General features: G+C 39.8%; 47 protein-coding genes (1 of these 47 running past the window's edge). 23 read left to right on the top strand and 24 right to left on the bottom strand.

The annotated features are described in order from the left end of the window. Together ACSLUH_RS10820 and ACSLUH_RS10815 are read left to right on the top strand one after the other, a co-directional pair. A protein-coding gene (locus tag ACSLUH_RS10820; protein ID WP_448566836.1) for a TonB-dependent receptor crosses the window boundary here: on the top strand, positions 1-2,055 show its 3' portion. 621 nt of this gene lie to the left of the window's left edge; the window shows 2,055 of its 2,676 coding nt (coding positions 622-2,676); its start codon lies off the left edge, out of view; its stop codon occupies positions 2,053-2,055. A 242-nt stretch (positions 2,056-2,297) separates the two neighbouring features. Next, a complete protein-coding gene (locus tag ACSLUH_RS10815; protein WP_448566834.1) occupies positions 2,298-2,675 on the top strand; it encodes a PH domain-containing protein in 378 nt (125 codons plus the stop codon). A gap of 121 nt (positions 2,676-2,796) precedes the next feature. On the opposite strand, the gene ACSLUH_RS10810 is transcribed toward ACSLUH_RS10815, so the two are convergent. Next, the gene (locus tag ACSLUH_RS10810; protein ID WP_448566832.1) at positions 2,797-3,312 is read right to left on the bottom strand and encodes a cytochrome b; all 516 of its coding nucleotides are present in this window, start codon (positions 3,310-3,312) and stop codon (positions 2,797-2,799) included. 255 nt (positions 3,313-3,567) lie between these two features. On the opposite strand from ACSLUH_RS10810, the gene ACSLUH_RS10805 reads away from it, so the two are divergent. Then, complete coding sequence (locus ACSLUH_RS10805; RefSeq protein WP_448566830.1) at positions 3,568-4,539, top strand: S41 family peptidase; 972 nt, start codon at positions 3,568-3,570, stop codon at positions 4,537-4,539. A 110-nt stretch (positions 4,540-4,649) separates the two neighbouring features. Here ACSLUH_RS10805 and ACSLUH_RS10800 read toward each other — a convergent pair whose 3' ends face one another. Further along, positions 4,650-5,618 carry a dihydrodipicolinate synthase family protein gene (locus tag ACSLUH_RS10800; protein ID WP_448567024.1) on the bottom strand — a complete coding sequence of 323 codons (969 nt, stop codon included), beginning with the start codon at positions 5,616-5,618 and terminating at the stop codon, positions 4,650-4,652. Between the two features lie 535 nt (positions 5,619-6,153). Between ACSLUH_RS10800 and ACSLUH_RS10795 the strand changes: the two genes are divergently transcribed. The 4 genes from ACSLUH_RS10795 (at position 6,154) to ACSLUH_RS10780 (ending at position 10,682) form a co-directional block, all read left to right on the top strand. Continuing rightward, complete coding sequence (locus tag ACSLUH_RS10795) at positions 6,154-7,200, top strand: helix-turn-helix domain-containing protein (protein WP_448566828.1); 1,047 nt, start codon at positions 6,154-6,156, stop codon at positions 7,198-7,200. Positions 7,201-7,309: 109 nt separating this feature from the next. Then, positions 7,310-7,942: a c-type cytochrome gene (locus ACSLUH_RS10790; protein ID WP_448566826.1), complete on the top strand. Its 633-nt coding sequence runs from the start codon at positions 7,310-7,312 to the stop codon at positions 7,940-7,942. Between the two features lie 9 nt (positions 7,943-7,951). After that, a complete protein-coding gene (locus ACSLUH_RS10785) occupies positions 7,952-9,163 on the top strand; it encodes a cytochrome-c peroxidase (RefSeq protein ID WP_448566824.1) in 1,212 nt (403 codons plus the stop codon). Between the two features lies 1 nt (position 9,164). Beyond that, positions 9,165-10,682 (top strand): parallel beta-helix domain-containing protein, encoded by a 1,518-nt coding sequence (locus ACSLUH_RS10780; RefSeq protein ID WP_448566823.1) that lies wholly within the window; start codon positions 9,165-9,167, stop codon positions 10,680-10,682. Positions 10,683-10,751: 69 nt separating this feature from the next. On the opposite strand, the gene ACSLUH_RS10775 is transcribed toward ACSLUH_RS10780, so the two are convergent. Continuing rightward, the gene (locus ACSLUH_RS10775) at positions 10,752-12,167 is read right to left on the bottom strand and encodes an MATE family efflux transporter (RefSeq protein ID WP_448566821.1); all 1,416 of its coding nucleotides are present in this window, start codon (positions 12,165-12,167) and stop codon (positions 10,752-10,754) included. 517 nt (positions 12,168-12,684) lie between these two features. Here ACSLUH_RS10775 and lhpI point away from each other — a divergent pair. From lhpI to ACSLUH_RS10760, 3 genes are all read left to right on the top strand, one after another. Beyond that, positions 12,685-13,626, top strand: a complete 942-nt coding sequence (gene lhpI / locus ACSLUH_RS10770) for a bifunctional Delta(1)-pyrroline-2-carboxylate/Delta(1)-piperideine-2-carboxylate reductase (protein ID WP_448566819.1) — start codon at positions 12,685-12,687, stop codon at positions 13,624-13,626. Between the two features lie 20 nt (positions 13,627-13,646). Beyond that, the gene (locus ACSLUH_RS10765; protein ID WP_448566817.1) at positions 13,647-14,948 is read left to right on the top strand and encodes an aminopeptidase P N-terminal domain-containing protein; all 1,302 of its coding nucleotides are present in this window, start codon (positions 13,647-13,649) and stop codon (positions 14,946-14,948) included. 157 nt (positions 14,949-15,105) lie between these two features. After that, a complete protein-coding gene (locus tag ACSLUH_RS10760; protein ID WP_448566815.1) occupies positions 15,106-16,671 on the top strand; it encodes a sensor histidine kinase in 1,566 nt (521 codons plus the stop codon). A gap of 33 nt (positions 16,672-16,704) precedes the next feature. On the opposite strand, the gene ACSLUH_RS10755 is transcribed toward ACSLUH_RS10760, so the two are convergent. Continuing rightward, positions 16,705-17,970 carry an NAD(P)/FAD-dependent oxidoreductase gene (locus ACSLUH_RS10755; RefSeq protein WP_448566813.1) on the bottom strand — a complete coding sequence of 422 codons (1,266 nt, stop codon included), beginning with the start codon at positions 17,968-17,970 and terminating at the stop codon, positions 16,705-16,707. Positions 17,971-17,975: 5 nt separating this feature from the next. Beyond that, a complete protein-coding gene (locus tag ACSLUH_RS10750) occupies positions 17,976-19,007 on the bottom strand; it encodes a proline racemase family protein (protein WP_448566811.1) in 1,032 nt (343 codons plus the stop codon). A 363-nt stretch (positions 19,008-19,370) separates the two neighbouring features. Between ACSLUH_RS10750 and ACSLUH_RS10745 the strand changes: the two genes are divergently transcribed. From ACSLUH_RS10745 to ACSLUH_RS10725, 5 genes are all read left to right on the top strand, one after another. Further along, positions 19,371-20,384 carry a 4-hydroxyproline epimerase gene (locus ACSLUH_RS10745; RefSeq protein WP_448566809.1) on the top strand — a complete coding sequence of 338 codons (1,014 nt, stop codon included), beginning with the start codon at positions 19,371-19,373 and terminating at the stop codon, positions 20,382-20,384. 32 nt (positions 20,385-20,416) lie between these two features. Continuing rightward, the gene (locus tag ACSLUH_RS10740) at positions 20,417-21,943 is read left to right on the top strand and encodes an aldehyde dehydrogenase (NADP(+)) (protein WP_448566808.1); all 1,527 of its coding nucleotides are present in this window, start codon (positions 20,417-20,419) and stop codon (positions 21,941-21,943) included. Positions 21,944-22,045: 102 nt separating this feature from the next. Continuing rightward, positions 22,046-22,714 (top strand): GntR family transcriptional regulator, encoded by a 669-nt coding sequence (locus ACSLUH_RS10735; RefSeq protein ID WP_448566806.1) that lies wholly within the window; start codon positions 22,046-22,048, stop codon positions 22,712-22,714. A gap of 243 nt (positions 22,715-22,957) precedes the next feature. After that, a complete protein-coding gene (locus ACSLUH_RS10730) occupies positions 22,958-24,502 on the top strand; it encodes a SulP family inorganic anion transporter (RefSeq protein ID WP_448566804.1) in 1,545 nt (514 codons plus the stop codon). A gap of 60 nt (positions 24,503-24,562) precedes the next feature. Continuing rightward, entirely contained in the window at positions 24,563-24,874 is a 312-nt protein-coding gene (locus tag ACSLUH_RS10725) for a DUF1289 domain-containing protein (protein WP_448566802.1), read from the top strand. 292 nt (positions 24,875-25,166) lie between these two features. Here ACSLUH_RS10725 and ACSLUH_RS10720 read toward each other — a convergent pair whose 3' ends face one another. Both ACSLUH_RS10720 and ACSLUH_RS10715 read right to left on the bottom strand, forming a co-directional pair. Further along, the gene (locus tag ACSLUH_RS10720) at positions 25,167-26,888 is read right to left on the bottom strand and encodes a sensor histidine kinase (RefSeq protein ID WP_448566800.1); all 1,722 of its coding nucleotides are present in this window, start codon (positions 26,886-26,888) and stop codon (positions 25,167-25,169) included. A 2-nt stretch (positions 26,889-26,890) separates the two neighbouring features. After that, positions 26,891-27,823: a sugar ABC transporter substrate-binding protein gene (locus tag ACSLUH_RS10715; RefSeq protein ID WP_448566798.1), complete on the bottom strand. Its 933-nt coding sequence runs from the start codon at positions 27,821-27,823 to the stop codon at positions 26,891-26,893. A gap of 310 nt (positions 27,824-28,133) precedes the next feature. On the opposite strand from ACSLUH_RS10715, the gene ACSLUH_RS10710 reads away from it, so the two are divergent. Then, positions 28,134-29,585, top strand: coding sequence for a GAF domain-containing sensor histidine kinase (locus ACSLUH_RS10710; protein WP_448566796.1), 1,452 nt, complete (start codon positions 28,134-28,136; stop codon positions 29,583-29,585). A gap of 145 nt (positions 29,586-29,730) precedes the next feature. Here ACSLUH_RS10710 and ACSLUH_RS10705 read toward each other — a convergent pair whose 3' ends face one another. Beyond that, positions 29,731-31,254, bottom strand: coding sequence for an HD domain-containing phosphohydrolase (locus tag ACSLUH_RS10705; RefSeq protein WP_448566794.1), 1,524 nt, complete (start codon positions 31,252-31,254; stop codon positions 29,731-29,733). Between the two features lie 386 nt (positions 31,255-31,640). Between ACSLUH_RS10705 and fahA the strand changes: the two genes are divergently transcribed. Continuing rightward, positions 31,641-32,957, top strand: coding sequence for a fumarylacetoacetase (gene fahA / locus ACSLUH_RS10700; protein ID WP_448567022.1), 1,317 nt, complete (start codon positions 31,641-31,643; stop codon positions 32,955-32,957). An 82-nt stretch (positions 32,958-33,039) separates the two neighbouring features. Here fahA and ACSLUH_RS10695 read toward each other — a convergent pair whose 3' ends face one another. Next, on the bottom strand, positions 33,040-33,678 hold the full coding sequence (locus tag ACSLUH_RS10695) for a glutathione S-transferase family protein (RefSeq protein WP_448566792.1): 639 nt from the start codon (positions 33,676-33,678) through the stop codon (positions 33,040-33,042). Between the two features lie 145 nt (positions 33,679-33,823). Between ACSLUH_RS10695 and ACSLUH_RS10690 the strand changes: the two genes are divergently transcribed. Beyond that, entirely contained in the window at positions 33,824-34,684 is an 861-nt protein-coding gene (locus tag ACSLUH_RS10690) for a LysR substrate-binding domain-containing protein (RefSeq protein ID WP_448566790.1), read from the top strand. Between the two features lie 345 nt (positions 34,685-35,029). Continuing rightward, the gene (locus ACSLUH_RS10685; protein ID WP_448566788.1) at positions 35,030-37,630 is read left to right on the top strand and encodes a TonB-dependent receptor plug domain-containing protein; all 2,601 of its coding nucleotides are present in this window, start codon (positions 35,030-35,032) and stop codon (positions 37,628-37,630) included. A 95-nt stretch (positions 37,631-37,725) separates the two neighbouring features. Here the strand turns inward: ACSLUH_RS10685 and ACSLUH_RS10680 are convergent, their stop codons facing one another. From ACSLUH_RS10680 to ACSLUH_RS10660, 5 genes are all read right to left on the bottom strand, one after another. Beyond that, positions 37,726-38,424, bottom strand: coding sequence for a CPBP family intramembrane glutamic endopeptidase (locus ACSLUH_RS10680; protein WP_448566786.1), 699 nt, complete (start codon positions 38,422-38,424; stop codon positions 37,726-37,728). A 77-nt stretch (positions 38,425-38,501) separates the two neighbouring features. After that, a complete protein-coding gene (locus ACSLUH_RS10675; protein ID WP_448566784.1) occupies positions 38,502-38,897 on the bottom strand; it encodes a hypothetical protein in 396 nt (131 codons plus the stop codon). Between the two features lie 49 nt (positions 38,898-38,946). Next, entirely contained in the window at positions 38,947-39,417 is a 471-nt protein-coding gene (locus ACSLUH_RS10670; RefSeq protein WP_448566782.1) for a hypothetical protein, read from the bottom strand. 122 nt (positions 39,418-39,539) lie between these two features. Beyond that, complete coding sequence (locus ACSLUH_RS10665; protein WP_448566780.1) at positions 39,540-39,716, bottom strand: YqaE/Pmp3 family membrane protein; 177 nt, start codon at positions 39,714-39,716, stop codon at positions 39,540-39,542. A gap of 558 nt (positions 39,717-40,274) precedes the next feature. After that, positions 40,275-41,534, bottom strand: coding sequence for a multifunctional CCA addition/repair protein (locus ACSLUH_RS10660; protein WP_448566778.1), 1,260 nt, complete (start codon positions 41,532-41,534; stop codon positions 40,275-40,277). Positions 41,535-41,664: 130 nt separating this feature from the next. Between ACSLUH_RS10660 and ACSLUH_RS10655 the strand changes: the two genes are divergently transcribed. After that, positions 41,665-43,341, top strand: a complete 1,677-nt coding sequence (locus tag ACSLUH_RS10655) for an AAA family ATPase (protein WP_448566776.1) — start codon at positions 41,665-41,667, stop codon at positions 43,339-43,341. On the opposite strand, the gene ACSLUH_RS10650 is transcribed toward ACSLUH_RS10655, so the two are convergent. The 10 genes from ACSLUH_RS10650 to ACSLUH_RS10605 all read right to left on the bottom strand — a co-directional run bounded on the left by ACSLUH_RS10650 (position 43,338) and on the right by ACSLUH_RS10605 (position 54,056). After that, positions 43,338-44,573: a cyclic di-GMP phosphodiesterase gene (locus ACSLUH_RS10650; protein WP_448566774.1), complete on the bottom strand. Its 1,236-nt coding sequence runs from the start codon at positions 44,571-44,573 to the stop codon at positions 43,338-43,340. The two genes, ACSLUH_RS10655 and ACSLUH_RS10650, sit on opposite strands and share 4 nt — an antisense overlap. A gap of 66 nt (positions 44,574-44,639) precedes the next feature. Then, entirely contained in the window at positions 44,640-45,236 is a 597-nt protein-coding gene (leuD, locus tag ACSLUH_RS10645; RefSeq protein WP_448566772.1) for a 3-isopropylmalate dehydratase small subunit, read from the bottom strand. Positions 45,237-45,245: 9 nt separating this feature from the next. After that, positions 45,246-46,646: a 3-isopropylmalate dehydratase large subunit gene (gene leuC / locus ACSLUH_RS10640; protein ID WP_448566770.1), complete on the bottom strand. Its 1,401-nt coding sequence runs from the start codon at positions 46,644-46,646 to the stop codon at positions 45,246-45,248. Next, entirely contained in the window at positions 46,647-47,753 is a 1,107-nt protein-coding gene (gene leuB / locus ACSLUH_RS10635; protein ID WP_448566768.1) for a 3-isopropylmalate dehydrogenase, read from the bottom strand. 17 nt (positions 47,754-47,770) lie between these two features. Continuing rightward, positions 47,771-49,321 carry a 2-isopropylmalate synthase gene (gene leuA, locus ACSLUH_RS10630; protein ID WP_448566766.1) on the bottom strand — a complete coding sequence of 517 codons (1,551 nt, stop codon included), beginning with the start codon at positions 49,319-49,321 and terminating at the stop codon, positions 47,771-47,773. A gap of 303 nt (positions 49,322-49,624) precedes the next feature. Next, positions 49,625-50,665 (bottom strand): CDP-glycerol glycerophosphotransferase family protein, encoded by a 1,041-nt coding sequence (locus ACSLUH_RS10625; RefSeq protein ID WP_448566764.1) that lies wholly within the window; start codon positions 50,663-50,665, stop codon positions 49,625-49,627. A 15-nt stretch (positions 50,666-50,680) separates the two neighbouring features. Further along, a complete protein-coding gene (locus ACSLUH_RS10620; RefSeq protein WP_448566762.1) occupies positions 50,681-51,280 on the bottom strand; it encodes an SDR family NAD(P)-dependent oxidoreductase in 600 nt (199 codons plus the stop codon). Continuing rightward, entirely contained in the window at positions 51,277-51,726 is a 450-nt protein-coding gene (locus tag ACSLUH_RS10615; protein ID WP_448566760.1) for an FAD synthase family protein, read from the bottom strand. Before ACSLUH_RS10615 ends, ACSLUH_RS10620 begins: the two co-directional genes overlap by 4 nt. A gap of 46 nt (positions 51,727-51,772) precedes the next feature. After that, the gene (locus tag ACSLUH_RS10610) at positions 51,773-53,203 is read right to left on the bottom strand and encodes a capsule assembly Wzi family protein (RefSeq protein WP_448566758.1); all 1,431 of its coding nucleotides are present in this window, start codon (positions 53,201-53,203) and stop codon (positions 51,773-51,775) included. A gap of 253 nt (positions 53,204-53,456) precedes the next feature. After that, on the bottom strand, positions 53,457-54,056 hold the full coding sequence (locus ACSLUH_RS10605; RefSeq protein ID WP_448566756.1) for a TIGR04211 family SH3 domain-containing protein: 600 nt from the start codon (positions 54,054-54,056) through the stop codon (positions 53,457-53,459). A gap of 252 nt (positions 54,057-54,308) precedes the next feature. Here ACSLUH_RS10605 and ACSLUH_RS10600 point away from each other — a divergent pair, with 252 nt between their 5' ends. From ACSLUH_RS10600 to ACSLUH_RS10590, 3 genes are all read left to right on the top strand, one after another. Then, the gene (locus tag ACSLUH_RS10600; protein ID WP_448566754.1) at positions 54,309-55,808 is read left to right on the top strand and encodes a CYTH and CHAD domain-containing protein; all 1,500 of its coding nucleotides are present in this window, start codon (positions 54,309-54,311) and stop codon (positions 55,806-55,808) included. Positions 55,809-55,993: 185 nt separating this feature from the next. Further along, on the top strand, positions 55,994-57,208 hold the full coding sequence (locus tag ACSLUH_RS10595) for a hypothetical protein (RefSeq protein ID WP_448566752.1): 1,215 nt from the start codon (positions 55,994-55,996) through the stop codon (positions 57,206-57,208). An 11-nt stretch (positions 57,209-57,219) separates the two neighbouring features. Then, a complete protein-coding gene (locus tag ACSLUH_RS10590; protein ID WP_448566750.1) occupies positions 57,220-57,636 on the top strand; it encodes a type 2 periplasmic-binding domain-containing protein in 417 nt (138 codons plus the stop codon). The last annotated feature ends 35 nt before the right edge of the window (positions 57,637-57,671 follow it).

Genomic DNA, 57,671 nt, shown 5'->3' with positions numbered 1-57,671 from the left:
AATTTTTATCTGCGTGCTAATGTATTAACTAATCAACAAGACGGAATTGTTGAAAATGTTGCGAATAGCCAATGGAATGATAATGGCTATAAGCAATGGGATTTGGGAGAGCGTGATCATCAAGCCGCAAGAGTCGCGTTACTTTGGGATATTTCGTCTCGCACGAACTTTCAATTGTCCTATGATCATGATGATTTAGAGCAAGGGCCACCCATGGCGGTGGGGGTTAGTGATTACGCTTATAATCACGGAGCAACTCCTTTTGCAGGAGAAGCAGAAAACGATGTAAGAAATGGCGTAGAAGCGCGTGATATGTATGGTGTTACCGCGAAAATCAATCATGAATTTAATGATCAGTGGTCGGCAAAGTATGTTCTAAGCTACCGTGATTGGCAAACTGAAAACCGCCAAGATGAAGATGGCACCGCTGATATAACCCGTTATTTTGATACCTCAAACAATGAAGATTCTTCGATTCTTTATACTGAGTTGCAACTGAATTATGTCAGCGATAAAGTCAATGCGGTAGCAGGGTTTTCTTATTCAAAAGAAGACGTTAGCCAAACCACAGAGCTCAATTTAACCACTGATACTGCAGCACGACTGATCACTGGTGATTTAAACAATCAAATTAATGGTTTAGTCGCTGCACAAGTTGCGGCAATGATCGGTGGTAATGCCGATAGTAATGCTGAGAATGCCTTCGGTCCAGGGGTTACTTTTGATGGCGCTGTTGCCACTATCAAGGCTGCAATGGGCCTAAATGATATGGATCATATGTGGAACCCCAATGACTGGGCTAATACCTTAAATGGCCTTGGCTTGGCGGATCAAATTATGGCTGCAATTGGCATGCCTGGTGGCCAGTTAACCGCTGATATTGTCAGTGCAACCGGAAATTTGACTTACGATATTATTTCCGCACAACTGCCAGCATTAGTTGGCTTGAACGCTCCATATATACCTGAAATATTTGGCCCAAGTTATGCGGGACAGTTCTGGCAAGAAAGTGTTAATAATACCGGTGATTTTACTAACTTTGGTGTTTTCGCCGATGTTGATTATGTGGTTAATGATAAATGGAATGTTATCCTTGGTCTTCGTTACTCAAAAGATGAAAAAGACTTTACCTGGGATATTCCGGTTAATTCATTTTCCACAACGCCGATAAATAGCTTGATGCCAGCCGGCGTTCAGGTGCCCATTAACAATATTCTGTTTCCTGAAGTTTCTCTAGCGGCAAGTGACTCTTGGAGCAAGGTTACTGGACGTTTTGTCACTAGCTATCAAATTGATGATAACCAAATGGTTTTTGCATCATACTCTACAGGGTATAAGTCGGGCGGTTTTGATTCCTTAACGCCGAGCACGCAATCATTCGCTCCTGAAGATAGCAAAAACATCGAATTTGGCTATAAGGCTGTGTTGTGGGATGAAGTAACCGCTAACGTTAGTGTTTATCAGTTAACACTTGATAATTTGCAGCGTTCAGTGGATTCGAAAGCGCCTGGTAGTAGTCAAGCGATACCGACCATTATTAATGAAGACCGCGAAATTCAAGGGATCGAGTTCGACTTACGTTGGCGAGTATCGAGTAGCCTTAATTTAGGTATGGTTACTGAAATTCGCGATACCGATAATTTTTCACCAGAATTTTATAATGGTGAAGGAACGCTAGTTGCTGCAACCAAAACTTCAAGCGATGCAAACACCAATTACACCTTTACCTTAGATTGGGCGCCTGATTTTGGTAACGGTAGCACCAATGTTCATCTAGATTATGTATTCGTAGAAAACACCAATGATTCGATCGCCGGTCTAGAGGATTATCGAAAAGCGGTTGATGAATATTTTCTCGATACTGAAAATTTAAATGCTCGAATTTCATGGACCAACAATGCTGATAACTTAGAAATCGGTTTGTGGGGTAAGAATTTATTTGATAACCGTTACATGGAAAGTATTGGAGGGTTAACCGCCAATGTGCTCGGCACGCCACATGGCCGTATTAACCGAGGTCTGGAAATGGGGTTTGATATTAAGTACAGCTTCTAATCATCAGCGTGTAATCTTAATTCAAGGCACTGCTTAGCAGTGCTTTTTTGTATTTTCTCTCTGTATCCTTAAACACAAAAGCTAGCCAATTAAAATAAAAAGTATTACAGGTTAACCACGCTAACGATATCCACTTGTAGAATGGCAACATATCGAGAATACTCTAAAGGCACGGTTAGCTCGGTTAAAAAGTGACTAACCGTCAACACCTTCAAAAACTTTACAATGGAACAGGAAAGCACATGGGAATTTTATCAGGTTTAATGGGGAACGCCTCTGAGGTAGATCTTGGCGAACTTTCAGAAGAACTCGCGCCGATTATTGGTGACAACGAACGTATTACGATGGGATATAAAGTCATCAGAGATATGTTTGTTTTTACCGACAAACGCTTAATACTTATCGATAAACAAGGCTTAACCGGTAAAAAGGTTGAGTATTTATCTATTCCCTTTAAATCTATCTCCCGATTTTCGGTCGAAACTGCGGGTCGCTTTGATCTAGATGCCGAACTTAAATTATGGATTGGCAGCGACACGACACCGTTAGTTAAGGAACTCAAAAGTGGAACGGATGTAGTTGGTATTCAAAAAGCGTTAGCAAACTTTATTTTAGGATAACCATAGTCAGTCACTATTAATAATGCCTTTGTAAGATCTAAATTAATAGGTCTTACAAAGGCATTATAAATAATCGTAAGCTATGTAGTGAGACTTAAATTAAAGAATGTAGTTGATATCACTACCGCATTCTACTGAGTAAATTAACGCCTTTCATTTTATGATTGAAAACTGCAGCTATATGAATGAAAACTAAAAAGGCTAGAGAAATAGATGAGAATAAGTGCACATGACTAAACCATAGGTTTACGTCCTGTACGTTGATAATCCTTGGAATTAAAAATACGCCAAAAACATTGATGGCTTCTTCCATCATGAATAAACCAGAGAGTAAAACGATACTTGTAAAAATATAAAGTAGTGTATGTACATAACCAGCTAAACGCATTTGCCATACTGTTGTTAGTAGTAATTTCGGGTGCTCTGTTGCCAATCTATTGATGATTCGCCATACAAAGAAAGGAACAAATAATGTCGTTAAAGAGACGTTAAATGTTGCAATTTGATGTTTCACTGAAACATCTAGCTCAACCAACGATATTAAGCCACCAGTCAATAATGCCCATAAAATCACAATGGCACTTAGCCAATGAAGAAAAATAGTCGTAGTGGAATACTTAATTTTTTCCTTTTTCATGTGTATTTTCCTTAATTAATTCATCGTTAACTTGTTCTACCCTGTACCGTCACCAAAACCTTAAATATTTAGAAATCACATCGAGTTAAATATATTATATACATCTTATTAACAAAAAATTAAAGTTATATTTTAATTTATCAACGCTAGTTGGCGATGTTTGAAGTGGTAAGGGGATAATTAAAACGATACAGTACCTTGAAATAAAGTTATTTTATCCAATCTATATGACATAGATTGTCACGAGAAATGAATATGTTTAAGTGGTTAACACCGCTGTTATTGGTGCTCTTGGTTGTACTAGGGATTTCTTCAATTGGCTATGCTCAAGAAAACCCGCAAGGTATCGCTATCTCAGAGAAGCCGTTGCCGTTAATACCTGCCAAAGAAGCAACATCGGTATATACAACGCTGATTAATGCATTTAAGCATATTTATGTTTACCCATTAGATGTAACTGAATTAGTCGCAGAACTCGACAATATCGTCAAGTTAAAGGGGATTACAGATGATGTCCCCTATGAACTATTTGCTCGCGACTTACATACTAGCGTACTTAAAGCTACCCAAGACAGCCACATCGCAATTCAACTCACTAATACCATCATCGAAGCGCAAGCGAGCGATAATACCGTTAATGTTGAATTTAATGGCGATGGTATCTTCTACTTAAAGGTAAATGGTGCGCTAACTGAAGCTATTAGCAATAATCTCTTAGCAGAAACGTTAGCTGATTTATCTCAAGCCAAAGCTGTTATTCTCGACTTGCAACAGGCTGATAGTGTATCGCTTGCCACGGTTGAACATTTGTTTTCGTTTTTTATTGCCGATGGCGTAACACTCGGTGAATTAACCTTAAACGATACCGTAAAAACAGTCGTAGTTAATGGCAGCAGCCTACTTAAGCCATTGCCTAAGGGCACGCCTGTTTACCTAGTGACCTCTGCTTTTGTTAGTAGAGAGTGGGAATTTTTTACCCACGTGCTAAAAGAGCATCTTAATGCAACGATAATAGGTCAGGAAACCATGGGGATGACACATTTAACCACCACGTTAACACTGTCACCGCATTTGTCGTTAACCTTACCCTATGCAAAAATAAGTTGTATTCAGTCAAAACACAGTTGGCAGGGCATTGGCATCACCCCTGATTTTTATGCTGATAGTGACACTAGTCTCGAGAAAGCGTTGCATTTACTACACGTTGAGCTCAATGCCGCTCAATAAAATAATAAGAAGTGTTGGATAAGTGCTTTAGTCTAATATCCATTTTTAATAATGGATATAAAAAAACCCTGTAAAAACAGGGCTTTATCTTTTTTGAAGACTTGGGTGGATTAATCGATTAAATCCAAAGCTTCTAGCCTTTCTTTTGCGAGTGCATATCTTGCGCGGACATCATCAATTTGCTCTTGGGTTAACTTTTTACCTAAGGTGCGAAGTCCACCATCAGCATCATTGTGATGAATACCAAAAGCAAACTTAAGATATTCTAACAACAACGGCTGAGCATCAAGGTATGATATTGAATTCATTGCCTGAGAAATTTTGTTGGCCTCAGCCCAATTTCCATCATTGACATACTCTTGCATGGTCACACTGGCTTTAGGGAAGATACATCCTACCCCAGTAATGCCACCACATGCGCCAGCAAGTCCAGCATGTACTGTTACTGTATCTACACCTGCTAAGATTTTTAAATCTTTGTTTTCTACCACTAGTGTTTCAATAATGGAAACATCTGAAGTAGATATTTTAAGCGCAGTTACTTCAGGCAAAGCCGCAAGCTTTTTAAGAAGCTCAGTTGAAAGTGCGTGATAGCCAGCAGCATCTGGGTTGTTATAAGGCATAATGGTGATGCCGGCTTCGTTTGCTGCCGATGCAGCAAGTTCGTAGTAGGCATACATTTCTTCATCAGAAGGTGTTTCTTTGGTTTTCGGTGGCATCACCATGACAGTATCCACACCAACTTTCGCTAGTTCTTTAACGATTTTCGCAAGTTCTTCTTTAGTTTCTGCCGCTGCGCCACTTATTAATGGAACATTAAATTCTCTAGCAACATCAGAAAGGCCTTTAAGTAAAGAAAGACGTTGATCAGCGCTAAGGTAGCTGTTTTCACCCAAAGTACCAGAGCCGACAAGCCCCCCCATTCTGGTTCCAGCTTTTCCTTGAACTTTTAAAATATCCGTCGCGTATTTTTTTGTTGCATCAAGATCAATTTCAAGGGCACCGGATGCTGACTCTTTTAACCATGTAAACACGGCAGGCATAACGGTATATCGCCAATCTGTGCTATTTGTTTCCATCATATTACCTTTTCTTCAAAAATTATATGAGATGAATTGTATAGTATAAAATATACAAAATAAAGCGTGTCAGTTAAAAAATCTTCGGTATCTTCAATTAACCCCTTTAAAGACGGGGGTTTACGCTTAAATTGTATTACATGCCATACTTGAGTTTATCCCTGAACTTGTCGAAAACAAAGCCGAATTTTAAGTCACTTATTCTTTTGTATATGAGGGGGTTATTAGTAACAAGGCCATAGTGTGCGTTTTAGGAACATTAATTGAGGCTGCTTAAACAAACAAATTAATGGTGGGCGGATTCGTTTTAATTTTACAATTAACACACATGGAAACGTGCAATGGTATCGTCGTTTTTGATCTCATTTTTTTATTAGGTCTTTAGGATTCATAACAGTGGCTAAATTTAAAATACTTCCAACTCTTACGATAAGTAGCAAGGTTAGCAACCTATTCTTTCGCTACCAATTTCTTCCCTTTCTGTTTACACTAAAATCTTATTCTGATCGCTCTTTTGATGTTTTAGGCGTTTTATATGATTGAATTTTTTTCCTTGTTTGCCGTTGCTCAAATGGTGTTTTGTATCCTCGCTTTGTTGCCTCATCAAAAGAAAAACCATTCGATAACCCTGTTTATTTTATTAATGTTTTGTGGCGCGGGTTACATTCTCGGTGATGTTGAAACTGTAGCGACTCAGAACCAAGTATTATTTTGGTACGCTTTTATTGGGGGTAACGCTTTACCTGGCTTGTTTTGGTTGGTGAGTTTAAGTGTCTTTGGCGATCACGTTAGGTTAAAACAGTGGCAATACTACCTAGCATCATTCACCTTGATTATTCCGTTGTCGAGCAAGGCTGTGGAGTTAATTGGTGGTTTTTCAATTAGCGATTACCCTAATGTTAATTACGTTATTTACTATGGGGCGTTAGCATTAGAGCTGAGCCTAATTGCCCATGCCTTAATTATTGCTGTTAAGCATTGGCGCGATGACTTAGTGCAGCAGCGTCGCTATATTCGCGGCGGGGTAATTTCAGTTTCAGCATTGTATTTACTGATTAAAATTGTACTTGAACAATTATTAGCAATTAGTGATTCGGGCCTTGCTTTGCTGACCAGTATGCTATTGGCGGCGTTGGTTACTGGCATAAACCTTGTATTGTTTCAGTTGAACCAATCAAGTTTGTTTCAACAAGTTAATCTTGGGAGTGAGCCTGCGAGCAAGCAAAAGCCTGTGTCTCGTGAAATTTCCGTTATTGTTAATTCAATGCAAGAAGAGCTGTTATACCAACAGGAGGGGCTGACCATAGCCGGCTTTGCAAAACATTTAGGGATTCATGAATATAAGCTACGCAATCTAATAAACGGAGAGCTTGGCTACCGAAATTTTAATGATTTTTTAAATTATTACCGAGTAAATGAAGTTGCTACAAAATTGAAAGATAGCGAGTTTTGCACCATTCCTGTGCTAACATTAGCGCTTGAAAGTGGCTTTAGAAGTTTAAGTTCTTTTAATAAAGCATTTAAGGCACAACATCAGATGACACCCACTGAATTTAGAAAAAAACACCTGAACACTCAATAAATCATCGTAGTTTTTCATTAATACGTCAGCTTTTTTTTTGTTTCCGTCAGCTATTTTATTGATAAGCTTTTATAGTTGAGTGAGGTTTACCAATTAAATAGGTGGCGACTTGACTATCCAACAACAATTGAAGCGTGTTTTGACTATATTGGGGCTAGCAACTCCGCTTTATCTTGGTGGTTTTTTTTATGCGTTAGCCAATCAAACACCAACGAACTTTCAATCATGTGTTGCTTGTCATGGTGATAAAGGACAAGGAAATGAGTCGCTCAATGCACCAGTGCTTGCAGGACAATTGTCACAATATACCACTAGGCAACTTGAGCATTTTGCTCGTGGCATTCGCGGAGCTCATCCCGACGATATCAATGGCCAAACAATGGCGGCGATGGTGAAAACTCTCTCAGTCAACGACTATCAATTAATTGCTGATTTTTTATCGCAACAAGTCGTCGATAAACCTAATCAAAGCATCAGTGGCGACATGAAAAATGGTAGCCGTTATTACCAAGCCAAATGTGGGGCATGTCACGGTGGCCAAGCGCAAGGAAATGAAGCGTTTAATGCGCCTAAGCTAGCCGGTCAGCAGGTAAGTTATTTACAACGACAAATGCAAAATTTTACCAATGGCGTGAGAGGAACGCATCAAGACGATAAATTTGGTCGTCAAATGGCGATGATGGCAAAAACTGTGTCAGAGCAAGAACTGGCCGATATTTTGTTTTATATCGTAAACCAATAAGAGCATGCTATGTTGATACGTATCTCGCTAAGTTGCCTGTTGTTTTTTACTTTTCTCGGTGACGCGAAGCCATTATCAATAACACTCAAAACGCAGTGTCCGCCGAGCTTTGAATTAACCGAACAAGGCGTTTGTAAGCTGGTTAATTTGTACCAATTTTATGACTCTGTGCAGGGGCGAGGTGTTGGCGGCACCAAAACAGCGTTACCAAAACACCGCGATGGCTTTACGCCACAGGAAATAGACTTAGGGCGCTACTTGTTCTTCGACCCACTGTTGTCTGTGGATGGCAGCATGTCATGTGCTAGTTGTCATCAGCCAGATAGAGGATTCAGTGACCAGCTTGATCGAAGCGTTGGTGTGACTGGAGTAAAGGTGGCGCGTTCCGCCCCCACATTATGGAACGTCGCCTTTCTCGACAAATTTTTCTGGGATGCACGAGCAACAACATTGGAGCAGCAAGCGGTTGGACCGTTATTCGATCCCAAAGAAATGGGCAATAAGCCAGAAGCTTTGTTAAAAAGCTTAAGAGGCAATGCGCAATATCGTCAGTTATTCGCACAAGTATACCCAGATAAAGCCAATATTGAGATCGCGCAAGTCTACCGCCTGTTAACCGCTTTTCAGACGTCATTGATATCGCTTAATAGTCGTTATGATCGCTACGCTCATGGCGCACATGATGCCTTAACTGAAAATGAAATTGCCGGTTTAAATGTTTTTCGCTCGTTTGTAGCTCGTTGTGCAGAGTGTCATCAACCGCCGTTATTTACCAACAATCAAATCGCGGTAATTGGAACCCCCGAACCCGATGGACTTGATTTTGATATTGGCGCAGAGAGAACTTTTAACGCGAAAAAGTTGCGTGGTGGTTTTAAAGTGCCAACCTTAAGAAATATCACTAAAACAGCGCCTTATATGCATTCAGGACGATTTAATTCACTATTTGAGGCAGTAGAATTTTATAGCAAAGGTCGCGGCCATGCTGTGCCAAAAGATCAAGACTTACAATTGCATTGGCATATCTGGGAGCCAAAGTTAAGTAAAGCTGAGATTCAATCTATCGTCGATTTTCTCGGTGCGCTAACCGACGAGAGCTTAACGCCGCAAATACCTAAAGCGCTGCCGTCAGGTTTAAGCCCCGTCGACAGTAAATTTCAAGCACGTATTAAAACAGAGCATAACCATAACAATAAAATAACAGGTCAATATGGAGAATAATATGAGTTCAAAAAAAGCAGTCGGGGTTGTCTTGGTTGCCGGGGCCTTTATTGCAGGGATGTATTTTGGTAGTAATCAAAATAAAGCACCGACAATAACCAGCAGTACTGGGGGCGCAAGTTATTCTGGTGGTTATAAACAAGCCGAAGATAGCCAAGTTAGCCAAAGTAAAAGTGCGGTCAAAGTGCGCACTACTGACGGACAAACCCATATTATTAACGATGGTGAGTCGATTATGGCAGCGGTTAAAATTGCTCAGCCTGGAGATACCATTCAGATCATGCCGGGCACTTATCACGAAACGGTATACATTGATAAAGATGACATTCGCATTATTGGTGTGATTAAAGAAGGAAAACGCGCAGTACTGGACGGTAAAGGCCAACTTAATGATGCCATTTTATATTCAGGTAATAACGTTGTTGTTGAAAACTTAAAAATTACCAAATACAAAGGTAATGCCATTATGGGGCAAGCGGGCAATAATTTTGAGATTCGTAACAATATTATTGTCGATACTGGAGTCTACGGTATTTTTCCTCAGCTAGGTAAGAATGGCATTGTTGAGCACAATGTGATTTCAGGGATTGAAGATGCCGCGATTTATGTCGGTATGAGCGATAATATTCATGTTGCACATAATGACGTATTTGACTCGGTTGCTGGTATTGAAATTGAAAACTCTCGCCATGCGATTGTTGAGAATAACTATGTACATAATAATACTGGCGGTATCCTCGCCTTTATCACGCCAGGCCTGCCGATTAAAACCACCTTTGATGTCATTATTCGCAATAACTTTATCGTTGATAACAATACGGCAAACTTTGGTGCGCCAGGCTCAACGGTTGCGGGTATTCCAGCAGGCACAGGGATTTTAATTATGGCTGCCGATGAAGTTATTGTTGAAGGTAATATTATTTCAGGTAATAAAACCGCGGGGATCATTATTACCGACCATAATAATGCGCCCAATACGACCATGGATCCAGAGTCTGATCCTGCGCCAGATAAAGTGATGATCCTTGATAACCTAATGCTAAATAATGGTTATGACACCATTGATGAAGCCAAAGCATTAATGCTGACAGAATTTAAACAAGGTAATCCTGATATTGTTCGTGTCGGTGTTAGCCGTGATAGTTGTATTATCAATCGTCACCGTTATGTCACTGTTGGCGTAGATGATTGGCAGGAGTGTCAATTTACCAATACAGACAGTGTTGATAGTTATATTCTCGATGAACCGGTTGCAGCTCGTAAAATTGATCCTTCAGAGCGTGGTAAAGTAGTTTACATGGGAATTTGTGCTGGCTGCCATACCTATACTGGTAGAATGATCGGCCCTCCGGTTCAAATTATTCAAGCCTTATATATGGATAATCCGCAAGGCTTGGCGCAGTGGATTGCTAACCCAACTAAAAAGCGGGAAGATTATCCAGAAATGCCACCACAAGATTATTTGGATGAAAAGACCCGCTTAGCAGTGGCTGAATATATGCTGAGTGTGAGCAGATAATTCCCAAATCAAATACAAAGATTGGATTTTAAAAAGGAGCCGTTGGCTCCTTTTTATCGGTAGTTACCGCTATACCTCTTTTAACTTCCATTGGCCTTTTTTAAATAAATGCCAACCAACGAGTGCAAAAACACCTTGTGCTAAGGTGACAGCTAAAAATACCCCGTTTGGCCCAAAGGTTAACAATTTAGCCAGACTGTAAGCTAAAGGAATTTGGATTAACCAATAGCATAAAAAGTTAACCTTGGTTGGGGTAATCGTATCGCCAGAGCCATTAAATGCTTGAATAAGCACCATGCCCAAGGCAAAGAAACCATTCCCCAAACTAATCAAGCGAAGGCAATCAACACCGTATTTAATCACTAACGGATCGTGAGTAAACAGGCCAATAATTTGTTGTGGTATTGCTAGAAATATCACGGCAACACCCAGCATATAATAGATATTATATTTGGCGATTCGCCTTACCGAGTCTTCAGCGCGTTGCGGTTTTGCTGCGCCAAGATTTTGTCCAACTAAGGTTGCAACTGCATTACTCAATCCCCATGCTGGTAATATTGCAAACATAAAAATGCGTATTGCAATGGTATAACCTGCAGTGGCTTCACTACCATAGGTTGAAACAATGCGCACTAACGCAATCCAGCTGGCGGTTGCGATCAAAAATTGTAAAACACCAAAAAGCGATAATGACAGTAACTGCTTCATTGTCGTTATATTTACTTTAAGATGCTGCCAGCCAATACTGATGCGACCCACTAAACCAAATAAGTGATTTAGTTGATAGATGACACCCACACCTCGACCGATGGTTGTTGCAACCGCGGCGCCAGTTAAGCCCATTTCTGGAAAAAACCAAATGCCATAAATGAGTAGCGGGTCGAGGACGATATTAATGCCATTAGCAAGCCACAGTGACTTCATCGCAACCGAAGCGTCTCCAGCACCACGAAAAATAGCGTTCATTAAGAACAGATATAAAATCGTTATTGAGCCCGTTAACATGATGGTGGTGTAGCTTTTACCAGCGGCGACGATTGCTTCATTTCCGCCCATAAAAATTAAGATATCTTCTGCGAAGTTTAAGCCAATGAAGCCGACCACTAAGGCGATAATAAGGCCAAGCCAAAGCGTTTGTCCGGCGACAATATTGGCTTGGTCATATTGCTTTTCACCATAGCGTCTGGCAACGGTTGCGGTTACCGCCATACTCAAGCCAATAGCAACAGCGTATAGCAACGTGAGTACAGCTTCGGTTAAACCTACTACGGCAACGGCTTCAGCGCCAAGACCTGAGACGAAAAAAATATCGGTAATGGCAAACACCGACTCCATTAACATCTCTAGTACCATAGGAACCGCTAGCAAAAATGCGGCAACGCCAATAGAACCTTGGGTTAAATCTTTATGATCTCCTTTTAATGCTTGTTTGAATAAAGAAAAGATCGATACTTTTGTTTGTGTTGTATTTAAATTATTTGTCATTGTTTACATATTCTCATTGGCGTAATGCCAGTAGCTCAATAAATTGTCGGCGCAAAAACGCACCTATTGAACGATCACTAAAGATGAGAAAATATGGAGGCAAACGGCCTAAAGATTGGCTCGTGAATGTTTGCTCATTGGTATGAGAGTCTTGAAAAGTTTCAAGAATGACAAGTAAGAAAGCGCGTGATAATTATCACATTGCAGGAAAGGCTAACGAATAGATTACCTAGAATTACTTGTGTGCTGACACCAATGCCATATCTTCTTTTACTACATTCTCAGCGATACAAATTTTGCAAGTTACATTGTTCATTTTCTTTCGTACTCCTATGTTTTGAGAATGGCAAGATTCGCACTAGCACCAACAATTGTCAATGATCTTTTTTATCTTGGGGTAGCTAGGGCAACCGCATTACAGCGCTAGTGGGTAACTATCTCGTCTTGGATTTATGTATACATTATGCAATAATGAAGGGGTTACAAAATTAGGGTTTAGATTTTATAAGGTTTTCAAATGCTTACTATTAGTGCCGAGCAAGTTAATGATGCTCTTCAATTTTCAGAACTTATCCCCGCATTGGGCACAGCGTTTGCTTCAGATATTTGTGTGCCACCTAGATTACATTTTGATATGGAAAACCCCAATGCATCTCGTGAAACTACCTTATTAATGATGCCTGCCTGGATATCAGGTGATGTTGCTGGTGTAAAGCTGGTGACGGTTGCTCCAGATAACAGCCAAAAAGGGTTACCTTCAATTCAAGGTAATTACTTATTATTTGATATTGATACTGGCTCGATTAAAGCGATGATGGACGCGCCAGCGTTAACAGCAAAACGCACAGCTGCAGCATCAGCCTTAGCAAGTCAGTTTTTATCTCGTGAAGACAGTGAAAGCTTATTGGTGGTTGGTACGGGCACCTTAGCACCCCAACTTATTGCTGCTCACGCAACGGTAAGGCCAATTAAAAAAGTTTATGTTTGGGGGCGCTCAATAGACAAAGCTCAAGCTGTTTGTGAGCAAGTTAAGGAGTTAGCGCTTGATTGCCAGCCTGTTGATGATATTCAATCCTATGTTGGCAAAGTTGATATCATCTCTTGCGCGACGCTCAGTAAAGCGCCGTTGGTTTTCGGTCAGTGGTTAAAACCAGGTCAACATGTAGACATGGTTGGAGCCTATCGTCCTGATATGCGTGAAATGGATGATGCCTGCTTAGTGGGCAATAGAATTTTTGTTGATAACCTTGAAAGTGCAATAAGAGAAACAGGGGACTTGGCAATTCCTCTTCAACATGGTGTGATAACCCAAGAAGACATCGAAGCTGATCTGTTCGCGTTAGCCAAAGAGCAGTACCAAGTAAATCGAAAAGATAACGATATTACCGTGTTTAAATCAGTAGGGCATGCGTTAGAAGATTTGGCCGCAGCAAAGCTGGTAGCCGCACGCTGTTTGTAATTAACGAAAAAGGTAAACCTATGACGATATTTCAACAACGCCGCCAATGGCTTAGTCAACAACTTGATCAAGACTCTGTAGTGATTGTTGTTGGAAATACAGCCAAAACCCGTAGTAAAAACATCAATTACCATTTTCGATCTGACAATGATCTTTTCTATTTGACCGGCTTTGAAGAGCCTAATGCTGTGGCAGTGATTCGCCCTGAACACGAAAAGCCATTTGTTATGTTTACTCGTCCTAATGATAGTGCCGCAGAAACAAGTTTTGGCAAACGTGCCGGTTTACAGGGCGTTATAGAGCAGTATCAAGCGGATTTATCATTCGCGATTAATGATATTCACACGACATTGCCGAGCTTATTGGAAGAACGTCATAAGGTTTACTATCTTGATGAACAAGGTCTTTATCAACACAATATTTTTACTTGGATAAATCATCAACGTCGTAATACACCGTTTGATGCGATTAAGCACTTTCGATCACTATTGCCGTTGCAGCCAATTTTGCATAACGCAAGGCGAGTAAAGTCAGCTGAAGAGTTAACCTCAATTCGCCAAGCGGTCAAAGCGACGATTAGCGGTCATAAAGCGATGATGCGAAACACTCAGCCAGGCATAAACGAGCTAAAATTGAGCGCAATTTTTGATCGTGAAATAGCAGAGTATGGATGTCGAGATGTTGGTTACCCAACCATAGTCGCCGGTGGTAATAATGGTTGCTGTTTACATTATGAGGACAATAACTGTGAGTTGCTAGATGGTGAAATGGTGTTAGTCGATGCTGGCGCTGAATTTAGAAATTACAGTGCCGATGTTACCCGTACATGGCCAATCAATGGACGTTTTAGTGAAGAACAAGCGACCTTATACAATCTCGTGTTAGCAGCCCTCGATGCCGCTATTTCTTGTGTGAAACCAGGGGCGAGTTGGTCGTCAATGTATGAAACCGCCATGCGTGTTATCGCCGAAGGGTTGCTAGAACTTGGAATTCTACAAGGTGAAATTGAGCAAGTTATGGCAGAAGAAAGCTATCGCAGTTTTACTGTGCATAAAACCGGTCATTGGCTTGGTATGGATGTTCATGATGTTGGCGCCTATCATGATGAAAACGCGCAATGGGTAACTTTTCAAGAAAATATGGTGTTCACCATAGAACCAGGGATTTATATTCCTAAAGGTTGTCCAAATGTTGATGAAAAATGGCATGGTATTGCCATTAGGATCGAAGATGATATTTTGGTGACAAACACAGGCCATGAAAATTTATCTAAAGAAATTCCTCGTACTATCAGTGACATTGAAGCGTTAATGAACTCGTAATTAATTCAAATATTTGCGCTTAGCCCCGTATTCAGGTTAACAGAGTGTTAATATGAAGGGTATTGGTTGACAATACCCTTGGCGACGATTTTAATTAGAATATCATTAAAATTTTTGTGGCTTGTTTGTCCAATCGACAATCCAAGATAAGGTCTCAATGCCAAATACCGGCTCTTTTAACAATAAATTAAGTCGACGTGTACTAATTTATATATTGCTTTGTAGTTCGATTTTATCGATAGCATCTACAGCAATACAGTTATGGGTCAACTATCAAGATAATATTACCTCGCTAAACCAGCAGTTCGATAATATTGAGTCAAGTTATATCCAGTCAATCTCAACAAGTTTATGGGATTTCAATGAACCATTAGTGCAGCAACAAATTCAGGGGATTGTTAAGTTACCTCATGTGCGCTATGTTAAAATTACCACTGGGTTCGGTAAAGTTTATCAGTTTGGTGACCCAGACATAATTGCACAGAAATACGTTGAATACCCGATAGAATATGGAGATAACGATATCGGTGTACTCGCAGTTTCTGCTGATTTTGCTGATATCTATAAGAATCTTTGGCAGCAAGCGGGTTTTATTTTGGCATCTGAAGTTGTTAAAACCTTTATTGTCGCCTTTTGTATTATGATCATCGTTCAGTGGTTGGTTACTCGCCATATTTATGTGATCACCAATTATTCTTTAGCGATGAAAGGCAGTAATCTGAACAAGCCTTTAGAGCTCCCGAATCGATCTGAAAAGAAAGATGAGTTAGATGACCTTGTTGACGCTATCAATAATATGCGTGTGACACTAAAGAACGATATTGTTAAGTTAGAAGAAGCTGAAAATGCTTTAATCAGTTTAAATGGTGAGCTAGAAATTAAAGTTTACGATCGAACTTCTAAACTCGCTGCCAGCAATAAGCAATTACAACAATCCCTCGATGATTTAACCTTGGCAAAAGATCAATTAGTGCAGTCTGAAAAAATGGCATCTCTTGGCCAGTTGGTTGCTGGGGTAGCTCATGAGGTCAATACACCTTTGGGGATCTGCGTAACGTCAATAACGGCATTGAAAGAAAAAGTTATTTTGCTTAACCAAGCGATAGAAAATGAAAACCTGACTAAATCGCAGTTAACCAAAACGCTCAACTTGCTGATAGAGTACCAAGAGATCATTGAACGTAGTTTAAATAAAGCGGTTGATTTGATCCGAGGTTTTAAATCGGTTGCCGTCGAGCAACATACCGATCCAGAAATTAATATTAACTTGGCACAGCACGTAAACGATGTGGTTAATACCGTTAAAACCTTGTTCAAACGCAAAGATTACACCATTAATATTGACGTAGATCCTAACTTTAATCTTGTCACTTACCCGAGTGCTTGGAACCAGATTTTAACTAACTTTTTAACTAACTCACATGTGCATGGTTTTGAAGGGCGTGATCGTGGCGTTATTTCTATTAGTTTTGAATACAAAGATGGACATTTAAACCTGCGTTATAGTGATGACGGTAAAGGGTTAAGTGATGATATTAAAAAGCGGATATTTGATCCCTTTGTTACCACTAAACGCGGGCAAGGTGGCTCAGGGCTGGGGATGAATATTGTCTTTAACCTGGTTAATACGAAACTCGGTGGCACGATTAAAATTGAAAATACTGATGTTGGTTGTGCGTTCTTTGTTTCTGTTCCTGTTCAGTTAACCGACAAGCCAGAGTAACCTAGAAAACTAGGTTACTTGCCTTATTATACCTTAGTTAAACCTATTGATATCAAAGGGCTTGATGTCAATATCAGTCTTTTCACCATTAATGATTTGAGCGATGAGTTTGCCGGTAATTGCGCCTAAGGTAAGTCCAAGGTGCTGGTGACCTAATGCAAACAAGATGTGGTTGTGTTTTGGTGCTTTGCCGATCACCGGGAGTGAATCTGGTAACGACGGCCTAAACCCCATCCATTGCTGACTCTCTTTTACATCATTGACAGTAAAACTTGGTGTTTCATTTAACACATATTGGGCATTTTTATGAAGGCTATGCGCTCTGGTCATGTTAGGTGCTTGTTCTAAGCCAGCAAATTCAACCGTACCCGCAAGTCTTAAGCCGTGACTCATCGGGGTGATAATAAACTTACGTTCAACTGAGGCGACTGGCCTTGTTAATCTTGACGCTTTATTTGGTTCAGGTAAATCAAGGTGATAGCCGCGTTCATATTCAATCGGTAATTTATAGCCAAGGTCATTAACCAAATTTTTAGACCAGGCGCCTGTGGCTAATATTACTTGATCAAAGTTTAATGTCTCGTCTTCACAGACGATGTTAACGCCTGAGTTATTTTCAGAAATCTTCGATACGGTTTTATTCAGGTAGTGTGCACCAATACGTTGAGCGTAATTACCGATGGCTTTAGTAAACTCAAAAGGATCTGCGGTATGGCCAACATCGGTAAAGTATAATGAATAGTTAATGTTGTCGTTTAAATTAGGCTCTAACAACATGGTTTGCTGACGGTCTAACAGTTTTACACTAATACCAGCATTCTTATAAACCTGATAATGTTGCTCTACTTGTTTAATGCGTTTAGTTTCAAATACTAACAAGCTGCCTTTAGTTGTTAGTAAGTGCTCAGCTTCTGCTGATTTTAATAGCGGTTTATACTCTGCAATTGCATTTAAGTTTAACGCTTGTAGGGCGCGCGTATTGTAATTGCGTTTATCGTTAAACATGTTGCGAATAAACTTAAAGAACCACGGGATGGCCTTAGGTAGGTATTTCGGAGAAATAGCAATTGGCCCTAATGGGTCGAGTAATAGTTTAGGAAACTGCCAAAGAAGGCTTTTTTCAGCTAATGGAAATACTTGCTCGGTGGCAAAATGACCTGCATTACCTTTTGAACAACCTTCGCCAATACCATCTCGATCGATTAAGGTAACTTGGTGACCTTGTTGCTGTAAAAATGCTGCACAGTTTACCCCGATGATACCTGCGCCAATGACTGCAATGTGTTGTTGTTTTTTCATAACTTTTATCTCAAAATGAAGCCTTCAGGGAAAATATCGTCTTGATTTAGCATAAATTGGTGGATTCCGGTGATAAAAGCTCTGCCCGTTACCCTTGGAATAACTGCTTTTTTACCATAGTAGTCGCAGTAATCATGAATTTTTACTGTCATTTGACCATCAACAATGCTTTCTATGGTTACTGGTTCGTTTCTACCGATGCCTTCTTTCTCGGCTAATAGGGCAATTCTTGCACTTACCCCAGTACCGGTTGGAGAGCGATCAACCTCACCATCAGCAAATACACAAACATGACGAGAGTGTGAAGAGGCTAAAGTCGTCTTTTTGGAGTAAAATATTGTGCCATATAAGAAGCTTAAATCTTTCTCGAGAGGATGATGAAGTGGATATTGTTTCATCACCGCTTTTTTAATTGCCCAACCCGTTTGAATCAGTTGTTGGTTGTTTTTTGGGGTGCAATCTAAACCGAGTTTGTCAGCATCAACATAGGCGTAGTATGCGCCACCATAAGCAATGTCATATTCTACTTCCCCGATACCTTCAACATGAACAGTCTGTCCAAGTATTTCGACAAATGAAGGGACGTTGTCAAAACTTACCGTTAATTTGCCTTGCTGATTTTTTTCAGCATAGGCCTTGATTAACCCAGCAGGGGCATCGATTCCAATCACTTGGTCAGGCTTAGGCATTGCCATGCTTCCTGTTTCGATTGCTACAGAAACCGCCGCGATAATTCCATGACCACACATGCTGCTATAGCCTTCATTATGCATAAATAAAATACCGAATTGAGCATCTTTAGTACAAGGTTCGGTAATGAGTGCACCATACATGTCAGCATGACCACGAGGTTCAAACATTAATAGCTTTCTTAAGTGGTCTAAGTTCTCGGTTAGGTACTGCCTTTTTTCGAGAATTGTCTTACCATTAATTGCTGGGTAACCGTCAGTAATGATACGTAGAGGTTCGCCTTCAGTATGAGCGTCTATAGTTTTAATGCATTGATAATTATCTAAATTATCTGTAGCTATAATCATTTCTTTACACCTAAAGGTTAAGGTTTTTCATTTTTTGCTTGTGCGATCAAAATTATTGTATACAATATGCGATGGCTTTTCTAGCAATACTTGACGGTATTTATAAATTTGGTTGTCAGTAAAAATATGAACAATAAGTTTTTTTGCAATTAACAGGGTAAGGCTGGCTAGCAACCCGTGCATTAACGGTGCCATTATCAGGTACGGAAAGTGCGCGAGTAGTAACGCTTTATAGCGACGTAGTGGTTACACGTATCGATTTATCAAAATTTAATTTAGACTAATTGGTATCGGGTAAGAGATATATCAAAAGTTCAGCTTAAAACGAACAAGCGTACTTTTGAGCTAGGTGTAGGAAGAAGTATGATTAAAGGAACATTTTTTTGTATCGATGCACACACATGTGGTAATCCGGTACGATTGGTGACAAGTGGTCACCCGAATTTACGTGGCACGACCATGAGCGAAAAGCGTCAGGATTTTTTAGAAAATTATGACTGGATTCGTAAGGGCTTAATGTTTGAGCCTCGTGGTCACGATATGATGTCTGGTTCTTTTGTTTACCCACCATGCAGTGAGGGTGCTGATGCGTCAATTTTATTTATTGAAACATCAGGTTGTTTACCAATGTGTGGGCACGGCACGATAGGCACAGTTACCGCAGCGATAGAGAATGGGTTAATTACCCCTCGTATCGAAGGTCAACTCACGCTAGATGTTCCTGCAGGTCAAATAAGAATTGATTATCAAACGCAAGATAAGAAAGTGACCTCGGTTAAAATTTACAATGTCGCTGCTTATTTGGCGCACCAGGATGTGATCCTTGACGTTCCTGGGCTAGGAACATTAAAAGTTGATGTTTCTTATGGCGGTAATTATTACGTTATTGTTGAGCCTCAAGAGAATTTCCCTGGTATTGACCAATGGAGCGCTAGTGAGATTTTACACTGGAGTCCTATCGTACGTGAAGTTGCTGCTAAAGCGGTCGAGTGTATTCACCCTGAAGATCCAACCGTAAATGGCGTGTCTCACGTGCTTTGGACTGGCAAGCCACAACAAAGTGATTCGGATGCTGCCAATGCGGTTTTTTATGGAGATAAAGCGATTGATCGCTCTCCTTGTGGTACCGGCACGAGTGCACGTATGGCTCAGTTATTTGCCCGAGGTCAATTAAGTAAAGGTGATACCTTTGTTCATGAAAGCTACATTGGTAGCCAATTCGTCGGTAAAATTGAAGATGTGATTGAGGTAGAAACCGCCAATGGCAAGCTTAAGATGATTAAGCCTAGCATCGCTGGTTGGGCAAAAGTATTTGGTAAAAATTGTATTACCATTGATGAAGATGACCCGTATGCCTTCGGTTTTACCGTAAGCTAACTATTTAAATTAACTTAAAAAACAGGTTTATTATGACATTAACAGGAAAGAATTTAATCGCAGGTCAATGGCTTGGTGATACCAGCAATGGTTTTGTTGCGACAGATGCCGCATTAAACCAACCAATGGAAACCACGTTTGCTGACGCTACCGAAGCGGAAGTCGAGCAAGCTATCAGCAGCGCGAATAAAGCGTTTAGTCAATATAGCCAACTATCTGCTGAACGAAGAGCAAAATTTCTTCGCACTATCGGTGAGCAAATCATGGAACTTGGTGATGAGCTTGTTGAGATTGCTTGTAAAGAAACTGGGCTACCAGCAATGCGCATTCAAGGAGAGCGAGGCCGAACTGTAGGGCAATTGGGCTTATTTGCCAATTTGTTAGAGCAAGGTGAATATCAAGGCGTTGTAGACCTTGCTGATCCGGCTCGTGAGCCATTGCCAAAGCCAGACACACGCTTAGGGTATTTACCATTAGGGGTTGTAGGGGTCTTCGCTGCAAGTAACTTTCCGTTAGCATTTTCCACTGCTGGTGGTGATACGGCATCGGCATTAGCCGCAGGTTGTCCAGTGGTGATGAAAGCCCATGCTGCTCACCCAGGAACAGCCGAATTAGTAGCACGAGCGATTAGTAAAGCTCTTGAATTGTGTGATATTGATCAAGGGGTATTTTCATTAATTCAGGGTAAAAATTACGGTATTGCTAGTCAGATCGTAACACACCCGCTTGTTAAAGCAGTCGGATTTACTGGTTCAGAGCGCGTAGGTATGATTTTGCAACGTCAAATTAACGAGCGCGCCGAGCCAATTCCGTTTTACGGAGAATTGGGTAGTGTCAACCCGCAGTTTATTTTACCGGGCAAGTTAAGCGAAGACGCTCAAGGGCTTGCCCAAGGTTTAGTCGCTTCTTTACTCATGGGGCAAGGACAGTTTTGTACAAGCCCTGGCATTTGGGTTTATGTTGAAGATTCCAATACTAAAGTGTTTGAACAAGCCGCGGCTAAAGCGGTTAGTGAATCGCCAGCGGGCGTGATGTTAACGCCGGCAATTGCGTCAACCTATCAACATGCAGTAAATGCGTGGAAAGAAATTGAAAATGTTGACTTGCTTGCTGAAGGTCAACCAGGAACTGAAGGGCACTTATGCCAAGCGGCATTATTTGCAACTGATTTAGCGACATTTAACGCTAATGAAGCACTTCAAGAAGAAGTGTTTGGTTCTTGTGCGTTATTGATCCGCTGTAAAGAGCAGCAAGAGTTAGTGAGCTTTATCGGTTTATTAAAAGGTAACTTAACGGCGAGTTTGCACGCAACCGATAGCGATTTAGCATTAAGTCGTGAAGTTGCAACGTTAGTGGCTCATAAAGTTGGTCGATTGATTTACAATCAAATGCCAACGGGCGTTGAAGTTTGTGCGTCGATGAATCACGGTGGTCCATTCCCAGCTTCTACTGATTTAAGAACTACGTCAGTTGGTAGTGAAGCGATTAAACGTTTCCAAAGGCCGATTTGCTATCAAAATATGCCGAATGAATTGTTACCAAGTCTTTTAAAAGGCTAAACAATTTCGCATTAAAGGAGTTATTTTATCAATAACTCCTTTTTTTTTTGAGTTTATCGTTCGAATCCTTATAATGGTCGCCAACTATTCTAGGAAAATTGTATGAGCATAGTATATAAAACCCGTACTCAGTTAGTTGTCGAGACACTTAGAGAAAAAATCCTTAACGGTGATATTAAAGCTGGCCAGGCACTTCGCCAAGCAGCATTGGCTGAAGAGCTCAATGTTAGCCGTATTCCAGTAAGGGAAGCACTACTTCAATTGGAAGCTGAAGGCTTAGTGGCCTTTGAACCCCATAAAGGGGCAACCGCTACCGAGCTCAATGTTGAACAAGTTGATGAGCTTTTTGAGTTACGTGCTATGTTAGAAGCGAACTTATTAGCGGAGTCTATTCCTAACTTAACCGATGATATGCTCGCGCAAGCAACGCGTTATTTGGCAGAACTTGACGAATCTTTAAGTCAAGAAAATGCGGCCAATACATGGAGTGAATTGAACTCGCTTTATCACAATTGCTTGTATTCTGGTGCACAGCGTCCTCAAACTCAAGATCTCGTTAATACCCTTAATAAAAATGCTGACCGCTATATTAGAATGCATTTGTTGTGGGCCGGTGGTATGTCGAAAGCTGAGCCAGAGCACAATGAATTACTTGCCCTTTGTAAAGCACGAGATGTTGATAAAGCGGTGGCGCTATTGAAGCAACATATCTTAGGATCTCGTGATGAAATTAAAGAGTTCCTATTAGAACGCGAAAAAGTAAGCGCCTAATATTTTTATTTAAATCAATGGTTTAATTGTTTGCTAGTGCGTCCGCATTAGCGAACAATCATTGACATATCCCCCTTGTTTCTGTAACATCTCGCCGCTTTTAGCTGGCTATATTTTATACGTCGTCGGCTTTTTATCTTTAGTAGCCTACACTTACTAGGTATCCATTACCAATTGATGTGCTGATGGACACAGTGAGTCGATTTACTTTCAAGTCTTTTAAATACGTAATACGGGATCATAATGTTTGAAATTAATGGCAAAACAGCCGGTAATTTAAAGAATGATGTTTTATCTGGCCTTACCGTTGCGTTGGCTCTTGTACCAGAAGCTGTCGCTTTTGCATTTGTTGCTGGTGTTGAGCCTATGGTGGGGCTTTATGCTGCCTTCATGGTGGGGTTAATTACTTCTATTTTTGGTGGTCGTCCAGGCATGATATCTGGGGCTACAGGCGCTATGGCCGTTGTCATGGTAAGCCTAGTCGCGCTGCACGGCGTTCAATACTTATTCGCTACCGTGGTGTTAACCGGGGTGTTGCAAATATTAGCTGGTATCTTCAAGTTAGGTAAATTTATCAGGCTGGTGCCGCATCCCGTCATGCTAGGTTTTGTTAATGGTTTAGCCATTGTTATCTTTTTAGCACAACTTGGCCAGTTCAAAATGGCGAATGGCGAATGGATGCAGGGTTCTCCACTTTATCTGATGCTCGGTTTAATCGCCTTGACGATGGCGATTATTCACTTCTTACCCAAGTTAACTAAAGCCGTGCCAAGTTCCCTGGTTGCCATCGTGGTGGTGACGGTTTTAGTGCAAAGTTTAGATTTGGATGTTCGTACTGTGGTCGACTTTGTTCGTGATATGACCAACGATCCGCAAGCGTCAATCGCGGGTACATTGCCAGAATTTGCTATTCCAATGGTACCGTTTACCTTTGAAACTTTAAAAATTATTTTCCCATTTGCATTGATACTTGCTGCAATTGGGTTAATCGAATCGCTATTGACCTTAACGCTTATCGATGAGCTGACCGGAACTCGTGGCCGTGGTAATAAAGAATGTATTGCTCAAGGCGCTGCTAATACCGTTAATGGCTTCTTTGGTGGTATGGGGGGATGCGCTATGATCGGGCAGTCGATGATTAATGTAAATTCCGGTGGTCGAGGCCGGATGTCGGGTGTGACCGCTGCGTTGGCATTATTATGTTTTATCTTATTTGCTTCAAGCTTAATAGAAATTATACCGCTTGCAGCCCTAGTCGGTGTGATGTTTATTGTGGTTATTGGTACGTTTGAATGGTCGAGCTTTAGAATTTTGAAAAAGGTTCCAAAAGCAGATGCATTTGTTATCGTGCTTGTTTCTGGCGTCACAGTAGCAACTGATTTAGCAGTTGCGGTTATTGTCGGTGTGATTGTTTCTGCATTAGTGTTTGCATGGGAGCATGCCAAACACGTTCAAGTGGTTCGTACTACCAATGAAAAAGGCTCAACTGTTTATGAAGTTAATGGTCCATTGTTCTTTGGTTCGGTAAGTAGCTTTTTAGAACAATTTGACATTAGCAATGATAATGATGATGTTGTTGTTGAATTCAAAAACTCACGCGTCGCTGATCATTCAGCCATAGAAGCAATTGACACGCTTGCTGAGCGATATTTGGCGAAAGGAAAAACTCTCCATTTGAAACATCTAAGTAATGAATGTCTGCAATTACTTGAAAAAGCAGGAGATTTGGTTGAAGTTAATGTTATTGAAGATCCTGATTATCATATTGCTACCGACAAATTAGCCTAGCACTTTAAGAGTTGTGTGCATTATACTTAGTGCACACACGATAGAGGTATTCCTTGCTGTATGAGTACGCAATTAGAATTTTTTGATGTTCCCAGCCCATGTATTGGAATTTGTCAATCAGATGACAAAGGCTATTGCATGGGGTGTTTGCGTACTCGTGAAGAACGCCAAAATTGGATAAACTTTAGTACAGATGATAAGCAAAAAGTCATTAAACGTTGTATGCAACGCAAGAAGCGCAAGTCCGGTGTAGCCAAAACAAAACCTATTGAGAAAGAAATATCTATTGAGCAACCTTCGTTACTCGATCCTCCCAAAAAAGATACGGTGTGCACTAAAGGTGATTTAGATTTCGGGGACTTTGAGTTATAACTGTTAACGTCCAAGGGGCAACCCCCCTAGAGCGTGTTGATCTTTGATGTACATTTTTGCAGCAGTTCATTTGAAGTTTATACAAGACAGAGCCTATGTCATGTGGATATTCCCCATAAATAGGCAATAACGAAGTAGAAATTTCAAATGGGCGCTGTCCTTCGGATTCGTTTAAACGAGATTTACTCTTTGTTGTAACTTATTAGCATAGAATAACTATAGGGTATTCGCTACGCCTCGATTAAAGCACGTTTAATTCGAACAAAATTTGTACCGCAAAGATCAACACGCTCTAGTCATCAATATACTTGTCAGGGCTGACTCTCGGCACTTTAATGGTAAATAACACGCCGTGGTCTAGCTCATGATCAACTTTAATCTCGCCCGCCATCATCTGAGTAACAATATTAAAGACGATGTTTAGTCCTAAACCACTGCCCCCTTGTCCTAACTTAGTGGTGAAAAATGGATCAAATATTTTATTGAGGTGCTTCTTGGCAATACCCTTGCCGTCATCTTTATAAGTCACCGTCACGATATCGCTTTCTGGTGCAAGTGATGCTGATATTTCAATATTTCCCGCTTGATCAGCTTCAAAGCCATGCGTCAACGAGTTTAAGATCAGGTTGGTTAGAATTTGGGTCCAAGGTCCCGGATAGCCATCTAGCACTAAGTTTTCATCAACGTCGTAATTAATTGCAATTCGAGTTTTCTTCGTTTGATGCTTTAACGCAAGCATCACTTCATTGATGATTTTAGCAAAGTTAAACTCTCGGCGACGCTCACTTGCTTGATCAACTGCCATTTGTTTGAAGTTTGTGATCAGCGTCGCTGATCGTTTAATGTTCTTGGTAACTAGCAGTGAGCTTTGCAAGGAAGTTTCGATAAAGCGCTCGAGTTGTTGCTTGCTTAATGTTCCCTTAGTGTATAACTCATTTAATTCTTCTAATTCATTATCCACCACACTTGAAGCCGTGAGTGCTGTTCCTATTGGCGTATTTAGCTCGTGGGCAACGCCAGCAACTAAGCTACCCAGTGACGCCAGTTTTTCTGACTGAACGAGTTCTTCTTGAGCACGAATTAGTTGCTCGTTTGCTTGTTCAAGGGCGAGGGTACGCTCTTTTACTTGTTCTTTAATTCGTCTATTTTGTTGTAATAAACCGAAGGTAATGGCTGCACTTAAAATGATGATTGCGATACCAGTAATTAAGGTTAAATAAGCTAATGAGCGATCAGGACCGTTATTAAAGTTATCATAGATTTCCCATGTTAATTGCCAATCGATACCGGAATGGAATAGTCGTTGCTGATACTGATAAATGCGATGACCACTTGCCTGGTTTTCAATGGAGAAGGGGGTATTATCATAATTATGGTAAAGCGTTGTAACAGTAACTTTAAAACCCTCTGGAAAATACATACTTTTCAGCCCGTTTAGCATTTTCTCAACAGGAAGTACTGATAATATTATGCCTCCTTCTTGATCTGAAGGTGCGAAAGTTGCGATATACGCGATTACTTCATTGTTATCGTTAATAAAGGTAGGACTGACGATAATTTGATCTTGTTGTTCAAATAATTTTTCGGTGGCAGCAAGGGCTTGATAATGCTCATCAAAAGCCATTCCAGAGTAAAACCAAGGGGTATCGACAGAAGCGTACTTTAAGATCAATTGATTTTTTTCAGAATTACCACTGAGGCCAAAAACAAGATCTGAATGAGAGTGACTAAAGTAGCCATAATAATCAGAAACGGAGGCCAATTTACTCGCGTCAACAGAAGGAAAAGAGAAAAATATTGCTGCCGCACCTTTCAATGGTAGGGTTTCATTATCGAGTAAATACACAAATGCATTCGATATCTTCTCAATATTGGCTTGTACATCATCTTCCCAATCGAGTTCTGCTTTAATATTAAGTTTTTGCGCAAAAGTAATAATGCCAAAAATCGCTGACATAAATAAGATAATTGCCAATAAGCTCAGATTAATAAAACGTGCTTTAGAAGACGTCATGCTCAATTTACCGTGTAAATTACGCGATAGCTGTACGGAACTATGCTGTCGTTTGAACTTGCTTGAGCAAGGTTTTCTTTTGTAATCAGCTCTACATCAATAGGGGCATAAGCTTCTTGGTTAGATTGCAGCTGATTAAGAGCAGCGATGACTAAGTTTTCTCCCATCTTGATAGCTTGTTGCTCTATCGTTGCTTCAACTTCTCCTAGGGCAATGAGCTTAAGAATATCAGGCGAATTTGATAAGGATACAATTTTACTTTGTTTTGCTTTTGGCTGGTTTTTGTTAATACGAGCGACTGCCTGTGCCGCAATGTTGGTTGCAATAATAATATCGATAGTGTCAAAATTTGAAATTGCATCGGAATAAGCGACATATTGATTAAGATAAAAGTCCGGTTCGTACGATACTCCCAATATTCTTACCTTATCGTTTGCTGCTAGATGCGCAGCGAGTTTTTGATAGAGCAATTGATATGGGTAATGGGCCTTTTGACCAAACATTAAATAGATATTGAGCGTTTGTTCGTTAGCATGATTTGCCAACCATTGTTGAATTAACTGATATTTCTTTATTGCGACACCTTCTATTAACTGATTAATTGTTTGATTAGGATTTTTATCGCTTAGTGAAATAATCGGCATCTTTTGCTCGGTTGCTTGGCTTTTAAGCAATGTCTCTTTCTGCCAGCCATAAATAATTGCATCATGCTTTTTTAAACAACTGTGATGCTTAAGGTCATTGACCGGCGCACTAATCTCATTTTGGTAATCAAAACTATTGAGAGCAATATTATATTTTTTTGCCGCTTTACTGGCGCCATAGTGAATTGCTTGCCAATGAGCCTGTCGAACATCGTCAAGCAATAAGCACAGGTTTTGCTTACGGGGTTTTTCAGGGTAAATAGTGATAAATATTAATAAAACACCCAACATAGTGGTGCTAAAGGGAATTATTTTAGACAGAGGTAACTGCTTTATGCGCTTAATCGATAACATATTGCGGAAGGTCTAGTTAGCATAAGCGCTACAATCTATACTTAAAGAGTTCATTTTGTTAATAAATATGGTTATTTTTGTTCTTTAAGTAATAGTCTTAGTTTTTACAATTTGCAAATACTCTTATTACAATTTTGCGTAATGCATTCCTTAATTCTATGCTTAACACAAGAAGCTTTATTACCCCTTACGAGCATTTAACTTTAAAGATGTATACATGAGTCTTACTTAGCGAGAATGGTATCCATTGAAGCACAGTCAATCAAAAAGCAACCCTTCGCTCATTAAGCGAGTAGAAAGCCTTGAACGTGAGCTGTTAACGATAGAGCGTGCAAAAAACATTCAAAAAGCGCTTTATGAAATTGCAAGCTTATCCAATCAAGATTTGGAGTTTCATTCATTGTTCGAAAAACTGCATCGTGTGATAGCGACATTGCTTGATGCTAAGAATTTATATTTTGCTTTCTATGATGAAACCATGCAGAAAATATCTTTTCCTTATTTTGTCGATGAAAAAGATATTGATGAAGAGGATATGACTGGAAAAACGATTGATATTGGTCAAGGGTTGAGTTCGTATGTGATTAAAGAGCGCAAATCTCAACGCTTTAGTTTAGAAGATGTTAATCAACTTTATCAGCAAGGGAAAATAAGTAAACCGCTGGGGGCTACATTCTCATGTTGGATGGCAGCGCCGCTGATATCTGAAAACTCAGTTTTGGGGCTGTTGGTGGTTCAAAGTTATCAGCAAGGAGCCATGTATAGTGAAGAAGACCTTAAGCTTTTGGACTTTGTCGCTAGCCATGTATCACATGTTATTGAAACCAATATTAATACGCAGCAACGACGAGAAGCCCAACTAAAGCTTGCTGAGCAGCATCGTATTTTGGTGCAAAAAAATAAAGAACTTAATGACAACTTATTGAGGCTGCAGCGTACCCAAGAAGAGCTTGTTCAAAAGGAAAAATTGGCCTCACTTGGCAGTTTAGTGGCGGGAATATCTCATGAGATCAATACGCCATTAGGAATTTGCGTTACCGGAATTAGCCACTTAAAAGAAGAGTACCTTTATACCAGAAATGCCTACGAATCAGGTTCGTTATCGGAACAAGAGTTAGTCGATTTTTTTGATGAAGTAAAATCGGCTATTGATATTATTGGCACCAATACCCGTCGCGGTGCAGCATTGGTTAAAAGCTTTAAACAGGTGGCAGTCGATCAGTCGAGCGACAATATCCGAGATATAAATTTCAGTGAATATATTGATGAAATACTACTTTCATTAAAACCCAAGCTGAAACAATGTCAGCATGAAATTATTGTGCAATGCCCAAAACATATTTGTGCGCAAATCAACGCAGGAGCCTTCGCTCAAATTCTGAGCAACTTGATCTTAAACTCACTGATCCACGGTTTTGAAAATATCGAGCATGGTAAAATTCAAATCAAGGTGGAGCAGAAAGATGAAAATATTGTCTTTAGGTATGCTGATAATGGTCAAGGGTTGGAACAACATGCTTTAGATATGTTATTTGAGCCTTTTTATACCACTAAACGAAGTGAAGGTGGCAGTGGTTTGGGGGCTCACCTGATTTATAATTTAGTGACGCAATCATTGCACGGAAAAATCACGGCACAAAGCCAAATTGATAAGGGCTTAGCTTATTTAATAAAGTTTCCTGCAATTCAAGGTGGTTAATGGTCTTAAGGAAGAGGGACTTAACACCATGGTTTTCAATTAGATGCGCGCCTATTTGAACCATGACGACGTTAACGCAACGATAATAGCTAAAAGCTTGCCGTATTTTGGTGTAAGATTTTAGTTTTTGTGATGTAATTTAGTGCTAGTCGGTAAACTGTTGATTAATATCAGTTACTTTTTCTATGTTTTCAATCAGCAATTCTACAATTTTTGGATCAAGGTGCTTCCCTTTAGATTCATTTAAATAGCCAAGTACTTCTTTCATCGGCCATGCATCTTTATAACAACGTTTATGAGTAAGCGCATCAAATACATCAGCAACAGCAACGATACGCGCAAAAATATGGATCTCATCTCCTTTTAATCCTAACGGATACCCAGAACCATCAAACTTTTCATGATGTTGGCGAGAAATAATCGCTGCAGCATTGAGAATGGGTCTTTTTGAGCCCGCTAAAATGTTATAGCCGATTTCTGCATGTTGCTTCATGATCTCCATTTCTTCGTCAGTTAATGGGCCTGGCTTTAACAGAATACTATCTGGCGTCGCTATTTTGCCAATATCATGCATGGGAGCAGCTTGTCGTAGTAAATCGCACTCATCTTTGGGGAGTTTCAAGGCTTTTGCAAGCACATAAGAAACTTCTGACATTCGTTTGATATGGTTGCCGGATTCTTTGGAGCGAGACTCAACCGCATCTCCTAATTTACAAATGAGCTCTTCTTGCGTTTCAACTATTTCGTTATTGAGCAGCAGGTTATCAAACGCCAAACTGACATTGCCCGAAAATATCTCTAGCAACTGGATATCTATTTGAGACAGGCACTCGACCCCTTTTAAGTATAAAAGGCTGATTTTATCGGTGCTGCTTGGAAAGTAACCGACTAAAACATTGTCTTCAATAATGGTACATTTCTTTGAAATCGCTTTATTTAAATAACCTATCGCCTCTTCGTCGATGCTATTGGTAGAAGACGGCGCTTGGATTTGAGCGATTACTTCAAAGTCATTTTCAGAATAAATTAAACCCATGCCTGACAGTTGCAATAACATGCTGTTGCGGTCAATTTTTAAAATAGACATGACTTGTTGTAGCAATCCACCAAAAAAGTTTTGTAGTGTGTGTTTATCTAGTACTTTAGTGGTTGAGTCGATTACTCTTTCCAAGCCCGAGCGATACATCTCTTGATATTTCCGTGCTTCTTCAATATCGATGATATCGCGATAAGCACGTAAACTGGTGTAGACGGTGGTAAATAACTTTTTCCTATCTAATTCGGTTTTTTCTTTGTAGTCATTAATATCATAATCAACGATCACTTGTTCTTCAGGTGCTTGGCCTGGTTGCCCTGTTCTCAACACGATTCGTATAAATTTATTTTTCAGCTCTTGTCTAATCCATTTGGCTAATAGCAAGCCTGCGTCATCGGTTTCCATGACGACATCTAAAAAGGTTAAGGCGATATCTTCCTCTTGTGCAAGAATATCCCGTGCTTGCATGGCTGAATAAGCATGTAAAAAGGTTAACTTCTTATTGTCAAACTCGAAGCGTTTCAACGCCATTTTTGTGACGGTATGAATATCTTCTTCATCATCTACAATAAGAATTTTCCATGTTGGCAATGTTTCTTCAGTTTCTGAATCTTTTAAAAAAGATAACGACATAAATTCACAATTTAAGAAAGTTATATAGTTAACTTATAGCTAATATATATTAAATCGCCAATTTAGTTTTGAGGTTATTCTTGCTGTCGTTTTGATTTGTTTAACTGCTTTTTATTCTGTGTGACTGCTTTAGGCGCAGAACCACAATGCTTTTTTATGCATGCCCTGATTAAAATGCAGTTAATTCGAACAAAATTAGACTTCGAAAGTGCTATGCGCCTTAGTGTAAATTCACAAGTGCAATTATTTGTTGACAGTTATACTGGCTGTAAATTTCACTTGCATAGCGTTTAATGGTTTGGTTGGTATAATACCGACCATATATCAAGCAATCGTAACAAAGCTTGCATCATCCGCTTTAAGGAGTAATTTTTTCGATGACTACCATGCATGTAATAAATGAAACACATAACCCGGCATTAAGCAGTTGGGTCGAGTCGGCTAACCAAGTTGATAGTGATTTTCCAATCCAAAATTTACCGTTTGCCGTTTTTAAAAAGCGTGATAGTGAGCAACCCTTTAGAGGTGGTGTTGCTATTGGTGACTTTATCGTTGACCTAAAAGCGTTAGCTGAAAAATCATTGTTCACGGGGTTAGCTCAGCAAGCATTGGCAGCATGTGCTCAAGAACAGTTAAATGATTTCATGGCGATGGGGAAAGAGGCATGGTCAGCGCTACGTCTGTCGTTATCAAAAGCCTTAAGAGAAGGTGCTTCAGAGCAAGCACTAGTGAAAGACTGTCTGGTTGCTCAAGCTGATGCAATCTATGCGCTACCGTGTCATATTGGTGATTACACTGACTTTTATACGTCAATACATCATGCAACATCGGTGGGTAAGAAGTTTCGTCCAGATAACCCATTATTACCGAATTACAAATGGGTTCCGATTGGCTACCATGGTCGTTCTTCATCTATTGAAGTTTCTGGACAGACATTTAAACGTCCGAAAGGGCAAACTAAAGCGCCAACAGCAACCGAGCCGTCATTTGGTCCATGTAAACGTCTAGATTATGAACTTGAAGTTGGCATCTTTATTGGTGCTGGCAATAAATTAGGTGAGCCAATTAGTATCGATAACGCTGAGGATCATGTCTTTGGTTTATGTTTATTCAATGACTGGTCAGCGCGAGATATTCAAGGATGGGAATACCAGCCATTAGGACCGTTCTTGTCAAAGAACTTTGCATCAACAATTTCTCCGTGGATAGTAACGACAGAAGCATTAGCGCCTTATAGAGCCGAGTGGACGAGAGATAGCCAAGACCCACAACCTATGCCATATTTGGAATCCGCTCAAAACAGAGCGACGGGCTCGTTAGACATTCAATTACAGGTATTGCTAGAAACTGAGAAAATGCGTAGTGAAGGCCAGGCTGCTGTCGAGTTATCACAGTCTAACTTTAGCGACTCATATTGGACTGTATCTCAAATGGTTGCTCACCATACCGTTAATGGTTGTAACTTAAAACCAGGTGATATGTTCGGTAGTGGTACTCAGTCAGGGCCAAAACCAGAAGAAGCAGGTTCGCTACTTGAACTTTCTAATGCTGGTAGCGAGCCAATTACTCTTCCAAACGGTGAAACACGTACCTTCCTAGAAGATGGTGATAATGTCATCATAAGAGGTTGGTGTAAGAAAGACGGTGCTGCGCGGATTGGTTTTGGTGAAGTCGCTGCGCTAATTTTGCCCGCTGACGCCTAGTTTTACCCGCTGACGCCTAGTTTTTCGAGTTATCGTGATACGCACCACACTGTGTGTATCACGATTTTAACTCATCGTTTTTTTAGATTTCCTCACAAGCGATTACTTCGCTTTCTATTTTCGCTGCTGATAACCAGTCTTGGTATGCGGGCAATTTCATTAAACATGCAATATAGTTGCTTATGTTCGTCGGTACGTCAACTTGATAGATAGTAAACCTGATCACAATGGGTAGAAAGTAAGCGTCAGCGATACTAAAGGTGTCAAATAAATAGTCGCCTTTTGAACGACTTAAACAATCAGACCATACGGCAATGATACGTTCGATATCACGTTGAGCTGCTGATGAGTAGGCTATTTTTGATGCTTGCCTGCGGCAATTCATTGGCATTTCTTCGCGAAGAGCCATAAAACCGGAATGCATTTCCGCACAAAGTGCTCTTGCCATTGCTCGTTGCTTGATGTCTATTGGCCAGCCCTTATTAGCTAAGTATTGCTCGTTTATGTATTCGCAAATGGCCAATGAATCCCAGATGTGAATGTCTTCATCGATAAGCACAGGAACTTTATTGTTAGGGCAGTAATTCGCCATGTTGTTGAGTGTATCGTCAGTAAATAATGGAATTCTTATTTCCTCAAATGATACATTAAAGTGTGAGAGTAAAATCCAAGGTCGAAGCGACCATGAAGAATAATTTTTATTACCTATAACCAGCTTCATTATTTTTCCTTTGCGAATGTGAAAAGTTGTCAGATACTGACTTTAAGGAAACTAGCTGGGTTTTTCTAACGCAAAATACTGATAGTAAGTATTTGTTTTATTGATAGGAAATTGGTCAAGAGCCAAAAAGGAAAGTTTGTAAGATATGACTAAAAACTTAGATATTGATCTGCTGCGGTCGTTCATCGCCGTCGTTGATAACGGCAGTACGATTCGGGCTGCTGCTCAAATACACCGAAGTCAGTCAGCGATCAGTATGCAAATCAAACGATTGGAGTCGTTTCTTGATTATTCATTATTTGAACGACACCATCGTCAGCTTCAACTCACCGCTCAAGGAAAACAACTGGTTAGCTATGCTAGAAGATTACTGGCGCTAAATGACCAAGCGGTTAGCCAGTTAACGCAATCAAAGCGTCAACTAAAACTTAGGGTTGGATGTCCAGATGATTATACAGCAATAGCGATACCTAGATTGATAACATTGCTAAAAGAACATCAACCAGACATTGAAATCTCGATATTCAATGCAAATTCAGGGGCGCTTAGACGTGCCATGGATAATGATGAAATAGACTTGGCGATATTAACTCGCTCTCCTGAGAGTAATGAAGGACATTTTGTCTATCAAGAAAAAGGCGTATGGGTAGCTAATAATAGCGACGCTTTTTTGCAAAAACCATTGCCATTGGTACTATTTGAGGAAAGTTGTAAATTTCACTCTCAGGTAATCGACAGTTTAGATAAAAAAGCCGTGGCTTATCAAATTATCTGCACAGCGAGTCATATAACGTTGCTTCAAGACCTTGTTAGATCCCAAGGTGCGGTAAGCGTTTTGCCTTCAAAAGCCGCTTCACCAGAGTTGATATATGAACGTGCTATCGATGGTGCAGACTTACCCGTCGTAGACGTTGTCTTAGTAACAACGCAAAGTGAGCAACATGTTGTTGGGTGGCAAGTTTCTGATTTAGCCCGAGCATTAGGTCATTTCATTAATCAAAAATGAATCTTGTAATAATTTAGTGAACATTTTCAGCTTACATTTGTTATCTAACTATTCGTTAATATCAACGTTTTACTAATCAACTTAATCTTTGCATAGTGGCCACGCTATGCATATTTACAATTTCTTTACTATGATTACAGTCGTTAGCTCATTAAATGTTTGTAGCTAGATGTAGATTTTATACAAAAATACGAATTGTAATTTGTTGTTGTAAAGCAAAATTTACTGTTTTATAACTAGTAACAAGCCGCTACAGGGAAATCCTTACAGATTACCTAATGCGGTATAAATCACTAACAATAATTATAAAAACATAAAATACACCCAGTCTAGGAAGGAAATATTATGTCTCATAAGTTTCGTACAACAACATTGGCATTAGCCGTTAGTGTTGCGCTTGGAAATGCACCCGCATTTTCAGCAGAATCAGAACAAACTGCAAAAGATAAAGATGTTGAGCGAATTGCTGTAGTCGGCTCTCGTTCAGCACCGAGATCGGTAGCGGAATCTCCTGTACCTGTAGATATCGTCGGTGGTGATGAGCTCGGAAAGAATGCTTCTAGTGATATGCTTGATATGCTCCAAGGAGCTATTCCTTCATTTAACGTGCGCCAACAACCGATCAGTGATGCGGCGTCATTTATTCGTCCAGTAAACTTACGAGGTTTATCTTCAGACAGTACACTGATTCTTTTGAACGGAAAACGTCGTCATCGTGCTTCTGTTATCGCCTTCCAAGGGGGCGGGGTAAATGATGGTGCTCAAGGACCTGATATTTCTGTCATACCTGGTGTTGCTATTAAGCAGGTCGAGGTGCTAAGAGATGGTGCTGCAGCGCAATATGGCTCTGATGCGATAGCGGGAGTGATGAACTTTGTATTGAAAGACGATGCCGATGGCGGCTCAATGTCGGTAAAACATGGCGAGTATTATGAAGGCGATGGTACGAGTACAATTGTCGATGGTAATATCGGCTTACCGTTTACTCGGGATGGTTTTGCAAATTTTAGTTTTCAACTAAAAGATGCCGATGCAACTAGCCGTTCAATTCAGCGACCTGATGCCGCAGCTCTAATTGCTGCAGGTAATACAGCAGTAGCCGATCCTGCCATGGTGTGGGGTAACCCTGAAATTAAAGATGATATTACCTTATTTGGTAATATTGGCTTAGATCTAGGCGATGATAAAGAGTTTTACATGTTTGGTAACTACTCAGAGCGAACCGGTACTGGCGGCTATTATTATCGCAATCCTCATGACCGAAAGGGGGTATTTACCGATGTGCATACAGATGAACCATTGGTGGGGGATATGGATGGTGTCGGTGTGGGTATTGAGTGCCCAACCGTTACCTTAAGCTCAGACAATATTTTAACGCAAGCAGATTACGCATTGATTGCTGACCCTAACACAGCGGTTGGTCAAAATTGTTTTATGTTCAATGAAATTTTCCCTGGCGGCTACACACCAATCTTCTCTAGTGACATTGACGACCAATCATTAACGGCCGGCGTTAGAGGGGAAATTAAATCGGGTTTCTTATCAGGGTCAATGTTTGATTTAAGCGCATCAGTCGGGCGAAATAAATCATCGTATCAGTTGGTTAATACTGTCAACCCATCAACAGGACCAGAGCAACCTGTTGGGCATAAATTTGATGCCGGTAGCTATATCCAATTAGAAAAAACCTTTAATGCTGATATTGTAAGAGAAGTAGAAGTTGGCTTAGAAATGCCGTTAAATGTTGCCGGTGGTTTTGAATTTAGAGAAGAAAGTTTTGAAATCATTTCAGGCGACGAGTTATCGTGGAAAGTTGGTCCGTTGCGCTCTCAAGGGTTCTCAGCAGGCTCTCATGGTTTTGCTGGTTTTAGTCCTGAATCTCAAGGTATTAATACTCGTCGCAACATTGCAGCTTATCTCGATGTCGAAGCACAAATGACGGAAGATTTACTACTAGGTGGTGCAATACGCTTTGAAGATTATAACACCTTTGGTAATACCACAGATTATAAGATAACCGCGCAATATCAAGTTAACGATGAAATTTCAGTTCGAGGCTCTCATAGCACTGGTTTTAGAGCGCCAACCGTGGGACAAGCAAACGTGGTTAATACCCAAACGTCGTTAATTGAAGGTGAACTAGTACAATCAGCGACTTTCCCACCAACGCACCCATTGTCGGCATTCTATGGTGGTAAAGAATTGACGCCCGAAGAGTCAAAAAGTTTTGCTGTTGGTTTGGTTTACCAAAGTGGTGATTTATTCTTAACCGCTGATTTATATAATATCGAAGTTACCGACCGTATTTCACAAACTTCTAGTATTCCAGTGCCAGTTACTGATTATGCCGCGTTAAATAATTTGGGTATTACGAACTTACCAGAGCGAGTGACTTTCTTTGCAAATGATTTTGATACCACGACCAAGGGATTAGACGTTGTCGGAAATTACTCAACGGATCTGTTTAATGGAACGACTATGTTCAGTTTAGCTTACAACTGGAATAAGACAGAGGTAGACAATACTAAGGGATTAACTGGAGAGTTTAAAATTAAGCGTTTAGAAGAGGGGATCCCTGAGCATAGGGCTACCTTCACCATCTCTCAAACATGGGATGAAGTCAGCATGTTTATTCGCGCCAATTATTTTGGTGAGTATTATGCAACGCATGCAGATGAACCTGATTTAGGTGGACCGGATGGCTATGGGTGGTCAGATACTGGTGATGCAGCGGTAACTATTGATGCAGAAATCAGTTATTACTTCAGCGACAGTATTACATTATCAGCAGGTGCCAATAACCTTTTTGACACTGAAGCACACAAGCTTCAAGAAGTTAACGGTGATTATGGATCTCGTGGTATTGTCGGAGCAGTATATTATGAGAGTGGACCTTTTGATTACAATGGTGGTTTCTACTACCTCAAAGCGACATACAATTTCTAATTTAAGTTTAATTAGCTAATGACTCAAAAACCACGCGAAGTTGCGTGGTTTTTTTCGCTAGAATAAAATGATTTCAATCATATCTACAGACGAAATTATAGAATGTAACCAGAAAACACATAGATATTGTGAAGTGAGTGAAGAGCTATACATAAAAAGATATTTTGTGTTTTCAAACGCACTGCGCCAAAGAAAATGGCCAATATGAAAACAAACGAAAGTTCGGTAATGCCATATTGCACATGCACTATGGTAAAGAGGATTGAACTAATCAACACTACCGTAATATTACTCAGGTTATTCGCTTGTAGTAAAGAAAAGCAAGCACCTCTAAAGATTAGTTCTTCTATGATAGGTGCCAATAAACATATTGCGATAAAACCGAACAATAGGGTTAAGAAAGAGTCATTTATCCCTTCAAGTGGATTTGAAGTTTGCAAATCTACAGCACTAAATATAATGTGGAGAACACAGATGATCAGCAGCCACGCGAGTAACGTAATACATAGTGCTTTTTTCGTAACGGCGTTTTTGCAAAGTATGTCGGGCGTAAACGTCATGATGTGACGAAAAATAAAAAGCGTAAAAGGAGCCGAAATAAAATTACTTGCTATTAATACATAAATATTGCTGAAGCTTAAATTAAGAGAAAATACACTTATAGTTACGTTTAGAATGATAAAGCTAAGCGCACTCGGTATGATGATCAGTGCTGAGATCAATTTTAACGAGCTATAAATAGTGAGCTTGGTTAATGGGGCGTTTTCAATTTCTCTAGATACAGTAGAAAGCATTGAGTTTCCTTACTAAAGTTCGTTGTTAGCGTTATCGCTTGTTGTTTTAATAACTAAACCGATCTCGGGTTAGTTATTTAACTGAAATTCATTCCACTGTTATCTCCTGTTATAAACTCTTCCAGTGACATGTTAAATTGAGGCCTAATAAAAAAAGAATAAGTATAAACATCAGTTTCAGTCTTTAGTGTGATTTTATAGAAAAATAGCTTTTCATTCGCCTCAATTTCATAAGGTGATTTAATATTTAACCAAGTAGATTTATTCTTTTTTATTAACAAGCTATTTTCATTTCTTATAAATAGACTAATTTCATTTTGTTTTATAGCATTAACAAAATCGATAAAGGCAGCAACAACTGTAGCGCCACAAAAAAAGTAAAATAAAGGAGTATCTATACCACTTAAGGCTATAGCAAATAGTAAAGCGACTAAAGTATATGAATAAAAGGATAGTTTATAACTAAAATGCATATTACCTCCATAGGGTAGGATCAGTTTGTTGAAAGTATAAAGAACACTTTTACTTGTTGTTTTTTATGCTAATTTTTAATAACCCGATTAAAGAGAGGGTTAGTAAGAAAAAACCTTCTAAATATTCGTGAGTATTGATTAGCCAAAGTGAAAAAGAAACTGCATATAACTCGATGCCAAAGAGCAGGTAGCTTAAAAATGATTTACTTGGCCAGTCAATGTGTAGTTGGCAACACTTAAGTTTAGCCAGAAAAGGTTCTTTGACTTTTACCAAAGGGATTTCATTCTTATGTTGATTGAGTATTGTGAAGCTGACCTTCGTCCATTGAGATATTGCTTTTATTCTTAATTGACCATCAGGGCTGTCGATTAGGTACTCTTTTTGAATTTCAAAACTTTTGGGATCTTTTATGGCCTCAAATATCACTTTGCCGTTTCTGTATAGTTGTAGTGAAACGTCACCAAACCAATGATTTTTCAGCGCGTAGTGGTTATTGCTCAATGTAAATTGTAACGTCATAAACTTTCTCTTTTTAGGTTTTGCTTTTTAGCCTTTGCGATAGTGTAAGTACTAGCTTTTGCCGATAAAGAGGCTCGAGGTTAAGTAGGTCTCGTTGTTTCTCGGTGTGATTTGGGAAATCATTATAGGCGAGTACCTTTTCCATTTTTTACGAATTCCTTCTTAGTCATGATATCTTCTTGATAATGTTTTTTTACCAAATAAAAACTGTATACAACACCGGGAATCCAACCTAATACTGTTAAAAAAAAGGCAAAAACTACTTTCTGATTGTCTAACTGTAAAAAGTAAGCAACCATGAATGGGCACTTTAAACAATAAACATAAAAATATGATTTATTTAAGAAATACACTCTAGGCATATTTTTCGATTCACCTATATAAAATTATGTTAAAGGCTCTAAAATGTGAAGCTTAATTCGTTATACCATTACATACGCAGTGTTCAGCTTAGTCGTCACATCAGCTTAGCAAAACTAGATTTAGGGTTTCATATTTTTTTGGCGTTTAAATAAAACAACTAGAATGGACGTAATTAGCGCAATACAAAAAATGATAGTTACCTCAATATTAATAGTATTACTACATAAGCCTTTGATAGTTGTAATACCCAAACCAAAAAAACAAATAAAACCAAAAAAAAAATAAAAATCTTTCATAACGCCTCACTTTGTATGTCTTAGCATTACAACAGCCAAAATAGTAACAAGTTTTTTTTTTAATTTTCCAGTGCAAAGCATCCAAAAAAGAGTTAGATATATGGTTAGTTATTGTTTTTATTGGTGTATTCTTGTTGTTGTATTTATATTGTGAATATATTGTTTAGCGTTGTTGTGTAAATTTGTTGATATTTTAAGCTAGGTTGATAGATGTGATTGCTTAATAGCGCTCATAACTAACACACGTTTTTCATCTATCGCGAGTTTTATTTCAGCACCTTTTAAACCTTGTTCGACAAATGGCTTAGCATTTATTTTTAAACAGGCTTGGAAGAGACTCTTTAAATAACTGGCTTGTGGGTAAGGCTCTTTTTCGTTGCCCAAACGACCATTAAAATCGGCTTGGCAACACAGTAAAAAGCTATCAAGTATCAGAGGATCTCGCCATACGTTAAGCTTGTTAAACATCCTTAGAATTGTTTTTGGGTTGAGTTCAAAGGCTTTATGGCCATGAAGGTGAAATTCACTGACAATACGAGCTAAGCGTTGATAACTTTTAGGAACTCGGTATTGCTGGCAAAACTGGTCTATTAGCGGTAATCCAGCTTTTTCATGGCCATGGTGGCTAGGCCATTTTTCAGCTGGGGTTACCGATTTACCTAAATCATGGCACAGCGCAGCAAACCTTATTTCTGCGCTTTTAGATAAGGTGACTGCTTGTTGTAATACCATCATGGTATGAACGCCGCTACAGATTTCAGGGTGCCATTTAGCCGGGTTTGGAATTCCCCACAATTGATTGAGTGCTGGCCATAATGTTGCTAGGGCACCACAATTTTGCAGTACTTCAATAAAAACTTCTGGATTGTCTTCTTTTAGAGATTTTTCAAACTCTTGCCAAATGCGTTCTCCAGATAAGTGACCCAGCTCACCACTATCAACTACTTCCTTCATTAACGCTAATGTTTCCGGCGCAATCGTAAAGCCTAAATAATGATATCTTGCAGCAAAGCGAGCAACCCGCAGCACGCGTAAAGGATCTTCGACAAACGCTGGGGAAACGTGCCTTAATATTCTATTGTTAATATCTTGCTGGCCATTATATGGGTCAACTAACTCTCCAGTTTCAGATAAGGCCATGGCATTAACGGTTAAATCTCGACGGATGAGGTCTTGCTCTAATGAGACATCTGGAGACGCGTGACAGACAAAGCCTTGGTAGCCAACCCCTTGTTTTTTTTCCGTTCGAGCGAGGGCATATTCTGCTTTGGTTTGAGGATGAAGGAATACCGGAAAATCTTTGCCTACTTGGCTAAAACCCATAGCAAGCATTTGCTCAGGCGTTGCGCCAACCACCACGTAATCTTTTTCAATGACTTTTCGACCGAGCAACTGGTCTCTAACTGCACCACCCACTAAAAAAACGGTGAGATTATCGGTCTTATCAGATTCAACCATAGATTTAACGAAATACAAGGTAATGGAATTTGCGTTAGCTTAACATATTCCAATGTTTACTGGGCAAGCACTTTGACATCCGTTGCATAACAGGGTAGCTTTTAGGCGTTATTTTTAGCTGAACGATATTATGTACACGACATTTTTTGGTTTATCGGAAGAACCATTCACTATTGCGCCAAACCCTGCCTACTTATTTATGAGTGATCGCCATCGCGAGGCACTTGCACATTTAACCTATGGATTAGGAAGCTACGGTGGTTTTGTCTTATTAACGGGAGAAGTTGGTACAGGAAAGACCACGATATGTCGCAGCGTGATGGAGCAGCTGTCCGATGATACTCAGGCGGTATTTATACTTAATCCTACGCTATCAAGCCTAGAGCTATTGGCAACGATTTGTGATGGCTTAAAAATCCGCTATAAGAAAACCGGTATTACCGTTAATTATCTGATGGATAAAATTCAAGATAAGCTGATTAAAAACCATCAACATAATATTAATACCTTATTGGTGATTGATGAAGCACAGCACCTACAGGCCGAAGTGTTAGAGCAGCTCAGATTATTAACTAACTTAGAAACTAACACTAAAAAATTGCTACAGGTCATTTTGATTGGTCAGCCAGAGTTGCAAACTTTACTACAGCGTCGTGACTTACGGCAACTTGCTCAGCGAATTACTGCTCGTTATCACTTATTAGCGTTAACAAAAACTGAATTAAGCCAGTATATTTCTCATCGGCTGTCGGTGGCGCAATGTACGCGCGCCTTATTCGACAAAGGGGCTATTTCACTGATACATCAAATATCTAATGGTATACCACGGGTTGTCAATTTACTCTGTCAGCAAGCATTGCTAATTGCTTATGGGCAAAATCAAACAACAATCAATAAAAAGATTGTCATAGAAGCAGCAGAGCGCGCGTTAGGTGAACAGGGCAAAGTAACTAGCTTTTGGCTGCAAACCCCAATGAGAGTTTTCTATGCAGGTATCGCAATGTCAGTAATGTTGGCTCTAGGATATACGCTGGCAACCTATACGCAAACATCATCCCTAGCGAAGGTAAAACAAAGTGATACTGGCAACACATTGCAAGGCTCAGCTCAAGAGCCAGTAATAACCGATCTCCCCCCAAGCAACCAAGATAGTGATAGTGCTCAAACGCATGCGCCCTCATTAGATGCTAAGATTCAAGCTCATGGCGCTTTGACTACCGAGGAAATAACCAGCCAAACGTTTGCTCAACGTGATCTTGATAATAAAAAACCTGTTAATGAGTCAGTGATTGATAACGTAAAAGAACCCTACAGCGATGATAAAAACGATATAAAGCTGAATACTAACGATACAGAAGAGCACGTTGCAAAACAGCCAAAAGTGCTAGGTTATCAACCAGATAAAGTAAAAATCGTACAGCGGGATGATAAAAAGGATGGATACGAAATCGTGCCTGTTGATGGCGTATCAGATGAGTTATTAGCTCGCTTTAAAGCAGCGATCAATGAAACTACCCCGCAAGAAGAGCAATTAGGTGCAGAACCAGAATTCGTTAATGAAACAACAACTTCAGTGAAGCCATTATCAGCCTTACCGTTATCATTGAGACAAGCATTACCAGAGTTAACCTTTGAAATGCATATTTACGCCAGCGATGGTCAAGGTTGGGTTCGAGTGAATGGTGAAGATAAATATCAAGGTGATATGTTATCGAACGAATTGGAACTAACCTCTATTTTACCGCAAAGTCTGGTATTGACCTTTCGTGGCGAGCGTTTTTCTGTTCCTGCGCTTAGCTCAATTTAATCAATGAAAGCCGCCTTGAAAAAATTCATGAGATTGATATTAAACTCTTCGGGTTGAATACAACGATCAATTTGATCTTTATATTTAGACTTTGAAAGATTTATCTCTTCTATCGGAATCGCCTGATTTAGGCGGGTGTTATAAAATACACGAACATAAGGGCGTAAGGGTGAGCTTGGGTTAAGCTGACTAATAATCCCTAATTTACCACTATTGAGTTTAACTAAGGTACCAACCGGATAAACACCAATACATTGAATAAACTTTTCTACTAAATCTTCATCATATAAAACGGGAGATTCTGCAACTAAAGTTTTAAAAGCTGATATTGGTGGTACAGGCTTTTTAAATGGGCGCTCCCCGGTCATTTTTTCATAGGTATCTACAATAGCGATCATACGGCCAAACTTAGATATATCGTTTTCTTTGACCCCTTTAGGAAAGCCGCTACCATCAAGGCGTTCATGATGCTCGGCTATCATTCGTGCTGCAATATGAGAAATACTTGGAGAGTCTTCTAATACTTTCAAACCTAGCGCAACGTGACTCTGCCATATCTTTTCTTCTTTTTCATTCAGGTGACCACGTTTATTAAGGATCTCATCAGGCAAAAGCACTTTGCCAATATCGTGCAAAAAAGCGCCCAAGGTAACTTCTTGAACGATACGTTTTTCAAACCCTAGATGCCGTGCAAACATCGACATTAAAATAGCGACATTAATCGAGTGTTCAAGCAAAAAGGCATCTTTGGTTTGAATGCGAGATAAACAGCTTAACGCGTCTTGATTTCTAAAAATTGATTCGACCAGCTTATCGGTGGTTTGCTCAATAGCCTCCATCTGCATGTCTTGTCCTTGACGAATACGATCGAGTACTCGGCCATGCAGCGACTTTGCTTTTTCATAAAGACCTTTTGCTTTCTTTAACTCTTCATCAATGGAAATGGTGCGTTGGGGGACCGCTTTAGGTACACTTTTCTTTTTGGGTGGTGTCGTTTGAATATCCGCAAAGACGCGGTCAATTTGCTCTACTTTTTTTTCTTTGCTGGGGTCAACAGTTACTTCAATTACATTGGCATTGACCAGTTGTTTGACACTGGCTTGCCTAGAGATATAGCCTTCAGCTTTAATGTGATGCTTATCGCTAGTGGTAACCGAAATCACGTACATACCAAGTTTTAATTGTTTTAATGGGATGGTTTGGTATTGCGTCGTTCTCTCATTTGTCGACATAGTACATCAATCTCACAGTATTAAAGCGATTAGTGCTGAGCCCTAATCGCTTTAATTTAGAGCTCGCTACTGCCACGCGGGCATTTTTGCCTCAAACGCTTCTATTTTATCTAATTTATTTAATGTCCAACCAACACTGTCAATACCTTGCTCTAAACAGTATTGATGAAAATCGTTTAATGAAAACTGAAAACTTTTAGCACCAGTTGTTATTGTGTTGCCTAGCAAGTCGATGTTTAAGTGTAGTTCGCCAGCTTTAGTCATGTCAAATAACTGGTTGATTTCATTATCAGATAATCTGATTGGTAGTACACCGATATTAATACAATTGGCATAAAAGATATCGGCAAAGCTTGGCGCTATTATCACTTTAAAACCATATTCTTGTAATGCCCACGGCGCATGTTCACGACTCGAACCACAACCAAAGTTTTCACGTGCTAATAAAATGCTGGCACCTTGATATTCTGGTTTGTTTAAAATGAAATCAGGATTGTCTTGATTTCCGTCAGCATCTAGATAACGCCAGTCATGAAATAAGTGCTGACCAAAGCCTACCCGTTCCGTTTTTTGCAGAAATTGCTTTGGAATGATCTGATCGGTATCGACATTTGCCGCATCTAATGGCACGACTTTACCTAAATGAGTTGTAAATTTTTCCATGAGAGTTCCTTAAGCGTTTATGTCGACAAAATGACCTGCAATGGCTGCAGCTGCAGCCATTTCAGGACTCACTAAATGAGTACGGCTGCCTCTGCCTTGACGGCCTTCAAAGTTTCTATTGCTTGTTGATGCACAGCGATCGCCAGGGCTTAACCTGTCGTCATTCATCCCAAGACACATTGAACAGCCGGGTAAGCGCCATTCAAAACCTGCATCAGTAAAAATTTTTGCTAAACCTTCTTGTTCCGCTTGTTCTTTGACGCGATAAGACCCTGGTACAACAATCGCTGTTACATCATTAGAGACTTTTTTACCTTTGGCGATCGCTGCAGCTGCTCTTAAGTCCTCAATTCTAGAGTTGGTGCAAGAGCCAATAAAAACATTATTAATTTTGATGTCGGTAATTTTTGTACCAGCTTCTAAGCCCATATAAGCTAATGCTTTAGCGCAAGACTCTTTCTCTACTGGGTCAGTAAAATCATCAGGTGATGGTACGACAGCGTCTATTGCTGTCACTTGACCTGGTGTCGTGCCCCAAGTCACTTGTGCTTTAATCTCTTTTGCATCTAAAGTTAGTACGGCATCAAAGTGAGCATCAGGGTCACTTTTTAGCTGTTGCCAATCATCAATTGCTTGTTGCCATAGCTCACCTTTTGGTGTGTATTCTCGACCTTCAAGGTAATCGAAAGTTGTTTTATCTGGGGCAATTAAACCCGCTTTGGCGCCAAATTCGATACTCATGTTACATATGGTCATTCGCTCTTCCATACTTAACGCTGTAATGGCGTCCCCGCAATACTCAACCACGTAACCGGTTGCGCCGGCACTGCCAGTTTTACCGATGATAGCTAAAATAATATCTTTAGCGCTGATGCCTTTTCCTACATTACCATTAACTTCAATTTTCATGGTTTTCGCTTTGGTTTGACGTAAGGTTTGTGTAGCAAAAACATGCTCTACTTCAGATGTCCCTATACCAAATGCCAATGCGCCAAAAGCGCCGTGGGTTGCAGTGTGAGAGTCGCCACAAACAATAATCGTTCCTGGTAATGTTAATCCTAGTTCAGGCCCCATAACATGGACAATACCTTGATTTTTATGACCCATGCCAAAAAGTTTGATACCAAATTCATTGCAGTTCTTTTCTAGCGTGCGCAATTGATTGGCAGCTCCTTCGCCCGCGGCATTGATCTCTATAGAACGAGTCGAAATATTATGATCCATGGTCGCGATGGTGCGTTCGGGGTGTCTTAGTTTACGGTTATGGAAACGCAGGTTAGCGAAAGCTTGCGGCGAAGTTACTTCATGGATCAAATGGCGATCGACATATAATAGTGGTGTTTCACCTGCTTTTTCTTCGACGACGTGTCTTTGCCATAACTTTTCATATAAGGTCGTTGCACTGGTCATTTATTTAGCTTCCTTTACGTTATGTGTATCTATGTAGTGGCAAATATAATCACCAACTTCTTGTGTGCTTTTTGCAAGGTGTTGTTGCTCTTTAGGCAATAAATCAGCAGTTAAAATGTGATTATCCATCGCATCACTTACTGCTTGTTCTATTAGCTGTGCCGCTTGTTCTTGATTTAAGCTATAGCGCAGCATTAATGCCGCAGATAGTATTTGAGCGATAGGGTTGGCTATTCCTTGGCCAGCAATATCTGGTGCGCTACCACCAGCAGGTTCATACATACCAAAACCTTCGCTATTTAAACTTGCTGAAGGTAATAACCCCATCGAACCTGTGATCATTGCGCAAATATCCGATAGTATATCGCCAAACAGATTTGGGCATAACATGACATCAAATTGATTCGGATCACGGACTAATTGCATGGCGGCATTATCAACATATAGATGCTCGTAAACAACCTCAGGGTATTCACTGGCGACTTCATCAACAACTTGTCGCCACAATTGACTCGTTGCCAAGACATTGGCTTTATCAACAGAGGTAACTTTGTTGTTACGTTTTTGGGCAGCTTGGAAGGCTAGGTGGGTAATTCGTTTGATCTCTCGTCTAGAATAAAACATTGAGTCGAAACCTGTTTCATCATCACCTTCTCCTTTTCGCCCTTTGGGTTCGCCAAAGTAGATATCACCGGTTAACTCACGAATTACCAAGACATCAAAACCGCCTTGGGCAATATCACTTCGCAAGGTTGATAAACTGGCTAATGCTGGCTGCAGGGTAGCTGGTCTCATATTGCAAAATAAATCAAAGTGTCCTCTTAAACCAAGTAAAGCGCAGCGTTCTGGTTGTTCTGTTGGTGGTAAATTTGCCCATTTCGGTCCGCCGACCGAACCAAATAAAATGGCATCAGCTTGTTCGCATCCTGTTAAAGTTTCTTGTGGAAGCGCATGACCGTGACGATCAATTGCGGCACCGCCAACATCGTAATCTTTAGTGCTAATATCGATATCAAACTTGTTGGCAACGGCACTCAGCACCCGCTTTGCTTGAGTCATTACCTCTGGGCCGATGCCGTCTCCGGCTAAAACTGCTATTGTTGACATGAATGGTTTCCTTAAAATTATTGATTACTTGCTGCGCGCGCTTCTTTGATTTCGGCGATAGCTTGTGCGCGTTGAATACTATTTAATGTGTGAACTAATGCTTGCCCTGAAGCCTCGATAACGTCAGTTGCTAAACCGTAGCCATGAAAGTTTCTACCTTGCCATGTAACGACTAGGTCAGCTTTACCTAAGCCATCCTCACCTGCACCTCGGTTTGATATTTTGTAATCGGCAACTTTGAAATCGATATCGACGGCTTTCTTAATTGCTCGATATAACGCATCAACAGGGCCATTACCGGTGGCAGACGTAATTTGGTGACAATCACCTGATAACAGCTTGATACTGGCAGTTGCAAACTCTCCACCCGATTGCACATTGATGGTTTCTAAATGAAAATGCTCTTTTTCACCTTGTTGTTGAATGTTAAATAGTAAGGCCTCTAAGTCATCATCGAAGACTTGTCCCTTTTTATCAGCCAAGGCTAAAAAATCTTTGTATAGCGTTTCTAAGTTATAGTCGCTTTCCTTATAACCAAGACTTTCCATCCGATGTTTGATGACATGGCGGCCACTACGAGAGGTTAGGTTTAACTTAGTTTTTGCGATTCCAACACTTTCAGGTGTCATGATTTCATAGGTGTTGCTGGCTTTTAACATACCATCTTGGTGAATGCCTGATGAATGACTGAATGCATTGCTTCCGACAATCGCTTTATTAGGTTGCACTGGCATATTACACAATTGACTGACAAGCTTTGATGTGCGTGCTATCTCTTGATGATTGATATTGGTGTGAACACCTAACAACTGTTGGCGAGTTTTAATGATCATTGCAATTTCTTCCAATGAACAATTGCCGGCCCGTTCGCCAATACCGTTGACCGTGCATTCGATTTGACGTGCACCTGCTTGAACAGCTGACATCGAATTAGCGACAGCTAAACCTAGATCATTGTGGCAATGAACAGAAATAATCGCTTTATCAATGTTAGGAACGCGATTAAATAATTGACTAATAATGCCACTAAACTCATTTGGTAAGGTATAGCCAACGGTATCAGGGATATTAACGGTCGTTGCGCCTGCGTCTATTGCTTTTTCCACCATACGACATAAATTATCAATTGGCGTGCGACCGGCATCTTCACAACTAAATTCGACATCATCGGTAAATTGACGTGCGTATTTAATCGCATGAATCGCCATTGCTTCAACATCAGCAAAATCTTTACGTAATTTTTGCTGAACATGAACATCTGAAGTCGATATAAAGGTGTGGATGCGAAACTGATTAGCAACAGACAAGGCATCAGCACAGGCCTTGATATCGGCTTCAACGGCGCGAGCTAAACCACAAACTATCGAGTTTTTTACTGTTCGAGCGATTTGTTGAACCGAATCGAAGTCTCCGGGTGAGGATACTGGAAAGCCAGCTTCGATGATATCAACACCTAATCGCTCTATCGCTTGTGCGATCTGTAGTTTTTCATGCACTGATAGACTTGCGGTTAACGCTTGTTCACCATCACGTAATGTCGTATCAAAAACAATCACTTGGTTATCCATAAACTTGTCCTTTACGTTAACGCCAATAAACTTTAGGTATAAAAAAACCCGCGTCTATTGGCGCGGGTTTTGGTATTAAAATATTAAATTACAGCAATAAAAACCTATCCGCGCACCTTTAATGCGAGGAGGAGGAGGTTAATAATTTTTGCTGAAATTTGTTTAATCATTGTCTAATAGCTTTGTGCTAGGTGACATATTAATAACGCACTTTTAAGTTTTGTGTCAATTAAAACCTAAATAATAATATTGTATACATCATAGTGCTTAATTATATAGCAAGGTATTTGAATTTATTTTTAGCTAAAACTGCCAGTAACCTAACTTTTTACGTAACTTAAAGTTGCGGAATAAGTTTAATGGAATTGTTTTTTTTGCATTTTTCCCGTTAAGTATTCGCTGTTCTACGGCATCTAAAATTCTTGCTGAGGAGCCGCCGTCTGTATAGGGATGAAGGCTTTTCGCATACTCTTTAATTGCGTCGAGCAAATGGTCGCTGGGAGAAAAGGCTTTTTCAATAGCTAAAGGCAACTGCTCGGCATTGGAAATATTTATGAGGTAATCACCGGGCTCTCGGTTATTTAAAGCGATGACAGGTTTATCTAATAGTGAAAATTCACCAATTACGGAAGACGTATCGGATATCATCACATCTGCACTTTGTAATACCGGATTCAGATCCGCTGTTTCGATAACTTTGCAGTTTGCGCTGGATAACGTTTGATATTTATCTATCCACTCTTTTGCCATTTTAGGGTGAAACTTAAACAACCAATTATAGCGCTGCTCTTTTACTAACGCGGATATTGTTTCAAATAACGCTGGCGCCGATGTTAATGCAGGAGAGAATGTGGGGGCATAAAGTATAACTTGTTTCTCTTTATCAAAGTATTTAATTGCTTTAGCATTAAACAAGTTATCAAGTTTCGGCCATCCAGTTTCGACCACGTCGAAATATTGATGCTGCTTAGCAAGCTGTTCAAATCGCTTGGTTGTTGCACTGCCATGTGTGCAATAGAGATCAAAATAATCTCGAATGATAAAATGTCCTTTTTTCTTCCATTCTAAACCGTGAAAAACTTGGACTTTTAACCCAGGAATAAAGCGCGGTATTTCGTTTCCTGGCACAAAACTGGCGTGTGGTGAATACGCTACCACGTCTTTGATATTTTCAAGAGCAACTTCGTCAGGTTTGAGCAACGCGGGGTTAACTTCTTTACCAGTGATAAACCATTTTACCTGATCACCTCTTGTAAGAATTTCTTGCTGGAGGGGTCTGAGAATCTCGTACGAATAATTTTGATTGATATAGAAAAGATAGCGCTTACTTTGTGAATTTAGCATATAAACTGTTTGCCCTTATGGGTTAAGGTGAAACTCGTTTTTACGTATAAATAATACGTCCCCTGAGTTGAACTCCCCAGCTAAAACTTTAATGACATAATTAGATAATGATTCACACGGCATTGCATTATCATTAGACAAGTCAAAATAATTACGAAATTTTGTATTGATTGCACCTGGACATAGACAATAAACATCGAAGCCATCATTTGCGAAAGCTTTTGAAATCGTTACTACGCCGGCTTTAGAAGCGCAGTATGATGACCAGTCCGGATAGGCATTATATGCAGCGGTCGAAGAAATATTAATGATGATAGCTTTTGGGTTTTTATGTAATACCGCTTTGGTTGTTAGGTAAGTCCCGATTAAATTAACATTAATATCATTAATCCACTTCTCTGGGTCAGATGATAAAATACGTTCAGGATGAATGCAGCCAGCATTATTTATCAAAATATCACAATCTTGATTTTTAAAGTAGTGTTCAACACTACTTATATCACACACATCAAGCTCAGACCTATTCGGGGTGATAATTTGGTATTGTTCAGCATGATTGCTTTTAAAGTGTTGGGCCCAATCTCCAGCTCCACCCGTAATGATTATTTTTTTCATTTTTGAATCACATCTGGATTATCGTGAACATCTACGTTTTCGATTAACGCATTATATTGTTTTGCAATTTTAGATTTTAGATTCGAACTACTTACTCCTGCACCATAAGGAAAATAAAATACTTTCACCCCTAAATCTCTTAGATAATCATATTTGCCCTTCCAGTCATCTCCAACAACAAAAATATCGATATTTAAGTCTTTCACACGTTCAGTATGTTCTAATGAGCGTTGCGGTATAACAACATCTGGATATTTAAGTGCGCTTACAATAGCGATGCGCTCTTCAAAAGGAATTGTCGGGGGGTTCTTATATGAACAAACGAGTTCATCGGTGCTGACGCCAACGATCAATGTATCACCTAAACCTGCACCATACTCAATCATTTTCAAGTGGTTTCGATGGAATAAATCAAAAGTACCCGAAACATAAACGACTGTGCTCATATAGAGTTCCTTATAGTTCTTCTCACATTACCTGACTTGCAGTAACTTATAGATTAACTTCAACGTTGAAATGTATATTAACGCTATTATCATCTTTCGTCATATTTTTATAGGCGGAGCGGCTAATGTCTCCTCCTAAACTAAAGCGCCAATTTTTGTAGCTATGTTGTACTTTGCCAGAGAGCATATACATTTTTTCTGCAATGCTCGTCAATGGGTTGCCAATAAGTGGATTCGTTGGAGATTTATCTGAGTCGTCATTATTGAGCGTTAACTTTCTTGCTTTTACAATCAGTTGAGTATTGATTGATAAATGACTAATGGCTCCAATTACGAGGGTATAGGCATCATTGTCGTATAAGCTTCCAATAGTTCTTTGCTGATAGCGCATACCCGTTTGATAGGTATGGTGCTCGTAGTAACAGTTGCCATTGACAATATTGTCTTTATCAGTACAGTCAGCAAACGTGTCAATGTACTCGGCAAACACTGTTGTTGGAGCTCCCATTAGATTTAACTGGATATCGGCACCAGCTTGCACTTGCGGTTCAGTAATAATGCTTGATGAATTATTCTTAGAACTGCCATCTTCGGCAAAATATTGTCCGTAAAGAGCAAATGGTGTTCCAAAAAGGGTATTTGAATAGCGCAGGTCATAACCGGCTTGTTGGTTTCCTGGTTCAAGGATCCTATTTTCGCCACAATCTAAACCTGCACGGCCACTATTACCGCAGTTATCTTTGCCGATTAATAGCTTCCAGAACGTTGAACCATTTTGTAATCGACCTTCGCCGCCCCACTGAGCAAGGCGTGTTAAACCAACTTCTAAGTTATCAAAAGGTTTGAAGTTAACGCGCATTCCCCATAAGAGGGTGTCTTTAACGATACGATTATCATCCATTTTTGCCATAAACGTAGTTACGGTCCATGGAACATCGATATCGGTAAATGGTATGTTGAATGCCTGCGCTGATTTTCGAGTTAACGATAAAGCGCTCATTGGTCTGGCGTTGTTGGTTAGGCTTAAATTACTGTCCCAACCTTGTCCCCACCAACGATCTTGCTTGCCAAATGTTATGACCCAATTCCCTAAAAATCCTGATAAATAGCTTCCTTCAAAATGACGTTTGTCACCTGGAAGATCAGAGTTGCTATAGTTGGTTCTTACTTTAAAAGCCCATGATTGGCCGAGGTAACTCTTGCTAAGACTAATATTGTTTTTGCCTCTAAAGGCGTCGCCAAAACTGGTAAAGCGTTTATCTTTTGCTGCGGCATTCAATTCCAGAGTCACTAGATTGTTCTGAGCAAGTTTAAGCTGATGATTGACATAGTAATAGGCTTCTTGTAGCGCAGGCGTAAGCTCTGTGTGATTAACTTCTTTTAAAGCACTAGCAATATCTATCCACATAATCGGATAGGTTGTCACAGGTGTTTTAATAATCCCTGCATCCGCTAGTTTTTGAATATGGGCTTTCAAAAAGATGTTAGACGTATCTACCCATGGTTCAGAGTGAACGTTTTTTGGTAAAAGGAGGGACAAACACCAGGTCAAGAAAGCGTATTTAATCAAACTATGAATGTTGGTGAGCACAGGAAACTTCCGGGTTAAGCTAGCTTTATGTTGATATTACCATTACATAAATGGGTGAATATTGAAAAGCGCGCCAAATTGGTAGCGCGCTTTTCAGATGTAATGATGACATTATATCGAGGTCATCGACTGATTGGAACTATCTCCAGCTATCCATTGAAGATTTTTTACGGCCAGTCAGATGAGGTAAAATTAGCCCAACAAGTAAACCAATACCCAGTACTATTGCACCATTAAAAAACCATTCTTTCTTTAAGTCAGTGTCCTGGTTTTTAATTTGTAACTTAGTGGCCGCTAATTCCTGATTAGCGACTTCGATTTTACCTTCTAGCAACTTGCTTTCCTGGTTTAATCGATCGATCTCGCCATTCGCCTGATTTAATTGTCTAACCAAATCTTCATTGTTGGCGTTGCTATTATTTAGTTGCTCGGTTAATGCAGCTAATTCCGTTCTAAGGCCTGGTTTATTATTTATATAGCGATTTTCAACCCAAGCTTCTCGAGACTTGGGGTCGATAATCTGGGTGTAATCGTTTTCTTCTTTTCCGGTGAGTTTTATTTCCTCTCCGGCATTGATACTGCCCAATATCCGATAGTTATTACCTGGGCCTGCGTGCATGTAGACAAACAAGTCGTCAGAGATATAACCAGTGGCTAAGTCCTCCGAAGCTTGTTCAGCACTCACAAAGGTACTTCCTGCGACCAATAGCCCAACGAGTAAGCTTTTCAGTATTTTCATTGCTTAACCAAATTCTTCATGATTGATTTTATTAAAAATAGTAGGGTTTTGTCCGCAGGGAATCAAGCTAAGTTTTCGCAAAATCAGGATTTTGTGATAAAAAGAACACTAAAATCTGTTGCCATGTTGAATTTGCTTTTGTATCGTTTGGTTTTATTTCAAATTGGAACGGCATGACTAGCTGGGTTTAGATCAATTACATCTGAATCATATCGAGTTTTATCGCTTAGCTAGGTATTTTGATGTGGCATTATGGCAACAGAAATTGAGTTAAAGTATCTTGTTGATGAACAAGATGTCGATAGTAAAATTACTTCCCTTTTAACGAGTCGTCACTTCCAGTTTTCTCAATCGGTCAACTCGCTTAGCAATTGTTACTTTGATACGCCTGATTTACAGTTACGCCAAAAAGATATTGGCTTGCGGGTTCGTCAAATTAATGAGGCTCGAGAGCAGACTATCAAAATGGCAGGGAAAGTGCTTGCCGGTTTGCACCAACGACCAGAATTTAATGTAGCGATCTCTGATAATTTTCCCAATTTAAGCTTGTTTCCGAAGGATATTTGGTCAGAACAAGATAATGTTGAGGAGCTGCAGTCTAATTTGATGGGGTTGTTTAGAACTGATTTCACGCGCCATGCATGGTTAGTTGATATTAATGATAGTCAAGTTGAGTTAGTCTTCGACAAAGGCGAAATAAGTGTTGAGGATCGGCTGACGAAAATTAGCGAAATAGAAATAGAGCTTATCAAAGGTGACGTCAATGATCTTTTCATTCTTGCGACGCATTTATTTAAAACGTTAGCGTTAAGGCCTGGCATTGATAGTAAAGCCGCACGAGGCTATCGCTTGTTCCATAACTTAACATCCTCAACAAGTGAAGTTAAGTTGGAGCAAATTATTACCAGTAAGCAAACCATTAATGACAACTTTATTGAGGGGGTCAGTGATTGCTTGCAGAAACTTCAATTAGCTATTGCTCGCTACATTGAGCAGCCAACCCTGATTGATTTATCGCATGTGCTTGAGATTTTAGTAACCTTGCGTCATGGTTGTTGGTTGTTTGATGTATATGTGCAAGACGAAGTTCGCGATTTAAGAGATGAGTTAAGTTACTTTATTCAGTTATTTGCTTGGGTTGACGGCGCGATAAATTTAGAAGAGTTAATGAATAAAACCGGTAACTACCGTAAAAAACTGGAAAAAAGTGAACAGCTTATCGAATTGTTACGCCTTGAAAATAAACGTGTTCCTGATCCTGAGCATGTTATTGAGTTACTACAAAGTGAACGATTTAATTTATTACAGTTGTCATTGTTAAAAATGGTTATCGTTGAACCTCAGCAATACTTTACCGTCATAGCTGAAGATATAAATTATCGCCAGTTAGCGATTGAAAAGCTAAATGGTAGTTTGAATGAGCTGTTAGCAGCACTTCCGGACAAAAAACTGACCATAGCGCAATTTTTAGCGGTGAGAAAACTGCTTCGTAGAAGTTTACTTACAGGGGCATGGTTTAGTTGTTTGTTTGAGCAATCTTTACGAGATTTATTTAGAGCGCCTTGGTTAGATATTCTCCAAGGTTTGAGTGAGCTGCAAAGTTTAGCAATTATTCATCAACAATTAGCATTGGTGGAGCAGCCGTCACAAAAGTTAATTGATTGGCAAGAAAGTAAGCTAGAGAATTTAATTCACGCGTTAGAGCACAGCTTATTAATTGCTAAACAGCAAACGCCTTATTGGCAAGTTTAGAAACACTTTATATCGTTATTTGTTTCTAAATTGTTTCTAATAAAAATTTTATCTTTCTATTCTAATTCAATAGTTTATGATTAACCTACTTTTAATGTGGATTAGTCGTTTGTTATTTGCAAAATAACTGATTGAATCCTATATATTAAAAGAACCTTAAAAAATAACTATTGGGAAGCACCTCTATGAGTATGAGAAACAAATTTGCTCATTGTTTATCTGTTTTGGTCGTTCCGCTTGCGTTAGTAAGTACAAAAGGATTTTCAGGAGACGTTCAAATTAGTGGATTTGGCACAGTGACAATGGCATCGACACTAGATTCTGATAAACAATCGGGTTTTTATAACAACGATTTACAGTTTAAGCCAGAATCTTTGGCAGGCGTACAGTTGTACAGTGATATTAGCAATAACGTCTCAGCGACCATCCAAATTACCGCTAGGGGGATGTCTGATTTTGACGCAAAAATTGAGTGGGTCTATTTGAATTATCTAATCGACCGAAACTGGAGCGTTAAAATTGGGAAATTTAGAACCCCTTTTTATGATTTAAGTGAAAGTTTAGATATTAGCTACGCTTATCATTGGGTTCGCCCACCTCAATCAGTGTATATTCCATTGTTTAACAACATGGAAGGTATGAGTGCCACTTACAATAGTACCATCGGTGAAGCAGATTCTAACCTACAAATGTTCTACGGTACCTTGCATGAGCAAAGTCCCGCTGGTCCGGTAGATATAGACTACATGGCTGGCTTTTCTTGGCGCTATCAGCAAGATTGGTTTAGCATGCGCCTATCTTACTTCAAATCTAAGGTAACGATTCCACCGGTTTTTGCGGGTAATGTTTTTGCTCTATTACCTCCTTCTTCAACACCAGGTGGTGCGCCTCAACCGCCTATGGATCCTAACATGCCACCACCGCCTCAAGTAAGCCCACTGGTAGCTGATGCGATCATCCCTGAAGGCGATAATGCAACCAACGCGGGTATTGCGTTGAAAGCAGAGTTTGATGATTGGATGCTCATGGGGGAATACGTGATTAATGAGATGGATGATAGTATCTTTACTAACCCTACGGCCTATTATGTCTCTTTTGTCTACTTCTGGGGGGATTTCCAGCCTCACATTACCTATGAAGTGTTTGACGCTGAGCCACGTTATGAAATATTGGATTTAGTCAATGATATGGATCCAGTAAAACCGCTACTCTCTAATGTAATAGCTGGCACAGATGAAGATAAGAAAACCTATACAATTGGTATTAAGTATAACATTAATCATGCGTCTTCATTTAAGTTAGATTATTCATACACAGACCACAAAATTGAAGCTCCAGATCCGATTCGACCAAGAATGGATTCAGGTGTGTTAAGTGCTTCAGTTAGTTTTGTATTCTAAGGGGAAGGGTTATGTTAATTAAAAAATTAATTTTGGTTATGCTCCTTGGAATTGTCTCGACTGTAGCAAAAGCAAATATTGCGGTAATTGTAAATCCCGCATTTTCAGAAGCCATAGATCAAAGCTATATCAAGCGTATCTTTCTTGGTAAAGAGCAATTATTGCCAAGTGGCAACAAGGTGTCGGTATTAGAAATTGATAATGAAGAACCTTTGTATGCAACGTTTTGTGAATTGGTTGTTGATAAGCGACCCGATCGGTACAAAGCTTATATGGCAAAAAAAATCTTTACTGGTAAGGCGGCTCCTTTAAAAAGAGTTGGCTCCACTAAAGAAATGAAAGAGATTGTTGCTTCGAGCACCGATTTTATCGGGTATATACCAGCATCTGAAGTTGATGATACGGTTAAGGTGTTACATACCTTTTAGTATTGAATTAATTTGATTTGAAAAGCGAGCGATAG

Source organism: Thalassotalea ganghwensis, assembly GCF_053485795.1.
Note: the sequence above shows the minus strand (reverse complement) of the source record. Positions and strands in the feature narration are given on the sequence as shown.

What these genes read in the sequence shown, in the direction of transcription:
- ACSLUH_RS10815 (WP_448566834.1), top strand. Translation starts at nt 2,298, where the DNA reads ATGGGAATTTTATCAGGTTTAATGGGGAACGCCTCTGAGGTAGATCTT.
- ACSLUH_RS10810 (WP_448566832.1), bottom strand. Translation starts at nt 3,312, where the DNA reads ATGAAAAAGGAAAAAATTAAGTATTCCACTACGACTATTTTTCTTCAT.
- ACSLUH_RS10805 (WP_448566830.1), top strand. Translation starts at nt 3,568, where the DNA reads ATGTTTAAGTGGTTAACACCGCTGTTATTGGTGCTCTTGGTTGTACTA.
- ACSLUH_RS10800 (WP_448567024.1), bottom strand. Translation starts at nt 5,618, where the DNA reads ATGGAAACAAATAGCACAGATTGGCGATATACCGTTATGCCTGCCGTG.
- ACSLUH_RS10795 (WP_448566828.1), top strand. Translation starts at nt 6,154, where the DNA reads ATGATTGAATTTTTTTCCTTGTTTGCCGTTGCTCAAATGGTGTTTTGT.
- ACSLUH_RS10785 (WP_448566824.1), top strand. Translation starts at nt 7,952, where the DNA reads ATGTTGATACGTATCTCGCTAAGTTGCCTGTTGTTTTTTACTTTTCTC.
- ACSLUH_RS10780 (WP_448566823.1), top strand. Translation starts at nt 9,165, where the DNA reads ATGAGTTCAAAAAAAGCAGTCGGGGTTGTCTTGGTTGCCGGGGCCTTT.
- ACSLUH_RS10775 (WP_448566821.1), bottom strand. Translation starts at nt 12,167, where the DNA reads ATGACAAATAATTTAAATACAACACAAACAAAAGTATCGATCTTTTCT.
- lhpI (WP_448566819.1), top strand. Translation starts at nt 12,685, where the DNA reads ATGCTTACTATTAGTGCCGAGCAAGTTAATGATGCTCTTCAATTTTCA.
- ACSLUH_RS10765 (WP_448566817.1), top strand. Translation starts at nt 13,647, where the DNA reads ATGACGATATTTCAACAACGCCGCCAATGGCTTAGTCAACAACTTGAT.
- ACSLUH_RS10760 (WP_448566815.1), top strand. Translation starts at nt 15,106, where the DNA reads ATGCCAAATACCGGCTCTTTTAACAATAAATTAAGTCGACGTGTACTA.
- ACSLUH_RS10755 (WP_448566813.1), bottom strand. Translation starts at nt 17,970, where the DNA reads ATGAAAAAACAACAACACATTGCAGTCATTGGCGCAGGTATCATCGGG.
- ACSLUH_RS10750 (WP_448566811.1), bottom strand. Translation starts at nt 19,007, where the DNA reads ATGATTATAGCTACAGATAATTTAGATAATTATCAATGCATTAAAACT.
- ACSLUH_RS10745 (WP_448566809.1), top strand. Translation starts at nt 19,371, where the DNA reads ATGATTAAAGGAACATTTTTTTGTATCGATGCACACACATGTGGTAAT.
- ACSLUH_RS10740 (WP_448566808.1), top strand. Translation starts at nt 20,417, where the DNA reads ATGACATTAACAGGAAAGAATTTAATCGCAGGTCAATGGCTTGGTGAT.
- ACSLUH_RS10735 (WP_448566806.1), top strand. Translation starts at nt 22,046, where the DNA reads ATGAGCATAGTATATAAAACCCGTACTCAGTTAGTTGTCGAGACACTT.
- ACSLUH_RS10730 (WP_448566804.1), top strand. Translation starts at nt 22,958, where the DNA reads ATGTTTGAAATTAATGGCAAAACAGCCGGTAATTTAAAGAATGATGTT.
- ACSLUH_RS10725 (WP_448566802.1), top strand. Translation starts at nt 24,563, where the DNA reads ATGAGTACGCAATTAGAATTTTTTGATGTTCCCAGCCCATGTATTGGA.
- ACSLUH_RS10720 (WP_448566800.1), bottom strand. Translation starts at nt 26,888, where the DNA reads ATGACGTCTTCTAAAGCACGTTTTATTAATCTGAGCTTATTGGCAATT.
- ACSLUH_RS10715 (WP_448566798.1), bottom strand. Translation starts at nt 27,823, where the DNA reads ATGTTGGGTGTTTTATTAATATTTATCACTATTTACCCTGAAAAACCC.
- ACSLUH_RS10705 (WP_448566794.1), bottom strand. Translation starts at nt 31,254, where the DNA reads ATGTCGTTATCTTTTTTAAAAGATTCAGAAACTGAAGAAACATTGCCA.
- fahA (WP_448567022.1), top strand. Translation starts at nt 31,641, where the DNA reads ATGCATGTAATAAATGAAACACATAACCCGGCATTAAGCAGTTGGGTC.
- ACSLUH_RS10695 (WP_448566792.1), bottom strand. Translation starts at nt 33,678, where the DNA reads ATGAAGCTGGTTATAGGTAATAAAAATTATTCTTCATGGTCGCTTCGA.
- ACSLUH_RS10690 (WP_448566790.1), top strand. Translation starts at nt 33,824, where the DNA reads ATGACTAAAAACTTAGATATTGATCTGCTGCGGTCGTTCATCGCCGTC.
- ACSLUH_RS10685 (WP_448566788.1), top strand. Translation starts at nt 35,030, where the DNA reads ATGTCTCATAAGTTTCGTACAACAACATTGGCATTAGCCGTTAGTGTT.
- ACSLUH_RS10680 (WP_448566786.1), bottom strand. Translation starts at nt 38,424, where the DNA reads ATGCTTTCTACTGTATCTAGAGAAATTGAAAACGCCCCATTAACCAAG.
- ACSLUH_RS10675 (WP_448566784.1), bottom strand. Translation starts at nt 38,897, where the DNA reads ATGCATTTTAGTTATAAACTATCCTTTTATTCATATACTTTAGTCGCT.
- ACSLUH_RS10670 (WP_448566782.1), bottom strand. Translation starts at nt 39,417, where the DNA reads ATGACGTTACAATTTACATTGAGCAATAACCACTACGCGCTGAAAAAT.
- ACSLUH_RS10665 (WP_448566780.1), bottom strand. Translation starts at nt 39,716, where the DNA reads ATGGTTGCTTACTTTTTACAGTTAGACAATCAGAAAGTAGTTTTTGCC.
- ACSLUH_RS10660 (WP_448566778.1), bottom strand. Translation starts at nt 41,534, where the DNA reads ATGGTTGAATCTGATAAGACCGATAATCTCACCGTTTTTTTAGTGGGT.
- ACSLUH_RS10655 (WP_448566776.1), top strand. Translation starts at nt 41,665, where the DNA reads ATGTACACGACATTTTTTGGTTTATCGGAAGAACCATTCACTATTGCG.
- ACSLUH_RS10650 (WP_448566774.1), bottom strand. Translation starts at nt 44,573, where the DNA reads ATGTCGACAAATGAGAGAACGACGCAATACCAAACCATCCCATTAAAA.
- leuD (WP_448566772.1), bottom strand. Translation starts at nt 45,236, where the DNA reads ATGGAAAAATTTACAACTCATTTAGGTAAAGTCGTGCCATTAGATGCG.
- leuC (WP_448566770.1), bottom strand. Translation starts at nt 46,646, where the DNA reads ATGACCAGTGCAACGACCTTATATGAAAAGTTATGGCAAAGACACGTC.
- leuB (WP_448566768.1), bottom strand. Translation starts at nt 47,753, where the DNA reads ATGTCAACAATAGCAGTTTTAGCCGGAGACGGCATCGGCCCAGAGGTA.
- leuA (WP_448566766.1), bottom strand. Translation starts at nt 49,321, where the DNA reads ATGGATAACCAAGTGATTGTTTTTGATACGACATTACGTGATGGTGAA.
- ACSLUH_RS10625 (WP_448566764.1), bottom strand. Translation starts at nt 50,665, where the DNA reads ATGCTAAATTCACAAAGTAAGCGCTATCTTTTCTATATCAATCAAAAT.
- ACSLUH_RS10620 (WP_448566762.1), bottom strand. Translation starts at nt 51,280, where the DNA reads ATGAAAAAAATAATCATTACGGGTGGAGCTGGAGATTGGGCCCAACAC.
- ACSLUH_RS10615 (WP_448566760.1), bottom strand. Translation starts at nt 51,726, where the DNA reads ATGAGCACAGTCGTTTATGTTTCGGGTACTTTTGATTTATTCCATCGA.
- ACSLUH_RS10605 (WP_448566756.1), bottom strand. Translation starts at nt 54,056, where the DNA reads ATGAAAATACTGAAAAGCTTACTCGTTGGGCTATTGGTCGCAGGAAGT.
- ACSLUH_RS10600 (WP_448566754.1), top strand. Translation starts at nt 54,309, where the DNA reads ATGGCAACAGAAATTGAGTTAAAGTATCTTGTTGATGAACAAGATGTC.
- ACSLUH_RS10595 (WP_448566752.1), top strand. Translation starts at nt 55,994, where the DNA reads ATGAGTATGAGAAACAAATTTGCTCATTGTTTATCTGTTTTGGTCGTT.
- ACSLUH_RS10590 (WP_448566750.1), top strand. Translation starts at nt 57,220, where the DNA reads ATGTTAATTAAAAAATTAATTTTGGTTATGCTCCTTGGAATTGTCTCG.